This is a genomic window from Stenotrophomonas sp. TWI809, assembly GCF_039673205.1.
Lineage (GTDB): Bacteria > Pseudomonadota > Gammaproteobacteria > Xanthomonadales > Xanthomonadaceae > Stenotrophomonas.
Genome location: NZ_JBDJLE010000014.1, coordinates 56137 through 108940, shown reverse-complemented (window position 1 = coordinate 108940; position 52804 = coordinate 56137). Strand labels below are relative to the sequence as shown.

At 68.1% G+C, this 52804-nt stretch carries 50 protein-coding genes and 1 riboswitch (1 of these 51 cut by a window edge); of the genes, 27 read left to right on the top strand and 23 right to left on the bottom strand.

Annotated elements, in window-relative coordinates; all coding sequences use genetic code 11:
- Positions 1–295 precede the first annotated feature (295 nt).
- The 4 genes from ABE472_RS12245 (at position 296) to ABE472_RS12230 (ending at position 4404) form a co-directional block, all read left to right on the top strand.
- Positions 296–2044: a glutamine--tRNA ligase/YqeY domain fusion protein gene (locus tag ABE472_RS12245; RefSeq protein ID WP_346466289.1), complete on the top strand. Its 1749-nt coding sequence runs from the start codon at positions 296–298 to the stop codon at positions 2042–2044.
- Between the two features lie 202 nt (positions 2045–2246).
- Positions 2247–2807 (top strand): nucleoside deaminase, encoded by a 561-nt coding sequence (locus ABE472_RS12240; protein WP_123728403.1) that lies wholly within the window; start codon positions 2247–2249, stop codon positions 2805–2807.
- A 24-nt stretch (positions 2808–2831) separates the two neighbouring features.
- Positions 2832–3878: a 23S rRNA (cytidine(2498)-2'-O)-methyltransferase RlmM gene (gene rlmM, locus ABE472_RS12235; protein ID WP_313210104.1), complete on the top strand. Its 1047-nt coding sequence runs from the start codon at positions 2832–2834 to the stop codon at positions 3876–3878.
- A 112-nt stretch (positions 3879–3990) separates the two neighbouring features.
- A complete protein-coding gene (locus ABE472_RS12230) occupies positions 3991–4404 on the top strand; it encodes an EF-hand domain-containing protein (RefSeq protein WP_346466288.1) in 414 nt (137 codons plus the stop codon).
- Positions 4405–4413: 9 nt separating this feature from the next.
- Here the strand turns inward: ABE472_RS12230 and ABE472_RS12225 are convergent, their stop codons facing one another.
- Positions 4414–5589: a UbiH/UbiF family hydroxylase gene (locus tag ABE472_RS12225; RefSeq protein WP_313219952.1), complete on the bottom strand. Its 1176-nt coding sequence runs from the start codon at positions 5587–5589 to the stop codon at positions 4414–4416.
- On the bottom strand, positions 5586–6791 hold the full coding sequence (gene ubiH / locus ABE472_RS12220; RefSeq protein WP_346466287.1) for a 2-octaprenyl-6-methoxyphenyl hydroxylase: 1206 nt from the start codon (positions 6789–6791) through the stop codon (positions 5586–5588). Before ubiH ends, ABE472_RS12225 begins: the two co-directional genes overlap by 4 nt.
- Positions 6792–6885: 94 nt before the next feature.
- On the opposite strand from ubiH, the gene ABE472_RS12215 reads away from it, so the two are divergent.
- The 9 genes from ABE472_RS12215 to ABE472_RS12175 all read left to right on the top strand — a co-directional run bounded on the left by ABE472_RS12215 (position 6886) and on the right by ABE472_RS12175 (position 16296).
- A complete protein-coding gene (locus ABE472_RS12215; RefSeq protein ID WP_346466286.1) occupies positions 6886–7470 on the top strand; it encodes a hypothetical protein in 585 nt (194 codons plus the stop codon).
- 18 nt (positions 7471–7488) lie between these two features.
- Positions 7489–8043, top strand: coding sequence for a cob(I)yrinic acid a,c-diamide adenosyltransferase (locus ABE472_RS12210; protein WP_313210114.1), 555 nt, complete (start codon positions 7489–7491; stop codon positions 8041–8043).
- A 35-nt stretch (positions 8044–8078) separates the two neighbouring features.
- Positions 8079–8990, top strand: a complete 912-nt coding sequence (locus ABE472_RS12205) for a histone deacetylase family protein (protein ID WP_313219954.1) — start codon at positions 8079–8081, stop codon at positions 8988–8990.
- Positions 8991–9106: 116 nt separating this feature from the next.
- Positions 9107–11560 carry an LPS-assembly protein LptD gene (lptD, locus tag ABE472_RS12200; RefSeq protein ID WP_346466285.1) on the top strand — a complete coding sequence of 818 codons (2454 nt, stop codon included), beginning with the start codon at positions 9107–9109 and terminating at the stop codon, positions 11558–11560.
- Positions 11557–12903, top strand: a complete 1347-nt coding sequence (locus tag ABE472_RS12195) for a peptidylprolyl isomerase (protein ID WP_313210120.1) — start codon at positions 11557–11559, stop codon at positions 12901–12903. Before lptD ends, ABE472_RS12195 begins: the two co-directional genes overlap by 4 nt.
- Before the next feature lie 3 nt (positions 12904–12906).
- Entirely contained in the window at positions 12907–13887 is a 981-nt protein-coding gene (pdxA, locus tag ABE472_RS12190) for a 4-hydroxythreonine-4-phosphate dehydrogenase PdxA (RefSeq protein WP_346466284.1), read from the top strand.
- The gene (rsmA, locus tag ABE472_RS12185) at positions 13884–14714 is read left to right on the top strand and encodes a 16S rRNA (adenine(1518)-N(6)/adenine(1519)-N(6))-dimethyltransferase RsmA (protein WP_152154483.1); all 831 of its coding nucleotides are present in this window, start codon (positions 13884–13886) and stop codon (positions 14712–14714) included. Before pdxA ends, rsmA begins: the two co-directional genes overlap by 4 nt.
- 123 nt (positions 14715–14837) lie before the next feature.
- Positions 14838–15221: a Co2+/Mg2+ efflux protein ApaG gene (gene apaG / locus ABE472_RS12180; protein ID WP_121042792.1), complete on the top strand. Its 384-nt coding sequence runs from the start codon at positions 14838–14840 to the stop codon at positions 15219–15221.
- Positions 15222–15234: 13 nt separating this feature from the next.
- Complete coding sequence (locus ABE472_RS12175; protein WP_346466283.1) at positions 15235–16296, top strand: symmetrical bis(5'-nucleosyl)-tetraphosphatase; 1062 nt, start codon at positions 15235–15237, stop codon at positions 16294–16296.
- A 43-nt stretch (positions 16297–16339) separates the two neighbouring features.
- On the opposite strand, the gene ABE472_RS12170 is transcribed toward ABE472_RS12175, so the two are convergent.
- The 8 genes from ABE472_RS12170 to ABE472_RS12135 all read right to left on the bottom strand — a co-directional run bounded on the left by ABE472_RS12170 (position 16340) and on the right by ABE472_RS12135 (position 21905).
- Positions 16340–16831 (bottom strand): dihydrofolate reductase, encoded by a 492-nt coding sequence (locus ABE472_RS12170; protein WP_313210132.1) that lies wholly within the window; start codon positions 16829–16831, stop codon positions 16340–16342.
- An 11-nt stretch (positions 16832–16842) separates the two neighbouring features.
- Entirely contained in the window at positions 16843–17637 is a 795-nt protein-coding gene (locus ABE472_RS12165; RefSeq protein ID WP_313219958.1) for a thymidylate synthase, read from the bottom strand.
- The gene (gene lgt / locus ABE472_RS12160; RefSeq protein WP_313210136.1) at positions 17634–18524 is read right to left on the bottom strand and encodes a prolipoprotein diacylglyceryl transferase; all 891 of its coding nucleotides are present in this window, start codon (positions 18522–18524) and stop codon (positions 17634–17636) included. Before lgt ends, ABE472_RS12165 begins: the two co-directional genes overlap by 4 nt.
- An 85-nt stretch (positions 18525–18609) precedes the next feature.
- Entirely contained in the window at positions 18610–19098 is a 489-nt protein-coding gene (locus ABE472_RS12155) for a TPM domain-containing protein (protein ID WP_313210138.1), read from the bottom strand.
- Positions 19098–19979: a TPM domain-containing protein gene (locus tag ABE472_RS12150; protein WP_346466282.1), complete on the bottom strand. Its 882-nt coding sequence runs from the start codon at positions 19977–19979 to the stop codon at positions 19098–19100. Before ABE472_RS12150 ends, ABE472_RS12155 begins: the two co-directional genes overlap by 1 nt.
- A 4-nt stretch (positions 19980–19983) precedes the next feature.
- Positions 19984–20634 carry a LemA family protein gene (locus ABE472_RS12145; protein WP_313210142.1) on the bottom strand — a complete coding sequence of 217 codons (651 nt, stop codon included), beginning with the start codon at positions 20632–20634 and terminating at the stop codon, positions 19984–19986.
- A gap of 86 nt (positions 20635–20720) precedes the next feature.
- Positions 20721–21470, bottom strand: coding sequence for a TerC family protein (locus ABE472_RS12140; protein WP_088433998.1), 750 nt, complete (start codon positions 21468–21470; stop codon positions 20721–20723).
- 54 nt (positions 21471–21524) lie between these two features.
- On the bottom strand, positions 21525–21905 hold the full coding sequence (locus ABE472_RS12135) for a diacylglycerol kinase (RefSeq protein WP_070471748.1): 381 nt from the start codon (positions 21903–21905) through the stop codon (positions 21525–21527).
- A 234-nt stretch (positions 21906–22139) separates the two neighbouring features.
- Between ABE472_RS12135 and ABE472_RS12130 the strand changes: the two genes are divergently transcribed.
- Positions 22140–22847, top strand: coding sequence for an SGNH/GDSL hydrolase family protein (locus ABE472_RS12130; protein ID WP_313210146.1), 708 nt, complete (start codon positions 22140–22142; stop codon positions 22845–22847).
- Between the two features lie 31 nt (positions 22848–22878).
- Here the strand turns inward: ABE472_RS12130 and ABE472_RS12125 are convergent, their stop codons facing one another.
- The 3 genes from ABE472_RS12125 to ABE472_RS12115 form a co-directional block, all read right to left on the bottom strand.
- Positions 22879–24150: a HAMP domain-containing sensor histidine kinase gene (locus tag ABE472_RS12125; RefSeq protein WP_313210148.1), complete on the bottom strand. Its 1272-nt coding sequence runs from the start codon at positions 24148–24150 to the stop codon at positions 22879–22881.
- A gap of 168 nt (positions 24151–24318) precedes the next feature.
- The gene (locus tag ABE472_RS12120) at positions 24319–25032 is read right to left on the bottom strand and encodes a response regulator transcription factor (RefSeq protein ID WP_019182442.1); all 714 of its coding nucleotides are present in this window, start codon (positions 25030–25032) and stop codon (positions 24319–24321) included.
- Positions 25033–25109: 77 nt separating this feature from the next.
- Positions 25110–25760, bottom strand: coding sequence for an arylesterase (locus ABE472_RS12115; RefSeq protein ID WP_346466281.1), 651 nt, complete (start codon positions 25758–25760; stop codon positions 25110–25112).
- 120 nt (positions 25761–25880) lie between these two features.
- Between ABE472_RS12115 and ABE472_RS12110 the strand changes: the two genes are divergently transcribed.
- Both ABE472_RS12110 and ABE472_RS12105 read left to right on the top strand, forming a co-directional pair.
- Positions 25881–26483 carry an ATP-binding cassette domain-containing protein gene (locus tag ABE472_RS12110; protein ID WP_313210153.1) on the top strand — a complete coding sequence of 201 codons (603 nt, stop codon included), beginning with the start codon at positions 25881–25883 and terminating at the stop codon, positions 26481–26483.
- Complete coding sequence (locus ABE472_RS12105) at positions 26480–28966, top strand: FtsX-like permease family protein (RefSeq protein ID WP_346466280.1); 2487 nt, start codon at positions 26480–26482, stop codon at positions 28964–28966. Before ABE472_RS12110 ends, ABE472_RS12105 begins: the two co-directional genes overlap by 4 nt.
- 290 nt (positions 28967–29256) lie before the next feature.
- On the opposite strand, the gene ABE472_RS12100 is transcribed toward ABE472_RS12105, so the two are convergent.
- The 4 genes from ABE472_RS12100 to ABE472_RS12085 all read right to left on the bottom strand — a co-directional run bounded on the left by ABE472_RS12100 (position 29257) and on the right by ABE472_RS12085 (position 32377).
- Positions 29257–30198: a DUF6607 family protein gene (locus ABE472_RS12100; protein ID WP_346466279.1), complete on the bottom strand. Its 942-nt coding sequence runs from the start codon at positions 30196–30198 to the stop codon at positions 29257–29259.
- Entirely contained in the window at positions 30198–30788 is a 591-nt protein-coding gene (locus tag ABE472_RS12095) for a Hemin transport protein (protein ID WP_346466278.1), read from the bottom strand. The genes ABE472_RS12100 and ABE472_RS12095 overlap by 1 nt, the downstream gene beginning before the upstream one ends.
- A 109-nt stretch (positions 30789–30897) precedes the next feature.
- Positions 30898–31095, bottom strand: a complete 198-nt coding sequence (locus ABE472_RS12090; RefSeq protein ID WP_019182448.1) for a hemin uptake protein HemP — start codon at positions 31093–31095, stop codon at positions 30898–30900.
- A 313-nt stretch (positions 31096–31408) separates the two neighbouring features.
- Entirely contained in the window at positions 31409–32377 is a 969-nt protein-coding gene (locus ABE472_RS12085) for an aldo/keto reductase (RefSeq protein ID WP_313219964.1), read from the bottom strand.
- A 252-nt stretch (positions 32378–32629) separates the two neighbouring features.
- Between ABE472_RS12085 and ABE472_RS12080 the strand changes: the two genes are divergently transcribed.
- Together ABE472_RS12080 and ABE472_RS12075 are read left to right on the top strand one after the other, a co-directional pair.
- Entirely contained in the window at positions 32630–33928 is a 1299-nt protein-coding gene (locus tag ABE472_RS12080) for a nucleoside transporter C-terminal domain-containing protein (protein ID WP_121042760.1), read from the top strand.
- Positions 33929–33954: 26 nt separating this feature from the next.
- Entirely contained in the window at positions 33955–34920 is a 966-nt protein-coding gene (locus tag ABE472_RS12075) for a ribokinase (RefSeq protein WP_346466277.1), read from the top strand.
- Between the two features lie 96 nt (positions 34921–35016).
- Here ABE472_RS12075 and ABE472_RS12070 read toward each other — a convergent pair whose 3' ends face one another.
- Complete coding sequence (locus tag ABE472_RS12070; protein ID WP_346466276.1) at positions 35017–35658, bottom strand: hypothetical protein; 642 nt, start codon at positions 35656–35658, stop codon at positions 35017–35019.
- A 19-nt stretch (positions 35659–35677) separates the two neighbouring features.
- On the opposite strand from ABE472_RS12070, the gene ABE472_RS12065 reads away from it, so the two are divergent.
- The 6 genes from ABE472_RS12065 (at position 35678) to ABE472_RS12040 (ending at position 41369) form a co-directional block, all read left to right on the top strand.
- Positions 35678–36592: a hypothetical protein gene (locus tag ABE472_RS12065; RefSeq protein ID WP_346466275.1), complete on the top strand. Its 915-nt coding sequence runs from the start codon at positions 35678–35680 to the stop codon at positions 36590–36592.
- A 51-nt stretch (positions 36593–36643) separates the two neighbouring features.
- Entirely contained in the window at positions 36644–37222 is a 579-nt protein-coding gene (locus ABE472_RS12060) for a hypothetical protein (protein WP_346462836.1), read from the top strand.
- Positions 37219–38553, top strand: a complete 1335-nt coding sequence (locus tag ABE472_RS12055; protein ID WP_346466274.1) for a YcaO-like family protein — start codon at positions 37219–37221, stop codon at positions 38551–38553. Before ABE472_RS12060 ends, ABE472_RS12055 begins: the two co-directional genes overlap by 4 nt.
- Positions 38554–38567: 14 nt before the next feature.
- Complete coding sequence (locus tag ABE472_RS12050; protein ID WP_313210174.1) at positions 38568–39314, top strand: SagB/ThcOx family dehydrogenase; 747 nt, start codon at positions 38568–38570, stop codon at positions 39312–39314.
- A gap of 225 nt (positions 39315–39539) precedes the next feature.
- A complete protein-coding gene (dusB, locus tag ABE472_RS12045; protein ID WP_313210176.1) occupies positions 39540–40532 on the top strand; it encodes a tRNA dihydrouridine synthase DusB in 993 nt (330 codons plus the stop codon).
- A 9-nt stretch (positions 40533–40541) separates the two neighbouring features.
- The gene (locus ABE472_RS12040; protein WP_070471740.1) at positions 40542–41369 is read left to right on the top strand and encodes a methyltransferase domain-containing protein; all 828 of its coding nucleotides are present in this window, start codon (positions 40542–40544) and stop codon (positions 41367–41369) included.
- Between the two features lie 13 nt (positions 41370–41382).
- On the opposite strand, the gene ABE472_RS12035 is transcribed toward ABE472_RS12040, so the two are convergent.
- From ABE472_RS12035 to ABE472_RS12025, 3 genes are read right to left on the bottom strand one after another with little or no spacing between them, the layout of a single operon-like run.
- Complete coding sequence (locus tag ABE472_RS12035; protein WP_313210179.1) at positions 41383–41823, bottom strand: hypothetical protein; 441 nt, start codon at positions 41821–41823, stop codon at positions 41383–41385.
- Complete coding sequence (locus ABE472_RS12030) at positions 41820–42896, bottom strand: metal-dependent hydrolase (protein ID WP_346466273.1); 1077 nt, start codon at positions 42894–42896, stop codon at positions 41820–41822. Before ABE472_RS12030 ends, ABE472_RS12035 begins: the two co-directional genes overlap by 4 nt.
- Positions 42897–42944: 48 nt before the next feature.
- Positions 42945–43787 (bottom strand): UDP-2,3-diacylglucosamine diphosphatase, encoded by an 843-nt coding sequence (locus ABE472_RS12025; RefSeq protein WP_313210183.1) that lies wholly within the window; start codon positions 43785–43787, stop codon positions 42945–42947.
- Positions 43788–44114: 327 nt separating this feature from the next.
- Here ABE472_RS12025 and metK point away from each other — a divergent pair, with 327 nt between their 5' ends.
- Positions 44115–45326: a methionine adenosyltransferase gene (gene metK, locus ABE472_RS12020; protein WP_313210185.1), complete on the top strand. Its 1212-nt coding sequence runs from the start codon at positions 44115–44117 to the stop codon at positions 45324–45326.
- Between the two features lie 213 nt (positions 45327–45539).
- Positions 45540–46058, top strand: coding sequence for an acyl-CoA thioesterase (locus ABE472_RS12015; protein WP_026069660.1), 519 nt, complete (start codon positions 45540–45542; stop codon positions 46056–46058).
- Positions 46059–46169: 111 nt separating this feature from the next.
- On the opposite strand, the gene ppc is transcribed toward ABE472_RS12015, so the two are convergent.
- Positions 46170–48881, bottom strand: a complete 2712-nt coding sequence (gene ppc, locus ABE472_RS12010; protein WP_346466272.1) for a phosphoenolpyruvate carboxylase — start codon at positions 48879–48881, stop codon at positions 46170–46172.
- A gap of 236 nt (positions 48882–49117) precedes the next feature.
- Positions 49118–51652: a prolyl oligopeptidase family serine peptidase gene (locus tag ABE472_RS12005; RefSeq protein ID WP_346466271.1), complete on the bottom strand. Its 2535-nt coding sequence runs from the start codon at positions 51650–51652 to the stop codon at positions 49118–49120.
- Positions 51653–51778: 126 nt separating this feature from the next.
- Positions 51779–51868, top strand: a riboswitch (S-adenosyl-L-homocysteine riboswitch).
- Between the two features lie 35 nt (positions 51869–51903).
- Here ABE472_RS12005 and ahcY point away from each other — a divergent pair.
- Positions 51904–52804, top strand: partial view of an adenosylhomocysteinase gene (ahcY, locus tag ABE472_RS12000; protein ID WP_313210192.1) — the 5' portion only. The gene runs 545 nt beyond the window's last position; 901 of the gene's 1446 nt are visible here — the first part of the coding sequence; it begins with the start codon at positions 51904–51906; its stop codon lies off the right edge, out of view.

The following is a 52804-nucleotide window of genomic DNA, read 5'->3' as shown; positions in this document are numbered from 1 at the left end:
GGGGTCTGGGTGATGGTGAGATGGGGCCCGCGGTTTGCGCAGCAAAACGTGGGGCGACAGCGCGAATGCGGTGGCGCGTCCACGCGTGCCGACCAACGGTCGGCACTACCGAATGCGTCTGGAGGGGAGCCCCCTGAGTCAGGGGGCGGCGCCGAAGGCGCGGGGGTCTGGGTGATGGTGAGAAGGGGCCCGCGGTTTGCGCAGCAAAACGTGGGGCGACAGCGCGAATGCGGTGGCGCGTCCCCCGACAGGCTAAACTGTTGGTCTTTCTGCCTTTTAACTGCGACCGCGCATCATGTCCGAGTCTACCGCCGCCCCCACCGACGCCCTTCCGGAAACCCAGGAAAAACGGGATTTCATCCGTCAGATCGTCCGCGAGGACCTGGCCGCCGGCAAGCATGCCGCGATCAAGACGCGCTTCCCGCCCGAGCCCAACGGCTACCTGCACATCGGCCACGCCAAGTCGATCTGCCTGAACTTCGGCATCGCCGGTGAGTTCAACGGCGTGTGCAACCTGCGCTTCGACGACACCAACCCGGCCAAGGAAGATCCGGAGTACGTGGCCGCGATCCAGGACGATGTGCGCTGGCTGGGCTTTGAGTGGAACGAGCTGCGCCATGCCTCGGATTACTTCGATGCCTATTACCTGGCCGCGCAGAAGCTGATCACCGATGGCAAGGCCTATGTGTGCGACCTGTCGGCCGAGGAAGTGCGCGCCTACCGCGGCACCCTGACCGAGCCGGGCCGCCCGTCGCCGTTCCGCGAGCGCAGCGTCGAAGAAAACCTGGATCTGTTCCGCCGCATGCGCGCGGGCGAGTTCCCGGATGGTGCACGTACCCTGCGCGCCAAGATCGACATGGCCAGCGGCAACATCAACCTGCGCGACCCGGCGCTGTACCGGATCAAGCACGTCGAGCACCAGAACACCGGCACTGCGTGGCCGATCTACCCGATGTACGACTTCGCGCATGCGCTGGGCGATTCCATCGAAGGCATCACCCATTCGCTGTGCACGCTGGAGTTCGAAGACCACCGCCCGCTGTACGACTGGTGCGTGGACAACGTCGATTTCGCCCACCACGATGCGCTGACCCAGCCGCTGGTCGATCGCGGCCTGCCGCGTGAAGCCGCCAAGCCGCGCCAGATCGAATTCTCGCGGTTGAACATCAACTACACGGTGATGAGCAAGCGCAAGCTGATGGCGCTGGTCACCGAGCAGCTGGTGGACGGCTGGGAAGATCCGCGCATGCCGACCCTGCAGGGCCTGCGTCGTCGTGGCTATACCCCGGCCGCGATGCGCCTGTTCGCCGAGCGCGTGGGCATCAGCAAGCAGAACTCGCTGATCGATTTCAGCGTGCTCGAAGGCGCGCTGCGCGAAGACCTCGACAGTGCCGCCGCGCGCCGCATGGCGGTGGTGGATCCGGTCAAGCTGGTGCTGACCAACCTGCCCGACGGTCACGAAGAAACCCTGACTTTCTCCAATCACCCCAAGGACGAGGCGTTCGGGACCCGCGAGGTGCCGTTCGCACGCGAACTGTGGATCGAACGCGAGGACTTCGCCGAAATCCCGCCCAAGGGCTGGAAGCGCCTGGTGCCGGGCGGCGAAGTGCGCCTGCGCGGGGCCGGCATCATCCGCTGCGATGAGGTCATCAAGGACGCCGAGGGCACCATCACCGAGCTGCGTGGCTGGCTGGACCCGGAATCGCGCCCGGGCATGGAAGGCGCCAACCGCAAGGTCAAGGGCACCATCCATTGGGTCAGCGCCGTGCACGCGGTACCGGCCGAGATCCGCCTGTACGACCGCCTGTTCTCGGTGGCCAACCCGGACGATGAGTCCGAGGGCAAGACCTACCGCGATTACCTCAACCCGGACTCGCGCCGCACCGTTACCGGCTATGTCGAACCGGCCGCGGCCACCGCTGCGCCGGAACAGTCGTTCCAGTTCGAGCGGACCGGCTATTTCGTCGCCGATCGCCGCGATCACACCGCAGCCACGCCGGTGTTCAACCGCAGCGTGACCCTGCGCGATACCTGGTCGGCGTAAGCTGGCTGTGGCCGGTGCCGGGCACCGGCCGCCTGATGTCACCTGCGCGACCCTGCCATGGCAGGGCCTGCGCTCCAGCTCCCCTGCGACCGGCGCAGCCCTGCGCCGGCGTGCGCGTGGCCGCGTTCAGCGCGGGCACGGCGTCCCTACGCGCGGCCCGATACACTGCCGCTGCTCCATCTTTGAAGAGGTTCATGTCCCGATGCTGTACGCGCAAGTCCATCTCACCCTGCCCGCCTGGATCCACGACCAGATCGATCTGGGCCGTGTCTATCCCGAGGATGCCGACAAGGTCGCGCTGGCGATCGAACTGTCGCGCCTGAATGTCGAGGCGCAGACCGGTGGCCCCTTCGGCGCCGTGGTGTTTGGGCCGGACCATCGTGTGATCGCCGCCGGCGTGAACCGCGTGGTCCCGCATACGACCTCGCTGGCGCATGCCGAGAACATGGCCTACATGCTGGCCCAGCAGCGCCTGCAGACCCCGCGCCTGAACGATGTGCTGTCGCCGATCACCCTGGCGACCTCCTCCCAGCCGTGCTGCCAGTGCTACGGCGCCACCATCTGGGCCGGTATCGATCGGCTGCTGATCGGTGCCAGCGCACAGGACGTGGAAGAACTCACCCCGTTCGACGAGGGTCCGCTGCCGGCGGACTGGATCGGCGAACTCAACAAACGTGGCATCGAGGTCGTGCGCGACATCGAGCGCGACGCCGCGCGCGCGGTCCTGCGCCAGTACGGAGAGATCAACGGTGCCCATTACTGATATCCGCGCTTCAGGCGCGATGCGATGAGCGGCCTGCTGTGTCTGTGCCGCCAGGGCTTTGAACCGGAACTGGCCGCCGAGCTCTCCGAGCGGGCGGCGTATGCCAACGTGGCCGGCTATGCGCGCACCCAGCGCAATGACGGCTACGTGGTGTTCGTCACCGAGGAGGGCGCGGCGCTGTCCAAGGCCTTGTCCTGGCGTTCGCTGATCTTCGCCCGGCAGAAACTGCAGGTGCTGGCCGAGCTGCCGCAGCTCGATGCCGCCGACCGCATCACCCCGATCATTGCCGCGCTTCAGGGGCAGCAACGCTTCGGCGACATGTGGGTCGAGCATCCGGACTCGGACGAAGGCAAGCCGCTGGCTGGGCTGGCCCGCGCGTTCGGCAACGCACTGCGCCCGGCGCTGCGCAAGGCCGGCCTGCTGACCGACAAGCCGAACACCGGCCTGCCGCGCCTGCACATCGTGTTCGTCGATGGTCGTCATGCGTTTGTGTGCGTGGCCGATACCCGCGACAGCGCGCCGTGGCCGCTGGGCATCCCGCGCCTGAAGCTGCTGCCCGATGCGCCTTCGCGCTCGGCGCTGAAGCTGGATGAAGCCCTGCTCACCCTGATGACGCCGGACGAGCGCGAGCTGCTGGTCAAGCCGGGCATGCGCGCGGCCGATCTGGGCGCTGCACCGGGTGGCTGGACGTGGGTGTTGACCCGCCAGCACGTGAAGGTGATCAGCGTGGACAACGGCCCGTTGCGCGAGCACGTGCTGGAGACCGGCCTGGTGGAGCACCTGCGCGCCGACGGCTTCCACTGGCAGCCGGAGACCCCGCTGGACTGGATGGTCTGCGACATGGTCGAACAGCCGCGCCGCGTGGCCGAGCGCATGGCCACCTGGTTCCGCGAGGGCTGGTGCAAGCATGCGATCTTCAACCTCAAGCTGCCGATGAAAAAGCGCTGGGATGAAACCCGCCTGTGTCTGGAGCTGTTCCAGGAACAGGCCGGCAAACCGCTGCACCTGCGCGCCAAGCAGCTGTATCACGACCGCGAAGAAATCACGGTGCTGGCTTCGCCGCTGCGCTGACCCAGGCGCAGCACCGGTAGCGCCGGGCCATGCCCGGCTGGCCGCGCAACGCGCGACAATGATCGAAGCACGCGCCGGGTACCCGGCGCCCCACGTCATGTACGGAGTTTCCATGCGACGCCGATCCCGCCTCACCCTGCTGCTGTCCCTGGTGTCCCTGGTGTCCCTGCTGCCCACGCTCGCGCTGGCCCAGGTCCACACCCCATCGCCAGCCGTCAGCGAACCGCTGCGCGAGGTGCCGGCCAGCGTGCGCGCGCAGCCGCTCTCGCAGGGTGAGGTGACCCATCAGGTGACGCTGGCCGCACCGGCCGGCGAAGCCGCGGTGACGGTGCGTTCGGTGCAGCCGGTGAGCGTGGTGGGACAGTACCGCATCGCGTTCGCGGCGCTGGATGTCGACGGCGACGGCTTCATCAGCCGCGCCGAGGCGCAGGCCAACCCGACGCTGGCCGATGAATTCAACGCGCTGGACGTGAAGCGGCGCGGCACGCTGGACCGCGCCGATCTGGCCGGCTGGCTGATCGACTGAGCGCGCCGCTCACCCCCCCGCCGCGCGCTTCCAGAACATCGATACCAGCGGCGGCAGCTTGCCGGCGCAGCCCAGCGCGCGACCGCGCGCCAGGGTCAGGTGCATCTCATCATTGGAGAACACCGTGTTGATCGCATCGAAGCTGTACGCAGCGACGGTGTTCTCACTGCGGCGTTCGCGTGCCCAGCGCTGCAGGCGGTGCGGTGACATCCACTCCTGGCGGCGCTGCTGTGCCGCCAGCACCATCGTCCGCAGCGCGGCGACATCGCGCAGGCCGAGATTGACACCCTGCCCGGCCAACGGATGCACCACATGCGCCGCATCACCGAGCGCGAGCACGCGGCCGGCGACGTAGCCGGTCGCCAACTGGCGGCGCAGCGGGAAGGCCGCGCGCTTGGAGGCCAGGGTCATCGCCCCCAGCCGCCCGGCAAAGGCATGGGTGAGCTCACGGCCGAAGGCGGCCTCGTCGAGTGCCAGCACGCGCTCGGCCTCGGCCTCGGGCAGCGTCCACACGATCGAACTGCGCTGCGCGCTGATCGGCAGGACCGCCAGCGGGCCGGTCACCAGGAAGCGCTGCCACGCGGTGGCTTCATTGTTTTTTTCGGTATCCACGTAGGCAACCACGCCACGCTGGCCGTAATCCTGGCGGGTCACCTCCAGCCCGGCCAGACGGCGCAGGGTGGATTCGGCCCCGTCGGCGGCGACCGCGAGCGAGGCGTCGAGCCGACGGCCGTCGTCCAGGCGCAGGCGCACCCCGTTGGCGTCCTGCTCGAGTGCTTCCACCCGCGCCGGGCAGCACAGCTGCACGCCGGCCCCCGGCAGCGCCGCCCACAGGCGGTCCACCAGCAGATCGTTCTCGACGATCCAGCCCAGTTGTTCGCGGCCGAGCGTATCGGCGTCGAAGCGCAGTTCGCCGCCGCCGGCCGCATCCCAGACCCGCATGCGGCGGTAGGCACAGGCACGCGCGGCGGTCACCGCCGGCCACACGCCGAGCGCGGCCAGCAGCTGGGCGTTGTCCGGCGCGAACGCATACACGCGCAGATCCGGTTGCTGCGGTTGCCAGGCGGCGGGCTCGCGGCCTTCCACCAACGTCACCGACAACCCGGCATCGGCCAAGGCCAAGGCACAGGCCGCGCCGACCACACCGCCACCGACCACCACCACGTCCTGCGGACGCCGGCTCACAGGCCCGCTCCGCGGCACAGCGCCGGCACCTGGCCGCGGAAGCCCATCGCGCCACCGACCAGCATCGACTGCATCGGCGTGGCCTGTGCCGCCAGCAACCCGAGCGAACGCAGCGGCCGCATCAGCGGTGCCGGGTTGCTGGTCAGGCGTGCCAGCCCGCCGGAGAAGGCGATGGTCTGCTCGCGGTCTTCCAGACGTCGTGCCACGTGTTCGCGCAGCAGTGCATCGCTGCCGGCATCGTCGGCCTCGGCGACCAGTTCGGCCAGGGTCAGCGCATCGCGCAGGCCCAGGTTGAAGCCCTGTGCGCCCAGCGGATGGATGGTCTGCGCGGCATTGCCAAGCAGGACGGCACGCTCGCCGACCAACGCGCGCGACAGCACCTGGATCAACGGATATGCGCTGCGCGGCCCGCTCTCCAGCAACCGGCCGGCACGCCAGCCGATCGCACCCTGCAGGCGGCTCACCCACGCCGCATCGTCCAGCGCCATCACCGCCTCGGCCTGCTCGCGGGCAACGCCGTGCACCGCACCGAAGTGACGGTCGCCACGCGGCAGCAACGCGGTCGGGCCGCTGTCGGTGAAGCGCTCGTACGCGGTGCCATCCGGCGCACGTGCGGCACGCACCCGCGACACGAACAGGGTCTGTTGGAAATCATGTTCGTCCACGCCGATGCCCAGCGCGTCGCGCACGCCACTGCGGGTCCCGTCTGCCCCGACCACCAGCCTGGCCAGCAGGCAGCGCTCGCCGCGGTCTTCGGCAATGAACACCTGGCGGTAGCCGTCCACCGTGGCGCCCAGGCGCACGAACCGGGCCGGACGATAGCGGGTCAGGTGGGTCAGCGTCTCCAGCCGCGCCTCCAGCGCCTGGCCAAAATCGCGCGCCACGACCACCTGGCCGAACCACGGGCGCTGGTACTGCGCGGCCTCCATCTGCACCCGGCCGAAATCGCCGGCACGGCTGACATGGATACGGGTGATCGCGCCCGGCGCAGCGGCCAGCGTCTGCATCACGCCCAGCGCGGTCAGCGCGTTGACGGTGGCCGCAGCAAAGCTGAGGTTGCGCTGGTCGAAGACCGCCGGCAGCGTGCCCAGCGGCGACGCCTCGACCAGGCCGACATCGCGGCCGGCACGGTCCAGGGCGATGGCCAGGCTGGCACCGACCAGCCCGCCGCCTACGATCACTACATCATGTCGTTCACTCATGCCCGCCATGATAAGGGTTCGTCCGTTCCGGCGGCGTGCGGCGGCCTGCCGCAGCAGGCGCTAGAATGAATGCCTGCCCTCACCCGTCACCGCCATGACCTCCACTGCCCAACCCGCCTTTGTCCTGTCCGTGCTCGTGCTGCTGATGGCGGCGACCCGGGTCAATCATTTCGCGGCGATTCCGGATGCCTCCTGGGCGGTGTTCTTCATCGGCGGCTTCTACCTGCGCCAGTGGACCCGCTGGGCGTTCCCGCTGCTGATGGCGCTGGCGGTAGTGGTCGACTGGATCGTGATCCGCCGCAGCGGCCTGGATTTCTGGCAGCACTACTGCGTCTCGCCGGGCTACTGGATGCTGCTGCCGGCGTACTTCGCGATGTGGGGCGGTGGCATGCTGCTGCGCGGCGGCTATCACGGCGCCCACTGGGCCGCGCTGGGCAAGGGCGCGCTGTTGCTGGTCGCGGCGGTGGCGGTCTGTCATCTGTTCGCCCAGGGCGGCTTCTACTGGACCAGTGACAGCGTGGCCGCCCCCACCCTCGGTGGCTGGGCGAAGAACTACAGCGACTGGTTCCTGCCCTACCTGCGCACCGCCGCGGTCTACGTCGGCCTGGCCGCCGCCCTGCAGCTGGCGACCGAACAGGTTGGCAAGCTGCTGCAGGCGCGCCGCGACGTGCTGCACTGAGCGCGGCCGGGCTCGCCGATGGGTAACCGCCTTTCCCGTATCTATACGCGCACCGGTGACGATGGCAGTACCGGGCTGGGCGATGGCAGCCGCGTGGCCAAGGACGACGCCCGCGTCGCCGCCTACGGCACCGTCGATGAGGCCAACTCGGCGCTCGGGGTGCTGCTCGCGGCACCGCTGCCCGACGACATCCGCGCGCTGCTGACGGTGATCCAGCACCAGCTGTTCGATCTGGGCGGCGAGCTGTGCATCCCCGGCCATGCCGCCATCCACGCCGCCGACATCGAGGCGCTGGAGCTGCAGTTGGACCACTACAACGCCGATCTGCCGGTGTTGAAGGAGTTCATCCTGCCGGCCGGTGGCGAAGCGGCGGCGCGCTGCCATCTGGCCCGCACCATCGTGCGCCGCGCCGAGCGCGAGACGGTCACGCTGGCGCGCCGCGAGACGGTCCGCCCGGAAGCACTGCACTACCTCAACCGCCTGTCGGACCTGCTGTTCGTGCTCGCGCGCGTGCTGGCCCGCGCCGACGGCCACGGCGAGGTGCTCTGGCGCCACGAGCGCCGCCACGCCTGAGCGGCCCTGCCGCCCCACCCGGATATCCTGCCCGCATGCTGGTTTTCACCCACCCCGCCTGTCTGCAACACGATCCCGGCCGCGGCCACCCCGAATGCCCGGCGCGCCTGCAGGGGGTGCTCGATGCGCTCAAGACGGCCTATCCGGACCAGCTGGACTGGCGGGAGGCGCCGCCGGCCAAGCTCGGCGAGCTGGCCCGGGTCCATGACAGCGAACTGATCGACCTGGTCCTCAAGCCGCAGACCGAGCCGCTGCGCCTGATCGACATGGACACCATGACCTCGCCCGGCTCGGCCAGTGCGGCCCTGCATGCGGCCGGTGCCGGCGTGGCGGCGGTCGATGCGGTGATGCTCGGCCAGGACCCGGTCGCGTTCTGCGCGGTGCGCCCGCCGGGCCACCATGCCAGCGCCAACACGGCGATGGGCTTCTGCCTGTTCAACAACATCGCCATCGCCGCGGCCTACGCCCGCGACCGCTATGGACTGGAACGGATCGCCATCGTCGATTTCGACGTGCACCACGGCAACGGCACCCAGGACATCTTCATCGCCGATCCCGGGGTGGCCTACTACAGCACCCACCAGGCCGGTCTGTTCCCCAATTCCGGCCTCCGCCGCGACCGCGGGGCCGGCAATCTGATGAACATCCTTCTGCCCCCGGGCAGTGGCGGCTTCCGCTTCCGCAACACCTGGGCCGACGAAATGCTGCCGGCCATTGATGATTTCCGCCCGCAGCTGCTGCTGATCTCGGCCGGCTTCGATGCGCACATGCGCGACCCGCAGGCCGACCTGATGCTGGAAACGGAGGATTTCGCCTGGATCACCGCCGAGCTGCGCGGGCTCGCCCGCCGCCACGGCGCCGGGCGGATCGTGTCGATGCTCGAGGGCGGATACGACCTGCAGGCCTTGGCCGAGTGCAGCGTGGCCCACGTCGGCCAGCTGCGCTGAACCGCGCGGACCGGGCCTTGGAATGAACCCGGCCCCCTGCGTGGGCGGGACCTTCATTGCCCCTATGCAAGGGATGGGGCAAGCTACGATCCGTTTTCGCCCGAATCCGATACCGCGTGCGCCGAGCCCTCCGCCTGCTGCCCCTCCCCCTCAGTATCGCCATCTGCCTGCCGGCCCTGGCCGACGACAAGCCGGTGAACTGGGGCCTGTGCCCGGTGACCGACGTGCTGCCCGTGTTCGACGATGCGCCCAAGGCTGACAAAGCCGCGGCCGCGACGCGTGACCAGCAGCCGACGGACATCGAAGGCGACCAACTGACCGGTACCTCCGTGGTACCCAACTACCAGGGCAATGTCGCGCTCAAGCGCGGCGACCAGTTCCTGGGCACCGACAACCTGAGCTTCGACACCGAAAGCGGCAACTACATCGCCGAGGGCAACGTCCGCTATCAGGACTCCTCGATCCGGATGAAGGCCAAGCGCGCCGAAGGCAATCAGGAAAGCGACACCCACAAAATCTCCGACATCCAGTACCAACTGGTGTCCCGCCGGGGCAACGGTGGCGCCGAATCGATCGATCTGCAGGGCGCGGTGGGCCAGATGCACCGCTCCACCTACACCACCTGCGATCCCTCGCAGCCGGTGTGGAAGCTCTCGGCACCGCAGATCGAGGTCGATAACGACGCCGGCTTCGGTACCGCGCGCAATGCCGTGCTGCGCATCGGCAAGGTTCCGGTGTTGTGGGCGCCGTACTTCAAGTTCCCGATCGATGACCGCCGCCAGACCGGCCTGCTTTACCCGCAGGTGGGGCTGTCCGGCCGCAACGGCTTCGACTACACCCAGCCGATCTATCTGAACCTGGCGCCGAACTTCGACGACACCCTGATGCCGCGCTACATGAGCAAGCGCGGTTTCATGCTCGACAACGAATTCCGCTATCTCTACGACGGCGGCCGCGGCGAGCTGCTGACCGCCTACCTGCCCAACGACAAGCTGCGCGACAAGGATCGCGGCCGCGTGGAGTTCAGCGGGTACCACAACATCAACGCCAACTGGCAGGCCCGTGCGAGCCTGGCCTGGGTCAGCGACGAGCGCTATCTGGAGGATTTCTCCAACCGGCTGCTCGGCGTGACCACCTCCAACCTGCAGAGCCAGATCGGCATCTACGGCACCGGTGAGAACTGGACCGGCGGCCTGATGGCCGACTATTGGCAGCTCACCGATTACACCCTGACCGAATCGTCCCTGCCGTACGCGCGCCAGCCGCGCCTGTTCGTCAACTGGGACAAGCCGCTGCTGCCGTGGCTGGAAACCGGCGTGTATGCCGAAGCGGTGAACTTCACGCACCTGGACGTGCACGAGAAGTTCGGCGCGGACCAGGAATACGAGCGCACCGGTGTGTCACGCAGCATGGACGGCGGCTCGCGACTGGATGTGAAACCGTATGTCTCGATGCCGTTCAGCGGCGCGGCCTGGTACGTCACCCCGACCCTGGCCTACCGCTACACCGGGTACGATTTGGAACGCGGGTTGGCCGATGACATCCGTCGGCAGAATCTGATCGCCGCCGGCATCGACCCGGCTACCGCGACCCCCGACCAATTGCGCGGCAACACCTCGCCGAGCCGCAGCCTGCCGATCGGCACCATCGACGCGGGCCTGTTCTTCGATCGGGAAACCACCATCGGCGACACGCGCTTCCTGCACACGCTGGAACCGCGCCTGTTCTATCTGCGTACGCCCTACCGCGACCAGAGCGACCTGCCGGTGTTCGATACGCGTGACTTCACCTTCAGCTGGGGCCAGCTGTTCCGCGACTCGCGCTACTCCGGCGCCGATCGCCAGAACGACGCCAACCAGCTGACCATGGCGGTGAGCACCCGCTTCATCGACCAGGACACCGGCAAGGAGCGCTTCTCGGGCAGCATCGGCCAGATCCTGTACTTCGATGATTCCCGGGTCACGCTCAACAGCAGTGAAACGCCGGTCGAGCAGGGCAAGTCGGCCTGGATCGCCGATACGAACTACATGATCAACGACCGCTGGACCTTGGGTGCCACCTATCAGTGGGATCCCAAGTACAAGCGTGAGGATCTGGCCAGCGTACGCGCGCGCTACCTCATGTCCAACGACGGCATCGTCAACCTGACCTACCGCAGCCGCTTGAATCCACAGGCCTCGACCACGGCGACCCGCCGCGACCGGACGCTGCTGGAGCAGGCCGACCTGTCCTTCCTCTACCCGCTCAACGAGCGCTGGAGCCTGGTCGGACGCTATTACTACTCCATCCAGGACCGCGCCCCGCTGGAAATCATCGGTGGCGTGCAGTGGGACAGCTGCTGTCTGGCCGTTCGCGCCATCGCCCGCCGCTACGTGCGCAATCGCGAGGGTGAACTGAACAACTCCTTCCAGATCGAGTTCGTGCTCAAGGGCCTGAGCTCCATCGGCCAGAACACGGACCGCACCTTGCGCCGTGCTATTCTCGGGTACTACCGAGACGACCTCTATCTGGTGCCGCCCAGCAACACCGGTGCAGCCCGCGACGACTACGATCCGAATCAGATCCCATGACCAAGACCCTTCCCGTACTCCTCGCCTCCCTGCTGGCGGTCTCCTCCGCGACGGCCCCGTTGCAGGTGCTGGCCCAGCAGAGTCAGCCGCTGGACCGCATCGCGGCGATCGTCGATGAGGACGTCGTGCTGCAGAGCGAACTGGACCGCGCCGTCCAGAACATCAAGGCCCAGTACGCCGGTCGTGAAAACCAGCTGCCGCCTGATGACGTGCTCAGCCGCCAGGTGCTCGAGCGTCTGGTACTGGTGAAGCTGCAGGTGGCGCGTGCCGAGAGCAGCGGCATCAAGGTCAGCGATCAGGAACTGAACCAGGCCATCAACGCCATCGCCCAGCAGAACGGTTCCACCCTGGATGCCCTGCGCCAGCGTCTGGCCAGCGATGGCCTGGATTTCAACGATTTCCGCAATTCGGTGCGTGACGAGATCACCGTCCAGCGCCTGCGCCAGAGCTTCGCGCAGAGCCGCATCACCGTCAGCGAAGGCGAAGTGGATGGCGCGCTCAAGCAGCAGGCCACCGTGGGCACCCAGTACCACCTGGCCCACATCCTGATCGGCCTGCCGGAAGGCGCCACCGCCGAGCAGATCACCACCGGCCAGAAGAAGGCCGATGGCGTCAAGGCGCTGCTGGACAAGGGCGAGCTCGACTTCAACGCGGCCGCCGTCCGTTATTCGGACAGTCCCAACGCGCTGGAAGGCGGCGACCTGGGCTGGCGTTCGCTGGATGAAATCCCGAATGCCTTCGCGCAGATGATGAAAGAGATGAAGTCCGGCGACGTGGTCGGCCCGCTGCGTGGCCCCAGTGGTTTCCAGCTGCTGAAGCTGGTCGAGGTGCGTGATGCCAGCGCGGCCGCTGACGGCGGTCACACCATCACCGAGTACCACGCCCGTCATATCCTGGTCCGCATCACCGACCAGCAGGACAATGCCGCGGCCAAGGCCAAGATCGACACGCTGCGTGCCCGCATCGCCGGCGGCGCCGAGTTCGATGCAGTGGCCAAGGAATCCTCGGAAGACAACAACAGCAAGGGCCAGGGCGGCGATCTGGGTTGGTTCCCGGCCGATGCCTTCGGCCCGGACTTCGGCAAGCAGGTTGAAGGCATCACCGACGGCGGCGTGAGCCAGCCGTTCCGTACCGATGCCGGCTGGCACATCGTCCAGCGCGTCGCCACGCGCCAGACCGATGCCACCACCGACAACCAGCGCGCCCAGATCCGTGAAACGATCGGCCGCCGCAAGCTGGAGGAAGAGTACAACCGCTTCCTGCAGGAACTGCGTGGCGAAGCCTACGTGGATATGCGCGGTTATGCCCCGGGTGCCGCGGCGACCACGCCGCCGCAGTCCTGATTCATGCTCCCGCAGCTCGCGCTGGTACCGGGCGAGCCGGCGGGGATCGGCCCGGAGCTCTGCCTCCGTCTGGTCCAGCAGCCGCGCACCGATTGCCGGCTGCTGGCCTTCGCCGACCCGGACACGCTGCACGCTGCCGCCGCTGCGCTGTCGCTGCCGCTGCAGCTCCTGCCTGAAGACACCATCGCCCGCCAGCCGGGCGATCTGCCGTTGCGCGTGGTGCCCAATGCGGTGCCCTCCCGTTTCGGCACGCCGGATCCAGCCAACGCCGGGGCGGTGATCGGCGCGCTGCGACAGGCTGGGCAGGCCTGCCTGACCGGTGAACTGGCCGGCGTGGTCACCGGCCCGGTGCACAAGGCGGTCATCAACGATGGCGGCATCGCCTACAGCGGCACGACCGAACTGCTGGCCGACCAGGCCCGCACCCCGGTGGTGATGATGCTCGCCAATGACATTGTCCGGGTCGCCCTGGCCACCACCCACCTGCCCTTGCGCGCCGTGGCCGATGCGATCACCCCTGACGGGCTGGCGCTGACCCTGCAGATCGTCCACGACGCCCTGCAGCGCGATTTCGGCCTGGCCTCGCCGCGCATCGCCGTGCTCGGGCTGAACCCGCACGCTGGCGAAGACGGCCACCTGGGCCGCGAAGAGCTCGACCTGATCATCCCCCTGCTGGAGCGCCTGCGCACCCGGGGCATGGACCTGGTCGGCCCGCTGCCGGCCGACACCGCCTTCCTGCCGGCCAAGCTGGCCGGGTTCGACACGGTGCTGGCGATGTACCACGACCAGGGCCTGCCGGTGCTCAAGTACAGCGGCTTCGAGCAGGCCGTCAACATCACCCTGGGCCTGCCCTACCCGCGCGTCGCGGTCGACCATGGCACCGCCCTGGATCTGGCCGGCCGCGGCGTGGCCGACCCTTCCAGCCTCCTCGCTGCCACCGCGCTGTGTGCCCGGCTGGCGCGCCAACGTACACTGGTGTCATGACTTCTTCGTATTCCTCCTCCGGCGCGCCCGGTTTCTCCGGCCCCGCCAAGAAGCAGCTCGGCCAGCACTTCCTCGCCGACCGCAGCTACATCGACAAGATCGTGCTGGCGGTCAGCCCGAAAGACGGCGACCGCCTGGTCGAGATCGGCCCGGGCCAGGGCGCGATCACCCTGCCGCTGCTGCGCCGCCACCCGAAGCTGACCGTGATCGAGTTCGATCGGGATCTGGTCGGCCCGCTGGCCGCCGCCGCCGAACCGCTGGGCGAGATGACCATCATCCACCGCGACGTGCTGCAGGTGGACTTCACCGAGCTGGCCGCGGGCAGCCCGATCCGCCTGGTCGGCAACCTCCCCTACAACATCTCCTCGCCGATCCTGTTCCATGCGCTGGACCACGCGGCGGTGATCACCGACATGCACTTCATGCTGCAGAAGGAAGTGGTCGACCGCATGGCCGCCGATCCGGGCAGCAAGGTGTATGGCCGGCTGAGCGTGATGCTGCAGGCGTTCTGCAAGGTCACCTCGCTGTTCGTGGTGCCACCGGGTGCGTTCCGTCCGCCGCCGAAGGTCGATTCGGCGGTGGTGCGGCTGGTCCCGCGGGATCCGGCCACGGTCGGCATCCTGGACCGCAAGCGCTTCGCCCACGTGGTCAAGGCCGCCTTCGGGCAGCGTCGCAAGACCCTGCGCAATGCCCTGCAGAACGTGTGCACGCCCGAGCAGTTCGAAGCGGCTGGCGTGCGCAGCGACGCCCGCGCCGAGCAGCTGGACGTGGCGCAGTTCATCGCGCTGGCCAACGTCCCGTACGAGGCTGACGCGCCGCAGGGTTGAGCGCGCCACCTCGTGGCCAGCACCGGCCGCGCGCACGTAGAACCGCCTGACATCCATGACGGGGGCGCTGCCAGCTTGGGCAGCACTCATCTCATCGTGCACAACATTCACTAAACTGCCTGCATGAACGACGCTGCAAACTACGCGATCTCCGTCGAGGTCGCCCCCCGCTTCCTCGATGACCAGTCCACCCCGGAGGACGGCCGCTACGCGTTCGCCTATACGATCCGCATCCTCAACCGGGGCCGCGTCGCGGCACGGCTGGTGGCCCGCCACTGGCGGATCACCGATGCCAATGGCCGCATCGAGCATGTCGACGGCGATGGGGTGATCGGCGAGCAGCCGCGGCTGCGCCCCGGTGAAGACTTCCGTTACACCTCCGGTGTCATGCTGGAGACCGAGCACGGCACGATGCAGGGGCACTACGACATGGTGGCCGATGACGGCACGGAGTTCGCCGCCCCCATCGCGCCGTTCGTCCTGACCGTTCCGCGCACACTGCACTGATGGAGGCGCACGCATGAGTGTCTGGGCCATCGGCGACCTGCAGGGCTGCTACGACGTCACCCAGCGGTTGCTGGAAAAAATCAAGTTCGACCCCGCGGTCGACAAACTGTGGTTCTGCGGCGACCTGGTCAACCGCGGTGGGCAATCGCTGGAAACCCTGCGCCTGGTCCATTCGCTGCGCGAGAGCAGCGTGATCGTGCTGGGCAACCATGACCTGTCCCTGCTTGCCGTCGGTGCCCGCACCGAGGAAGAGCAGCGCAAGGTCAACCCGGACCTGCTGCGGATCGTGCAGGCCGAGGACCGCGACGAACTGCTGGAGTGGCTGCGCCTGCAGAAGCTGGCCCACGTGGACCGTGAGCTGGGCTGGATGATGATCCACGCCGGGCTGGCCCCGAAGTGGACCACCCAGCTGGCCGAGAAACACGCCCGCGAGGTCGAGCAGCAGCTGCACGGCAGCGGCTACCGCAAGCTGTTCCGCAACATGTACGGCGACAAGCCGAGCTGGTCACCCGGCCTGGCCGGCTACGACCGCTCGCGCGCGATCATCAACCTGTTCACGCGCATGCGTTACTGCACGCCGCGGGGCCGGATCGGGATCGAGGACAAGGGCACGCCGGGCACCCAGGAACAGGGGCTGTATCCCTGGTTCGAAGTGCCGGGCCGCGCCGAGCGCGATCTGAAGATCGTCTGCGGGCACTGGTCCGCGCTGGGCCTGACCATCACCCAGGGCGTGCACGCGATCGATACCGGCGCGGTCTGGGGAGGCAAGCTCACCGCACTGCAGTTGGATACCGAAGAACTGCGCGTGGTGCAGGTGCCGGGCCGCGATGTGCCCAAGCCGGTCTCCGCGCCGCGTCCACCGGCACGCCGGCCGGCCGCCGAGGGGGCGCCGCCGAACGGGCGTCCACCGCGTCAGGGTCAGGGTCAGGGTCAGGGTCAGGGTCAGGGGCGCGATCGTGGCCGCGGTGGCCAGGGCCGACAGGGCGGTGGTGCGAAGCCCGCGCAGAACGCCGAGCAGCAGCCGCGGCAACAGCAGCAGCCGCAGAACAACGACATCACCAGCGACGCCGAATGAGCCGCAGGCCGGTCAGTGCGACCGGCCTGCCTGCAGCGCGTGCTCAGGCGCGGCGGTAATCCACGAAATCGAACGCGTACGCGTGCCGCTCGTCGGCCGCGTGGTGTTCGCGCGCCACTTCCACCCACAGCGCCGGATCGACCGGCGGGAAATGGGTATCGGCCGGTACCGTGGTCTGTACCCAGGTCAGGTGCAGATCGGTGGCCTGGGCCATGGCCAGGCGATAGATCTCACCGCCACCGATCACGCACAGTTCTTCCGCGTCGGTGTCCGCTGCGGCCTGCAGCGCCTGCTCGATCGAGGCCACCGCCTGCATGCCGTCGAACGGCACCTGCCCGCTGCGGGTCAGCACCAGGTTCAACCGGCCCGGCAAGGCACGGCCGAGCGACTGCGCGGTCCTGCGCCCCATCAGGATCGGCTTGCCGACGGTCAGCGCCTTGAAGCGCTTGAGATCATCGGGCAGCTTCCACGGCAGGTCGTTGTCACGGCCGATGCCGTGGTCGCGGTCAAGCGCGGCGATCAGCGAGAGCTTCATGCGCGTGCCGCTCACACCGCCACCGGGGCCTTGATCGCCGGATGCGGGTCGTAACCATCGATGCGGATGTCATCGAACTGGAAACCGAACAGATCGGTCACCTCGGGGTTCAACCACAGTGTCGGCAGCGCGCGCGGCTCACGCGCGAGCTGTTGCCGGGCCTGCTCGAAGTGGTTCGAGTACAGGTGCGCATCACCCAGGGTGTGCACGAAATCGCCGACACCCAGCCCCGTTGCCTGCGCCACCATGTGGGTCAGCAGCGCATAGCTGGCGATGTTGAACGGCACGCCGAGGAAGATGTCGCCGCTGCGCTGGTAGAGCTGGCAGCTGAGCTTGCCGTCCACCACGTAGAACTGGAACAGGTTGTGGCACGGCATCAAGGCCATCTGCGACAGCTCGCCCACGTTCCAGGCGCTGACCACCAGCCGCCGCGAATCGGGGTTGCGCTTGATCTCGTCCACCAGCCACTGCATCTGGTCGATCGCGCCGCCATCGGCAGTGGCCCAGCTGCGCCATTGCTTGCCGTAGATCGGGCCGAGGTCGCCGTTGGCATCGGCCCACTCGTCCCAGATCCGCACCTGGTTGTCCTTGAGGTACCCGATGTTGGTATCGCCCTTCAGGAACCACAGCAGCTCGTGGATGATCGAGCGCAGGTGCAGCTTCTTGGTGGTGACCAGCGGGAAGCCGTCATTGAGGTTGAAGCGCATCTGCCAGCCGAACACGCTGCGCGTGCCGGTACCGGTGCGGTCGGATTTCTCCGTGCCGTGCTCCAGCACATGCTCAAGCAGTTCCAGATAGGCCTTCATGCCTTGGCTCCTTGGGCGGCGACCGGCAGCACCGGCTGCAGCACCGGCGCGCGGCGCGACAGCACCAGCAGCACCAGGCCGAACACCACCAGCGGCAAACTCAGCAACTGGCCCCGGGTGAACCAGTCGAAGGCGAGGTAGACGCCGTTGTCGGGCATGCGCACGAACTCGACCGCGAAGCGGAAGATGCCATACATCAGCGCGAACAGGCCGGCGATGACGTAGCGGTGGCGCGGCTTGGCCGACACGGCCCACAGCACCACGAACATCACCAGGCCTTCCAGCAGCGCTTCATACAGCTGCGAGGGATGGCGAGCGTACGGGTTGAGCGCGCCGGTGGCGAACTCGGCCTTCAGCGTGGCCAGATCCAGCGCGTTCAACGGTGCCGGCAGGCCGCTCGGGAACACGACGCCCCAGCTGCCATCGGTGTACTTGCCCCACAGCTCGGCGCCGATGAAGTTGCCGATGCGGCCGAAGCCCAGGCCCAACGGGACCAGCGGTGCCATGAAATCGATCGTGTCGAACAGGTGCAGGCGATGCTTGCGCGACCACCACCACGCGGCGAACAGCACGCCGAGCAGGCCACCGTGGAAGCTCATGCCGCCGTCCCACACCTTGAACAGCAGCAGCGGGTTGTGCAGGAATTCGGAGGTGGCGTAGAACAGCATGTAGCCCACGCGGCCACCGACGACCACGCCGAGCATCGCGTAGAACAGCAGGTCGGAGAAGCCGTTGGCATCGACCCCGGGCAGGCGCCCGGCCGCGATCCGCTTGCGCCCCAGCCACCAGGCCGCAGTGAAGCCGAGCAGGTACATGATGCCGTACCAATGCACCTTGATCGGCCCGAGCGAGATGGCGATGGGGTCGATGTCGTGGAAATAGATCATGAAGGGCGCCTTGCAGGGATGCCGATATTCTAGCGCCGCCCGGGAGCGGCCTCGCGGCGGCCCCCGACCGCGCGATTGCCGGGCTTCAGCCCAGGATCTGCGGCGTGTCCGGCAGGCCGTCATCCTGTGACCCCGGAACGGGCGGATAGTGCCCGGCCAGCAGGTCCGAAACCTCTTCGATCGCCAGCAGCACGGCCTCCTGCAGCGCACCCTCGCGCAGCCGCTGCTGCATGTGCGCGCAGATGGCCAGCCACTGCGCCTCACCGATCCGGCCGCGCAGGCCGCGATCGGCGACCAGCTCGATCGCATGGTCGGCCAGCAGCAGGTAGATCAGCACGCCATTGTTGTGTTCGGTATCCCAGGTGCGCAGCTGGGCGAAGGCCTGCCCGGCGCGTTGCTGTGCGGTGATGCCCTGCCACAACGCGGCCAGCGGCAGATCCGCTTCCACCGCGAACATGACCTGGCCACCGTGGCGGCGCTCGCCGGCGGTGATCGCCTCGGTGATCGCCTGCAGCTGTGCGGGTGGGAAGGCGCGCCGCACCGACGGGGAGAACACATGCCGGAGCCAGCGCATCACCAGCCTCCCGAGGCGCCACCGCCTCCCGAACGTCCACCCCCGCCGCCCCAGCCGCCTCCACCGCCACCGAACCCGCCACCGCCCCAGCCACCCCCACCCCAGCCGCCACTGCGCGCGAACACGCCGCCGCGGCCGGCCGACGTCAGGCCGACCAGCAGGCCCACCACGGCGGCGGCGCCACTGGCGACCACCAGCGAGGTGAACAGGAACGCCGCCACCCCGGCCCCGGCACCGCTCGCCAGCGCGCGCAGCGGTCGCGGCAGCCAGCCCAGGATGCCGCGCAGGAACAGACCGGCAAACAGGCCGATGCCCAGCGCCATCGTCCAGTTACCACCCGCCGGGGTGTCCTGGGCGCGATGCGTGCTGACCGGGGCGGGCAGTTCCTCGCCGTCGATCAGCTTGACCAGCGCGGCGCTGGCGTCGGTGAGGCCACCGGCGTAGTCGTTGCTGCGGAACCGCGGGGCCAGGTACTCCTGGATCACCCGGTTGGCGATCGCATCCGGGATCGCGCCTTCCAGGCCGTAGCCCGGCTCGATGCGGACCCGGCGATCGTCCTTGGCCACCACCAGCAGCACGCCGTCATCCACGCCCTTGCGGCCGATGGACCACTGCTCGAACACCCGCTGGGTGTACTGCTCGATGGTTTCCGGCGCGGTGGTCGGCACCATCAGGATCTGCAGCTGGCTGCCCTTGCGCTGCTGCAACGCCAACGCCTGCGCTTGCAGGGCCTGGATCTGCGCTGCGTCCAATGTGCCGGTGGTGTCCACCACCGGCGAGGACATCGGCGGGATGGCCGCCTGGGTCTGCGCCCAGGCCGGCAGCGCCAGCGCCAGCGCCAGGCAGAGCAGCAGCAGGCAACGCAGCAGGCGCGTGGTCACGGGCTCAGTTCGCCGGCTGTGGCTGCTGCTGCGGGGCGGGCGGTTGCGGCGCGGGCGCCGGGGCCGGTTGCTGCGAACCGAACTTGACCGCCGGCGGCTGCGAGATCTGCGCCTCGTTCTCCACCGTGAAGTTCGGCTTGGTCGCATAGCCGAACAGCTTGGCGGTGATCACCTGCGGGAACTGGCGGATGTAGGTGTTGTAGTCCTGCACCATCTGGATATAGCGGCCGCGCGCCACGGTGATGCGGTTCTCGGTGCCTTCCAGCTGTGCCTGCAGATCGCGGAAGCCCTGGTCGGACTTCAGGTTCGGGTAGTTCTCGGTGACCACCAGCAGGCGTGACAGCGCACCGCTCAGTTCGCCCTGGGCCTGCTGGAACTGCTTCAGGGAGTCAGCGTCGTCGGCATTGACGTTGACCTGCCCCACGCGCGCACGGGCGTTGGTGACATCGGTCAGCACCTGGCGTTCCTGGTTGGCATAGCCTTCCACGGTCTGCACCAGGTTGGGGATCAGATCGGCGCGGCGCTTGTACTGGTTGAGCACCTCGGCCCAACCGGCCTTGACCTGCTCATCCTTCTGCTGGATGGCGTTGTAGCCACAGCCGGACAACAGGGAGGCCAGCACGGCCAGGCACAACAAACGGGAGAACGATCGCATGGCCGGCTCCGGATCTCGATGAACGGGATCCGGAGCATGCCACGTCTTGGGTAAAGCGGATGTGGGTACCGACCAACGGTCGGTATTTACCAGTTGCCGGCACCCGGCACGTTGTGTGCCACGGCGCGACGGCGCATCAGCAGGTTCAGCCATTCCACCAGCACCGAGAAGCCCATCGCGGCGTAGATGTAGGGCTTGGGCACGTGCACGCTCAGGCCATCCAGGATGAGCACCACGCCGATCAGCAGGATGAAGGCCAGGGCCAGCATCTTCACGGTCGGGTTGGCATCGATGAAGCGGCCCAGCGGGTTGGCGGCCAGCAGCATCACGGCGACCGACAGCAGGATCGCGGCGACCATCACCGGGATGTGGTCGGCGATGCCCACGGCGGTGATCACCGAGTCCAGCGAGAACACGATGTCGATCACGGCGATCTGCGCGATCACCATGCCGAACACGGCCGAGGCCTTGGTGGTGGTCGGGTCTTCGTCTTCGCCGCCGGTGATCAGCTCGCGGATCTCCATGGTGCCCTTGATGATCAGGAACAGGCCACCGAGGATCAGCACCAGGTCGCGGATGGAGATGCCCATGCCGGCGATGGTGAACAGGTTGGCTTCCATGTGGGCCAGATAGGCCAGCGAGACCAGCAGCAGGATGCGGGTGATGCAGGCCACCGCGATGCCGAGCTTGCGCGCGAACGGACGGCGCGCCTCGGGCAGCTTGCTCACTGCGATCGAGATGAAGACCAGGTTGTCGATGCCCAGCACGATTTCCAGCGCGCTCAGCGTAAACAGGGTCAACCAGACATTGGGGTCGGACAACAACTCAAGGAACATGGACTTCCATCCTTACAGGGGGGATGACGCGCGTAACGCGTCAGAGGTGTTACGTCAGAGGATCTGCGGCAGCAGGATCAGGACCCAGCACACCAGTACGTTCATCATCAGCACGAAGACCGCGGCCGAGCCCATGTCCTTGGCACGTCCGGCGAGCTCGTGGAACTCCGCGCCGTAGCGTTCGATCACCGCCTCGATCGCCGAGTTGGCCAGTTCCATGGCCAGCACCAGCAGCACCGAGCCGATCATCAGCGCACGCTCCACCGGGGTCTGGCCGAGCCAGAGCGCCAACGGGGCGAGCACGATCAGCAGGTAGACCTCCAGCCGGAACGAGGACTCGTGCAGCCAGGCCGCACGCAGCCCCTGCCAGGACCAGACCGCGGCCTTGAAGATGCGCTTGGGGCCGCGCGGCAGGTGGCCGATTTCATCCGCCATGGGCAGGTGCCCCGGTCGGCAACGCAGGCCGGAACGGCAGGAACAGCACACGGCAGACAGTCATGGGCATCGCTGAATGGGGCAGGCAATCCCTCATTTTGCCATAAGCCGGCCAAGCCATTGTCGAAGGCGGCCAACGCCCGTCCGTGGTAAAGCGCGGCGTGGCGGCAGCTTTTATGATGGACGCCTGCCCGTCCGGGCACCCGAGCGGGTGCCCCACCCCAGGAGTTGCCCATGCTGCATCGCCGTGCCCGCCCCCTTCTGCTCGCCCTTGCCCTGGGCGCCGCCCTGCCCGCGTTGGCCCGTACCCCGGCCCCCGCTGCGCCGCAGGTGCCCACCCAGGTCTCCAACGTGGCCTGGGCCGGCGACATGGCGCAGTTCGCGGCCCAGGACGCGACCAACCCGCCCCCGCGCGGGGGCATCGAGTTCATCGGCAGCTCCTCGATCCGCATGTGGGAGAGCCTGGCCACCGATTTTCCGGGCCAGCCGGTGTTCAACCGTGGCTTCGGCGGCTCGGAAGTGCGTGACAGCACCTGGTACGCCGACCGCATCGTGATCCCGTATGCGCCGTGCAAGGTGTTCTTCTATGCCGGCGACAACGACCTCAACAGCGGCCGCAGCCCGGCCCAGGTCCGCGACGACGTGGTGGCCTTCGTCAAGCGCGTGCACCGCGACCTGCCCAAGACCACGGTGGAAATCATCTCGATCAAGCCCAGCCCCTCGCGCGCGAACCTGCTGCCCGCGGTGGTGGAAGCCAACGGCTTGATCCAGACGGCGCTGGCCTCGCTGCCCAACACCGGCTACACCGATGTCTACACGCCGATGCTCGGTGCCGACGGCCAGCCGCGCGCCGCGCTGTTCCGCGAGGACATGCTGCACATGACGCCGGACGGCTATGCGATCTGGCGCAAGGCGCTGGCGCCCAAGGTGCAGTGCCACTGAGCCACGCGGGGAGGCGCAGCACCTCCCCGACTCAGCGGTAGTGGATCGTGGCCTGGGTACCCTGCCCGGGCTCGCTGGTCAGGGCGATCTTCCAGCCGAAGCGGTCGCACAGCCGGCGCACGATCGACAGCCCCAGCCCGGTGCCCTGTGGACGGCTGGGCTCGGCACGATAGAACGGCTCGAACGCACGCCCGAGTGCTTCGGCGGACATGCCGATGCCGGTATCGCGCACGACCACGCGATCGTCTTCGACATCGACGTCGATCCGGCCTTCGTCGGTATAGCTGCAGGCATTGCGCAGCAGGTTGCTGACCACCACCTGCAGCACCCGCGGCGGCGCGTGCAGCATCACCGGGCCATGGCTGTGCAGGTGGATCTCCACGGGCCGCCCGGCAATCAGCTCGCGGGCGTTGTCGACCTCGTAGCGGACGATCTCGTTGACGTCGAACAGCTCGACCTGCGGCTCGACATCGGCCTCGCGGGCGAGGATCAGGAAGGCATCGATCACCGCTTCCATGTCACGCCCGGCGCGCTGGATGCGCTGCAGGCCGCGGCGCAGGCGCGGGGTCATGTCCTGGTCGCCCAGCGCCATGTCGCTGGCCACCCGGATCACGGTCAGCGGGGTGCGCAGCTCATGGCTGGCATCGCGGGTGAAGTTGCGCTCGCGCGCGACGTGCGCGGTGACCTTGGTGGCCAGCGAGTGCAGGGCCGCGGCCAGCTGGCGGGTCTCGCCCTGCATGTCGGCCGGCAGCTTGGCCGGGGCCAGATCGGCCGCTTCCGGATGCCCGGGGTCCCATCGCGAGACGCGCCGGGCCAGCCAGTTCACCGGGGATACCAGGCGTTTGGAGGCGCGATAGGTGATCCACGAGGCGCCGTAGACGGCCAGCAGGGTCAGCAGCACCGGCACGACGCCGAACCAGAACGCCAGCATCTCCGCGCGCGAACGCAGGAACACCAGATACAGGCGGCCTTCCGGACGCGCATCGACCAGCACCAGCTGGTCGTCGTCCTTGAGCTCATGGAAGCCGGGGGTGAGCGTGCGCAGGTTGGCCGGCAGGCTCAGCGGCGACTGCCCGGTCTCGAGCAGGTAACCGCGGATGTTCTGGGTATTGGGCGGCGGCTGCACCGGCGAGGCCTCGTGCAGTTGCCAGTAGTAGCCGGCCTCTTCCTGCAGCGCGCTGCTGACCAGGCTGTGCTTGATCACCAACGACACCAGCCAGGCACCCAGCAGGATGCCCAGGCTGGCGAGCACGGCTTGGAGGATGAAGACGATGCGGATCTTGCGCGGCAGACCGTGCGGCATTACGGGGTCCAGGGCGGTTCGCGGCGATTATAGGAAAGCTTGCCGTGAGTCCATCGTGCAAACCATGACAACGGCCCGGCAGATGCCGGGCCGTCATGCTCCAGAGGGTACCGGAGGATCGGATCGCTCATGCCGCCCGCAGGCGGCCGAGCGGCGATCGACCGCCCATCAGCTCATCGGCTGGGCGATATCGGCAATACGGTAGCCGGCGCTCTGCACGGTGTGCAGCAGCGGGCGGTCGAACGGCTTGTCGATGATCTTGCGCAGGTTGTACAGATGGCTGCGCAGGGTGTCCGAGTCGGGCAGACCATTGCCCCAGATCTCGCGTTCGATTTCCTGGCGGGTCACCACACGCGGCGATTCGCGCATGAGGATCGTCAGCAGGCGCAGGCCGATCGGCGAGAGCTGCAGTTCGGTGCCGGCACGCGTCGCGCGCATACTGACCGGATCGAGCACGAGGTCGGCGACCTTGAGCACTTCCGAGCCGACCTGGCGACGCTCGCGACGGATCAGCGCGCGCAGACGGGCTTCCAGTTCCTGGATCGCGAACGGCTTGGTCAGGTAGTCATCGGCGCCGAACCCCAGGCCGGTGAGCTTGTCGTCCAGCGTGTCGCGCGCGGTCAGCATCAGCACCGGCGTGGACTTGCGCGCGTCGTTGCGCAGGCGGCGACAGACTTCGATGCCGTCCAGACGCGGCAGCATCAGGTCCAGCACGACCACGTCGTAGCTGTTCTCGGCCGCCAGACGATAACCGTCCAGCCCATCCTGGGCGTAGTCGACTTCGAAGCCGCGCCCTTCCAGGTACTCGCCGATCATCTCGGAAATATTACGGTTGTCTTCGACCACCAGCACCAGGCCGGAGGTCTCCTTTGTCTGACGCATGGGATTCCCTCTTTCTTCAGCTTTGTGAAACATGCCGCATCGCCAGTGGACGCGGTGTGAAGTTCCTCACACACCGATCAAAGCAGGGGTTTGAGCAGCGGCCAGACGTTGTCCAGCACCTGCGGCTGCGCAGCTGCGGTGGGGTGCAGCCCGTCGGCCTGCATCAGGTTCGGCTTCAAGGCCACCCCTTCGAGCAGGAACGGCAGCAGCGGCACGTCGTACTGCTTGGCCAGCGCCGCGTAGGTCTGGCGCAGGCGCTGGCGGTAGGCTGGGCCGTAGTTGGGCGGCACATCGATACCCAGCAGCAGCACCTTGGCGCCCGCCTTCTGGCTGGCCACGATCATCTTTTCCAGGTTGCCCTGCAGTTGCGCCGGGGTCAGTCCGCGCAGCGCATCGTTGCCGCCCAGTTCGATCACCACCACGGACGGCCGATGCTTCTCCAGCAGCCCTGGCAGGCGGGTCAGCGCGCCGGCGGTCGTCTCGCCGCTGATGCTGGCGTTGATGATCGCCGGCGGCGCCTTGATCTGTTGTTTGACCCGCTGCTGAAGCAGGTTTACCCAGCCCGACGCGGCCGGGATATTGTGGGCGGCACTGAGGCTGTCGCCGACCACCAGCACCGCCGCACGGGTGTCCGGAGCTTTGGCACAGGCCAGCATCGGCATCAGCAGCAACCCTGCCAGCAGCCAGCCCATCGTGGCCACGCGGCCCATTCCACTTGCTTGGTTCATTGGAGAATCCTCATCGACAGCCTGTCCCCCCGCAGCGCGCCCGTCGCCATCGCCGCCCACAACGTGGGCAAGTCCGCACGTGGCCCGGAGGGTGAAGTCCACATACTGGACAACATTGACATGACCGTCCATGAAGGCGAGAGCGTGGCGATCGTCGGCGCTTCAGGTTCGGGCAAGACCACCCTGCTCGGCCTGCTCGCCGGCCTGGACCTGCCCAGCCACGGCACCATCGCGCTGGCCGGCGCCGCGCTCAACACGCTCGATGAGGAAGCCCGCGCGCAGCTGCGCGCACGCGAGGTCGGCTTCGTGTTCCAGAGCTTCCACCTGCTGCCGGCACTGACCGCCGAAGAGAACATCGCGCTGCCGCTGGAACTGGCCGGCCGCGAAGATCCCGCGCGGGTGCGCGAGGTCTTGGAACAGGTCGGACTGGGCCATCGTGCGCGTCATTACCCACGCCAGCTTTCCGGAGGCGAGCAGCAGCGCGTGGCACTGGCGCGTGCGTTCGTGGCGCGGCCGCGCATCCTGTTCGCCGATGAGCCGACCGGCAGCCTGGACCAGGCCACCGGGCAGCAGATCAGCGACCTGCTGTTCGCGCTCAACGCCACCAGCGATACCACCCTGGTGCTGGTCACTCACGACCTGCGCCTGGCCCAGCGCTGCGAGCGCATCTACCAACTCGACGGTGGACGCCTGGCCGACACCGTTGCCGGCGCGGGCGCATGAACGTCGTGCGCCACGCGGCGCGCGCGCTGCGCCGCGAGTTCCTGGCCGGCGATCTGCTGACCGTGTTCGCCGCACTGGTGTTGGGCGTGGCGGTGATGACCGCCGTCGGCACCCTGGTCAACCGGGTGACGCTGGCGCTGACCGGCAGCGCGGCGGAGATGCTGGGCGGTGATCTGGGCCTGAGCGGCCGTGAGGACATCCCCCAGAGCTTCGCCGATGCTGCGCGCGAGCGCGGCCTGGCCAACACGCGCATGGTCAGCTTCCCCAGCGTGCTGTTCCATGGCGATGACAGCCAGATGGCCAACATCAAGGCGGTCGCCGATGGCTATCCGCTGCGTGGCGAACTGCAGGTCAGCCGCGCCCTGCATGACAGCGCCAGCGAAACCGCAGGAACACCGCCACCAGGCGAAGCGTATGCCGACCCACGCCTGATGCAGGCGCTTGGCCTTCAAGTAGGCGATGCATTGGAGTTCGGCGCAGGCACATTGACCGTGACGCGCGTGCTGCAGGCCGAGCCGGACACCTCCGGTGAGCTGATGCAGCTGTCGCCGCCGCTGCTGGTCAATCGCGTCGACGTCGACCGCGCCGGACTGCTGGGACCCGGCAGCCGCGCCTCATACCGGATGATGTTCGCCGGTGAGCCGGCGCAGATCGCCGCCTTCCGCGAGTGGCTCACGCCGCAGGCCAAGGGCTATCGCATCGTGGGCATCGACGATACCCAGCGCGGCGTGCGCGGCGCGTTCGATCTGGCCGGGCGTTTCCTCTCGCTGGCCGCGTTGCTGGCGGTGCTGCTGGCCGGTGTCGCCACCGCGCTGGCCGCCAACCGCTTCGCGCTGCGACGCATCGATCAGGTCGCGATCCTGCGCTGCCTGGGCGCGCGCCAGCGCGACATCCTCACTGCGATGGCACTGCAACTGGTGATGCTGGCGGTGCCGGCCTGTCTGGTCGGCATCGGGCTGGGCATGGCCGCGCAGGCCGGGCTGGTGCAGGCGCTGGGGGGATTGATTCCGAACCGCCTGCCGCTGCCGCAGGCAACACCCGCATTGAGTGGGGCCGGTATCGGCCTTGTGCTGCTGCTCGGCTTTGGCCTGCCGCCGCTGCTGCGCCTGCGCAGCGTGCCACCGATGCGGGTGCTCAACCGCAGCTTCGCGGCCTTGCCGCCAAGTTCGATGCTGGTCTATGCCGCTGCGCTGGCGGCGACCGTCGCGCTGACCATGCAGGCCACCGGCGATGTAAAGCTGGCCGCGTGGGTGCTGGGTGGGCTGGCGGCATTGGCGGCACTGGCCGGTGCGCTTGGCGCGCTGCTGCTGACGATGCTGCGCGGCCTGCAGCCGCGGCTGCGCGGGCGCTGGAAGCTGGGCCTGGCCTCGTTGACGCGCCGGCGCGGGCTGGCGGTGATGCAGCTGGTCGGCCTGTCGCTGTCGCTGTGTGCGCTGTTGCTGCTGTCGGTGATCGGCCCCGGGCTGTTGGCGCAGTGGCGCGATCGCCTGCCGAGCGACACACCAAACTACTTCCTGATGAACATCCAGCCCGAGCAGCGCGATGCGGTGCTGGCCACGCTGGGTGGGCTGGGGGTGGCATCGCCGGGCATCGAGCCGTTCAGCACCGGCCGCCTGCTGGCGGTCAACGATCGGCCGCCGCAGCGTCAGGCGCGCGAGGACAACAGCAACGAGGACGACGACGCCAATCGGCCGGTCAATTTCTCGTGGCGGCATGATTTCCCGCCGGCCAATACGCTGCTCAGCGGCACGTTCTGGAAGGCGGACAGCACGGCGGCCGAAGCCTCGATCGAGCAGGGCTGGGCCGAGCGCTACGGGATGCAACTCGGTGACACCGTGACGCTGCAGATGGGCGAGCAGGAGCGCCGTTTTACGATCACCAGCATCCGCAAGGCGGACTGGGATTCGTTCCGGGTCAACTTCTTCCTGCTGCTCAATGAGGGTGCGGTCGCCGATGCGCCGTACAACCTGATCACCGCGTTCCATCTGCCGCGCGCGCAGGCGCCGGCGCTGGCCGGGTTGACGCGGGAGTATCCGAACATCTCGTTGTTGGATATCGACGGCATCCTGGAGCGGGTGCGCGAAGTGGTGGATCGGGTGAGCCAGGCGGTGCAGCTGGTGATGGGCTTCAGTCTGCTGGCGGGGCTGCTGGTGTTGCTGGCGGCGTTGCAGGCGACGGCCGGTGAGCGACGCTATGACAGTGCGGTGCTGCGTACGCTGGGGGCGACGCGCCGTCAGCTGCGCGGTACGGTGCTGGTGGAGTTCGGGGCGCTGGGCGTGTTGTCGGCGTTGCTGGCGGTGGGTGCGGCGGCGCTGTTGGGTACGGTGGTGGCGCGGCAGGTATTCGAGTTGACGTTGAGTCCGCCGTGGGGGCCGTTGTTGGTGGGCGGTGCGCTGGGTGTGCTGTTGAGCATGCTGGCCGGTTGGTGGGGCACGCGGCGGATTCTGCATACGCCACCGGCGTTGGCGCTTCGGGAGGCGTGAGTTTGGGGCGCCGTTGCACTGAAAGCAAAAGCGACGGCGTCTTGGTGTTCATGGCCTGAAGGCTGGCGGGCAGCCCTGCCCAGGACGCGCCGTAAACCCGTCCCTGGGGGCTCGTGGGCGCCATCCTTGGCGCCCTGACGGTCCTGGGCAGGGCTACCCGCCATCCTTCTCGAGGGATGGCCTTGGGCGGATGGGAGAGCAGCGCATCTGCAGTTGGCACTACCGTCGATGAGGCAATGTGCTGCTTCGACGTTCGGCGATGGACGCGAGCGCCGCCGGTTGCGGCTGTATCAGCGCGCGCTTTCTGGCGGTGCTTTTTCCACCCACTGCTGGAAGACGGCATCGATCTCGGTGTCCGCCACGGTCTTGCCGTCCTGGATGTCCTGGGCCTGGGTGAACAGCGGGATGATCATGGCCATGCCGTCGGGTTTGGTTTTCAGGTGCACGCCCGGTGCGTTGCCGAGGAAGCTGTTCCAACGCTGGCGCACCTTCGCCCAGTAACCCGCGGTGGCGGTCCAGTAGGCGTAGGCGGGGGTGAAGTCCACCTCGGTGGTCTTGTTGTAATCGTTGAAGCCGAACTCACGTGCAATCGGTGTCTGCGTTCCGTCGGCGCGCCGCTGGATCTTGGTGTTGAACTGCTCGTGGGTCCACCCGTTGGGCGTGCGCGTGTGCCGGTTGATCACGGCCAGGGCGTTGTAGTCGCTGCGGCGGGTGTATTCGCGGCGCGGCAGGGGGCGCCAGCTGAGGTCGCTGGTCCACGCGGCGATACCGTTGTCGTAGCGCCAGGCGCCGGTGCCGCAGTAGCGCGGTGCGTCGCTGACTTCGTAGACGCATTGGGTCCAGGCACCGGTGGTGAGCGCCGTGGGAATGGGGCGCACCTGCCAGGTCTGGTCGGCAGTGAACTCGAACCGGGTCGGTGCCTGGTAGACCCAGTCCTGGCGCCAGTGCTTGGTGACGTGGCCGCTCTTCGGTTCGACCAGCAGGTGCTGCAGCACCACCCGCGTTGGGGTGTCTTCGACCACGATCACCACTTCGTTGCCGCCGGTGCGCACGGCCGGCGCGCGTTCGTAGCCGGGTTGGAGCAGCACGGTTTCGTCGAAGGCGAAGTCGACGATGTATTCGCCCTGCATGGCCAGGATGCTGGCGCGGTCGCGTGCGGGGTCGGGCGGTGTGGCATGCGCGCTGGCGGTGAGCGCGAGCAGCAGCCCTGCCAGGGCGAGCGCGGGCGTCATTACAGCTGGATCACCGGCATGCCGCCGGCCGCCCATGGTCCGCTGCGGCGGGCCGCGCTGGCGCAGCAGCCGTCGTCGACCCAGAGCTCGCCTTCGGCGCCTTCCACGGTACCGATCCGGCGCGCGGTGCTGGCGCCCAGCGCGGACAAGGAGGCCAGGCTGGCGGCGAGTTCGCGGCCTTCGCCGACCTGCAGGCGCAGCGCGCACATGCGCCACGCGTCGTTGCCCAGGCGCACGGCGAGGCGTCGCCACAGGCGCTCGGCGACACCGGCGTCGTTGACCGGTTCGGGCCGTGCGGGAAACGCGGACACGAGGCTATCCCACGCGAGGAAATCGCTGTCGGGCAGCAGATACAGGCGCCAGCAGCAGCGGCCGCGGGCGTCGACGAAGCACAGGCTTTCGCGGATGCCTTCGCTGTCCATGCCCTGGCAGGCATGCGCGGAGACCGCGTGTTTCCAGCCACCGAGTTCACTGCTGTCCGGGCGGTACAGGCACAGCACGGTACCCAGCGAGGCCAGTTGCGCGGCCGATGGCAGGCCAGCGATGGGATGGCGGCCCGGTGGGCGGCCGACGGAAAGGGCACGGCTCATGGCGGTCTACCTGCAATCGACGGTTGCGAGGGGAGACCCTCGACCCACGCCGTGGACCGGAGTCGACGGCGGAGTGTCGAGGGGGAGAGAGCTGGGGGAGGAACGGCCGTTACTTGGTCAGGATCAGCTTGTCGTTGCTGGTATGACGCAGGCGATAGAAACGATCGCCGTGCTGGATCAGGATTTCGCGGCGCCCCTTGAGCAGGGCTTCGCTGTCGATCACTTCTTCCGGCGGGACCACCCGGACCGGACGGTCGCGGAGGGTCAGCGTTTCGGGGCGCAGCAGTACAGCAGCTTGAGTGTTCATCGTCTGGACTCGTTGCGAGGGGCGAGTCAAATGATAATGATTCTCAGTTGACAATCAACAACCATTCTCACTTTGATAGATGGCATTAATGATCGACTACCAAAATTCGATAGCCTTTATCAATCGCCAACTGTGCGTGGTCGCCCGTCGGGTGAACTGCAGAGCCGGCCAGCGGCCGGCACTACCCTGGAGGGACGGCGCCTGTTGCAGACGCCCTGCTCCGTTCTGCGTAGCGACCCCGCTTCTGTCTGCCGCCGCCGCAGCAGCGGTAGTGCCGGCCGCTGGCCGGCTCTCCGGATCCCGACAGACGCAATCAGGCAAAGACCGCTTCCACCTGCTGCCAGATTCCTTCATCGAGCTGCTCGAACAGCGCCAGGGCGCCCAGGTTCTCTTCCAGCTGGCTGACCCGGCTGGCGCCGAGGATCACGCTGGAAACATTCGGATTGCGCAGGCACCAGGCGATCGCCAGCTGCGCCGGCGAGACGCCCAGCTGCGCGGCCAGTGCGGTGTAGCGCCGCACCCGCTCCATGCGGTCGCTGCCATCGTCGAGCACCTGCGCCTTCAGCCAGCCCAGCTGTTCCTGGCCCAGCCGCGACTGCGGGTCCACGCCGGCGTTGTACTTGCCGGTCAGCAGGCCCGAGGCCAGCGGCGACCAGATGGTGGTGCCCAGGCCAGCCTCGGCATACAGCGGCGCGTATTCGCGCTCCACCCGCTCGCGGTGCAGCAGGTTGTACTGCGGCTGTTCCATCGAGGGCGCATGCAGGTTGCGCGCGCGGGCGATGTCCACCGCCTCCTGGATCTGCGCGGCCGACCATTCCGACGTGCCCCAGTACAGCACCTTGCCCTGGCGGATCAGGGTATCCATGGCCTGCACGGTCTCGGCGATCGGGGTATCCGGATCCGGGCGATGGCAATAGTAAAGGTCCAGGTACTCCACCCGCAGGCGCTTGAGCGCGGCGTGGCAGGCGTCGGTGACATGCTTTCGCGACAGCCCGTGCTGGGTCGGGCGCGGGTCGTCGACGGCGCCGAAAAACACCTTGCTGGAGACGCAGAAGCCATCGCGCGGCAGGCGCAGGTCGGCGATCACATCGCCCATCACCTGCTCGGCGCGGCCGCGGGCATAGCCTTCGGCGTTGTCGAAGAAATTGACCCCGGCATCCCAGGCGGTGGCGATCAGCTTGCGGGCCTCATCGCGGCCGATCTGGTCGCCGAAGGTCACCCAGGCCCCGAAGGACAGGGCCGAGAGCTTCAGGCCGGTGGAGCCAAGACGGCGATAGAGCATGTGGTTCTCCTGCTGCGGGCCCGCGACCGGGCCGGATCGATGCCGGTAAGTGTAGAGCGGGGCGGCGCAGTTCCGCGCGCCTTGCCGCGGCGGCGGTCTCACGCCCCGTGACACGCCGCACGGAAACCGGGCCATGCCTTGCCGATACAGGCCCGATCACGACCGATCGGCTCGCGGACGCTGCTTTTCCTTGCCCCGCCCCTGCCGCTGCTCTAGGCTTCCCGTTTTTCGCGGCGCCCCAAGGGAAGTCTCATGGTCGAAGGTTTGGGCAGGATTGGCTTCGGCCTGTTCGGGTTGGCAGTGCTGATCGGCATTGCCTGGTTGTTCTCGAACAACAAGCGGGCTGTCGACTGGCGCCTGGTCGTCACCGGTATCGCACTGCAGATCGCCTTCGCGGCGGTGGTGCTGCTGGTCCCGGGTGGCCGTGATGTCTTCGACGCGCTGGGCAAGGGCTTCGTCAAGATCCTGGAGTTCGTCAACGCCGGCTCGGGCTTCATCTTCGGCAGCCTGATGGACACCAGCCAGTTCGGTTTCATCTTCGCCTTCCAGGTGCTGCCGACCATCATCTTCTTCTCGGCGCTGATGGGGGTCATGTACCACCTCAACGTGATGCAGATGATCGTGCGCGGCATGGCCTGGGCGATCACCAAGATCATGCGTGTGTCCGGTGCGGAAACCACCAGCGTCTGCGCCAGCGTGTTCATCGGCCAGACCGAAGCGCCGCTGACGGTACGCCCGTACATCGCCAAGATGACCCAGTCCGAGCTGATCACCATGATGATCGGCGGCATGGCGCACATTGCCGGCGGCGTGCTGGCCGCGTATGTGGGCATGCTCGGTGCCGGCGATCCGGTCGAACAGGCCTTCTACGCCAAGCATCTGCTGGCCGCGAGCATCATGGCGGCCCCGGCGACCCTGGTGGTGGCCAAGCTGCTGGTGCCCGAGACCGGTACCCCGCTGACCCGCGGCACGGTCAAGATGGAAGTGGAGAAGACCTCCAGCAACATCATCGACGCGGCTGCCGCCGGCGCCGGCGACGGCCTCAAGCTGGCGCTGAACATCGGTGCGATGCTGCTGGCCTTCATCGCCCTGATCGCCCTGATCAACGCGCCCCTGACCTGGCTGGGTGACATCACCGGCCTGGCCGCGCTCATCGGCCGCCCGACCGACCTGTCCACGCTGTTCGGCTTCCTGCTTGCCCCGATCGCCTGGGTGATCGGCACCCCGTGGGCCGATGCCACCACGGTGGGCTCGCTGATCGGCCAGAAGGTGGTGATCAACGAGTTCGTGGCGTATTCGGAGCTGGCCAAGATCATCCGAGGCGAGGTGCCGGGCACGGTGCTGTCGGCCGAGGGTCGCCTGGTCGCCACCTACGCGCTGTGCGGTTTTGCCAACTTCAGCTCCATCGCGATCCAGATCGGTGGTATTGGTGGGCTGGCGCCAGAGCGTCGCCACGATCTGGCCAAGTTCGGCCTGCGTGCCGTGCTCGGCGGTACCATTGCCACCTTCATGACGGCGACCATCGCCGGCGTGCTGACGCATTTCAGCTGATATCCGTTCCCTGAGAAACAGTCTTTATGAGTAGCAGTGTCGTCGTAATCGGTTCCTTCAATGTGGATCATGTCTGGCGTTGTGAGTCGCTCCCGGCCCCGGGTGCGACCATCGCCGGCCGCTACAGCACCGGTCCCGGCGGCAAGGGCTTCAACCAGGCCGTGGCCGCCCGCCGTGCCGGCGCGCCGACCACGTTCCTGTGCGCGCTGGGCGATGACGCCGGCGGTGCGATGGCGCGCGGCCTGGCCGAGCAGGATGGCTTTGCGCTGACCGCCGAAGCCAGCAGCGAGCCGACCGGCACCGGCGGTATCTATGTCGACAGCCGGGGCCGCAACACCATCGTGATCGGCCCGGGGGCCAACGCCGCGCTGAGCCTGGACTTCGTCGAACAGCAGCGCGCGCTGCTGGCCGGTGCCAAGGTGGTGCTGGCGCAGCTGGAATCGCCGGTGGAAACCATCGAGGCCACCCTGGCGATCGCGCGTGAAGCCGGTGCCACCACCGTGCTCAACGTGGCGCCTGCCGATGCACCCTCCAGCATCGGCCTGCTCAAGCTGGCCGATGTGCTGACCCCGAACGAGACCGAGTTCGCTGCCCTGCTCGGCCGTCATGTCGGCGAGCGCGTGGATGCCAACGACGTCGCCGCGCTGGATGGCGTCAGCCTGCATGCGCTGTGCCGCAAGCTGGTCGGCAACGGCACCGTGGTGGTGACGTTGGGTTCGGTCGGTGTATTCGTGTCGCACGCCGAAGAAAACCTGCGTGGCGACACGCAGCCGTACTACCGCGTGGGCGCCGAGCAGGTGCAGGTGCTGGACACCACCGGTGCAGGCGATGCGTTCAACGGCGCCCTGGTCGCCTCGATCGCGCAGGACCCGGAGGCGGCGTTTGCCCGCCACGTGCGTTTCGCCAATCAGTTCGCCGGTCGTTCGACCGAGAAGGAAGGCGCCGCCGCGGCGATGCCGCACTTCACCCCGGCCGACGCCGAAAACAAGTAAGCGTCACCAGTGTGGATACCAAGAGGCCAGCGTTCGCGCTGGCCTTTTTTTTTGGAAGCGGCAGTCCCCACCGTTGGGGGGTACGATGCGCCAGGCCTACCGCAAGCGTCGGGGCCGCGTGATCCACAGCGCCAGCGCGCCCACCAGGAGTCCGGCAAGCACGTCCAGCAGATCGTGCTGCCAGGTGGTGAGCGTCGAGAGCAGGATCAGCCCACAGCCGCCGTGCCACAGCCAGCGCAGTGCCGTCGCATCGGCCTGCAGCCACTGCCGCCATGCCTGCCAGACCACCACCAATACCGCGGCGTGCAGCGACGGCGCCATGTTGAACGGCGCCTCGAACGCGCGCAGCTGTGCGAACAACAGCCCGCTCACCCCATCCGGCTGGGGCAAAACACGCACGTTGCCGGTCGGCCAGCACACGAAGGCGAGCATGCAGGCGGCCTGCACCAGCGCGATGGCCAGCGCATGGCGGCGCAGGGCCGATCGGGTCGGGCAGAGGAAGAACGTCAGCGGGTACAGCAGGTTCAGCGCCAGATACGGCCAGATCGTCCACGGCCAGAACGGAATCGCCTCGTCCCAGCGACCGTGCAGGCTATAGGTCTGGGCTTGGCTGGCGGCCCAGTGGTTGGTCCAGCTGTAGCCGTGGATGAACATCGCGCCGAGCAGCAGCATCCACAGCATCGCCTCGCGCCAGGGCGGCTGGAGGACGGACGCGGTGGCAACAGGCGGCGTGGGCACGCGCGCACCCTAGCAGAACGTGGCCCGCCTGTTTGCCGCTATCCTTGCGTTTTCGCGGATACACGGACTGTACGCAGTGGCAGCAGCAGGCAGTCAGGAACACGCAGGCCCGCACGCGGGGGAACCGCGCTGGACGCGCAATCCGGCCTGGGCGCTGTTTTCGCAGACCCATGCGCAGCGCCCGCTGCTGCTGGTGTCCGGTGGCGCCGACGAACTGTATGTCGTCGATGAGGCCGACACCCCGACGGTCATCGAACGGATCCTCGGCCACTGGGAAAACGACACCCTGGCGATCCTGCAGGACGATGCCGAGTGCGGCCCGGCGGCCCGCCAGTTGATACGTCTCGGTGTGCTGGTGCCGCGGCGCGCCGCGCGCAGAGTGAAGCGCTACGCAATCGACTGGCTCGGCGAACCGCTGCCCGGGTTGGCCGACGCCTTCGACCGGCATGCCAGCGCGGATCTGCAGCGCGTCGATGCCATCGCGGATGCCGACCTCCTCGTGCTGGTCCGGCACGGGCGGGGCTGGGAACAGGCCTTGGCCCGCTACCGCACACAGATGCCGGTACAACCGCATCTGCTGCTCGACCTCAGCTATCACCACACGCTCGCGCTGGGCCCCTATGTAGTGCCCGGCCAGAGCGCCTGCGTGTATTGCCTGGGCAACCGGGTGCTGCGCCGCTGGGGCGAAGCACCCGTGCCGGCAATGCCGGCGGTCGCAGCGCAACCGGCCCGGATCGCGGCGCTGGTCGCCCCCTTGCTGGATCAGCCGCCGCTGTTGCTGGGCTATCTCGAACGCAGCGTCTGGCTCGACCTGCAGCGCCTGCACGGCGAACGCGACCGGGTGCTGCGGCTGCCGTGGTGCCCCGCCTGCCAGGGTGGCGAAGCCTCACTGCCACCACCGCTGTCCTTGCCTTGGGACACCGGGCGCCCGTGATAATGTGCGCCACGCGCCGGGCGTTTCCGCCCCGGTCAATGGAGTGACCTCATGTATCGCCTGCCGACCCAGTTCGATGCCAGTGCCTCACGCCAGGACCTTGCCGCGGCAGGCGGCGGCTCGACGTCGACCACCTGCAGTTCCTGCATCGTCACCCTGCTCGGCACCTCGGTGCTGTCGGCGGTGGTGCTTGGCAAGCTGGACCCCGTAACGACTGCGGCCGTCAGCAGCGACGCACACGCCACGGTCGCCAGCGTCGACACCGGTACGGACCTCCCACCCCAGCCACCTGCGTTGCCGCAGACACCGATCAGCGCTGCGACGCCGGACCGTCCGGACACCCCCGTCGCTGTCGTGCCGGTGGCCGGATTGAGCCGCACCAGTCGGGTGTTGCTCGGGCTGTTCGCCTTGCCGCTGGCCGCGATCGGCGGTGGCATTTTCATGAGCACCGCCAACCCGATATTCGGGCTGTTCGTCGCCGTGGGGCTGTATCTGGGCATCTATGCCCTCGTCTACGAACGCGCGGGGCGTTCGCTCGGGCGCGGCATCGGTATCGCCATCGGGCTGCTGCTGGGCCTGTTCGCCGTCGGCGCGCTCGAGATGATGCTCTGGCTGAGCGTGTTGAAATGAGCCGCGCCGCCGTGCAGGCGGCGCTGGAAACGCCCACGCTGTCGTCGCACCTGCTGCATGGCGCGGCGCGTCCGCGCTGCGGTCTGGTGCGCCCGGCACAGCCGATCGAGGCCAACCCCTGCGATGCCACCGGGCCCTTGTTCGAGGGACGGCGCGTACACAATGCCGCCACCCCGGCCGATCCGGCCAATCCCTGGCAGGGCGTCTCTGGCGCGGTCGCGCTGGAGGCCGATGCGGCCGCCGATGGCGCGGTTGCCGAAGCCCTGGAGCGACTGGCGGCGGCGCAGGCGGGCCTGGAGGTGCGTCGCCGCGATGCGCTGACGCCCGCACAACGCCTGGACGAATCGGCCTTCGCGCTGTTCTCGGCCCGACAACGCGCAACGCCGGGTTTTCCATGGCCGATGCCCGAACGCGACGACGATCTGTTCGCCGCGGTGCATGCACTGGATGACAACCGGGTGGCCTGGGTGCCGCAGGAACTGGTCGGACTGGGGCCGCGCAGCGGCCAGGCGCGATTGCCGTCGACGTCCAGTGGCCTGGCGGCCTGGCGGGATGACCGCGATGGGGCCTGGCTGGCGCTGCTGCGCGCGGCCCAGGAGCTGCTGGAGCGCGATGCGCTGGCGGTGACCTGGCTCAATGGCGTGGCCGGCCGGCGGATCGCCCTGCCGACCCAATGGCAGGCATTCGCGGACGCGCGCGGGGGCGAACTGCAGGCCTTCGACCTGACCCAGCACTGGAACCCGCACCCGGTGATCGCGGTCGCCGGCGGCATTCCGTTCGAAGGCCGCCCCCGCTACGTCCTCGGCATCGCCTGCCGCGCCGATCCGGGCGAGGCGCTGCACAAGGCGCTGCTGGAATGGCAGCAGGCGCTGACCTTCGCCGCGCATCTGTGTGGCCGCGAAAACGCGCGGCTTCCGCGTGAACCGGCCGCGCTGCGCAGCTTCGACGAACATGCCGCGTTCTATACCCTGCGCCCGGCCCTGTGGCCGCAGCTGCCGCTGCTGCGGGCGGCGGAGGACAGCACCTTGACGCTGCCCCCGCCGGGCGCCGCGGTCCTCCCCGCCGCGCCGCGCGCGATTGCCGAGCTGGACATGCTGCGGCGTCGGCTCGGCCGTGCCGGCATCGCGCTGTACTACCGCGAGTTGACCACCACCGATGTGGCCGCGGCCGGCCTGCGGGTGATGCGCGTGCTGTCGCCGCAGCTCAGTGGCCTGCATGCCGACGAGCGTGCACCGTTCCTTGGTGGCCGCTGCCAGGATGTGGCGTGGCGGTATCCCGGCGTGCCGCACAGCGGCGCGTTTCCCAATTCCTTCCCGCATCCATTGGGCTGATGCACGAGGACCGCATGCCGTCACCGCCCTCCCCCTGGCACGATGCCCCGCTGTTCCATCTGTTCTGGCACAACGGCGAGCTCAATCCCGCGCGCGCCGGGGTGATGCGCACGCGTATCGCCGAAGATGCCGCACGCCCCGGGTCGCCACCCCGCCCGGTGCATGCGGCCGCCGGCATCGCCCTGCCGGACCCGGTACAGCCGGGTGACGCCCTGGCGCAGCGCCACAGTGGCCGCCGCTTCGGTAACGCACGCTGGGGCACGCAGGAACTGGGGCGCGTGCTGGCCCCGCTGCGGGCCCGGCCCGGCGACAGTGACACGCGGCGCCTGCCGTCCGGCGGTGCCAAATACCCGATCCAGGCGTATGCCGCGCTGTACGGCACCGATGACGCGATCGCCGCAGAGCCGGGCATCCATTGGTACGACCCGATCGGGCATGCACTGGTGCCGGTGGGGCCCTGCCCGGCATGGCCGGCGCTGTCCAGGCTGCTCGGCGTGGATTGGCCGGAGCGGCCCGCCGCCGTGCTGTTCCTGATCGCCGAACCGGCCGGCACGCTGGCCAAGTACGGCGAGCGTGGTGGCCGCTTCGTATTGATCGAGGCCGGGGTCTGGCTGGGCGCACTGGGGGAGCAAGTGGCGGCGATGAACGCCGCCGGCTGCGCGATCGGCGCGTTCGAGGACGCCGCCGTGCTGGCCCTGCTCGGGCTCGACCCGCAGCGGCATCTGGCGGTGCTGGCCTATGCGTGTGGTCCGGCGCCCTGAGCGCAACCGTTGGTCGGCACCTATTCGCGCGTAACCGGTAACCGGTAACCGGTAACCGGTAACCGGTAACCGGTAACCGGCCAGCATCAGCCGCCACTGGGGGCGGCGGAAGCAATCGTCAAGCATATGCTCATGACCGGAGCGCATCAGGCCCTTCCGGATCGGCCTGAACAGGTACCGGTCCCTGCGTGGTTGCCGGCCAGCGGCCGGCACTACAATGCGCACATGCAGATTGGCCCCTACAACATCCAGCCCAACGTGGTGCTGGCGCCGATGGCCGGTGTCACCGACAAGCCCTTCCGCCTGCTGTGCAAACAGCTGGGTGCGGGCTTGGCTGCCTCGGAGATGACCATCTCCGATCCGCGCTTCTGGAACACCCGCAAATCGCTCCACCGCATGGACCATGCCGGCGAGCCGGACCCGATCAGCGTGCAGATCGCCGGGACCGAGCCGCAGCAGCTGGCCGAGGCGGCGCGCTACAACGTGGACCACGGTGCGCAGATCATCGACATCAACATGGGCTGCCCGGCCAAGAAGGTGTGCAACGCCTGGGCCGGTTCGGCGCTGATGCGCGATGAGGATCTGGTCGCGCGCATCCTGACCGCAGTGGTCAACGCGGTGGACGTGCCGGTCACCCTGAAAATCCGCACCGGCTGGGATTGCGACCATCGCAATGGCCCGCTGATCGCGCGCATCGCCGAAGACAGCGGCATCGCCGCGCTGGCCGTGCACGGGCGTACCCGCGACCAGCACTACACCGGCACCGCCGAGTACGAGACCATCGCCGCGATCAAGGCCGCGCTGCGCATTCCGGTGATCGCCAACGGCGACATCGATTCACCGCAGAAGGCCGCGCAGGTGCTCAAGCAGACCGGCGTGGACGCGGTGATGATCGGTCGCGCCGCCCAGGGCCGCCCGTGGATCTTCCGCGAGGTGGCGCATTACCTGGCCACCGGCGCGCTGCTGGCGCCGCCGTCGGTCGCCGAGGTACGCGACCTGCTGCTGGGCCACCTTCATGCGCTGCATGATTTCTATGGCGAGCAGCAGGGCGTGCGCATCGCGCGCAAGCACCTGGGCTGGTACGCCAAGGACCGGCCGGAAAACGCCGCCTTCCGTGCGGTGGTCAACCGCGCCGAGGATGCGGCCAGCCAGGTCGCCCTGACCACCGAATATTTCGACGCCCTCGCCGCCGGCGAGTCGTTGTCGTCCGCTGCCTGAGCCTTCGCCATGACCCCGCCCATCACTGCACCGACCTATCTCCACGGCTTCTCCGATACCGAGCAGCACCGCCTGGTCACCCAGTCGCGCCTGTTCGAATCGAGCATCTTCAGCGGCATCGATTACGGCGGCGCCACGCGCCTGCTGGAAGTCGGCAGCGGCGTCGGGGCACAGACGGACATCCTGCTGCGGCGGTTCCCGGAACTGCATGTCACCGGCGTGGACCTGAGCGAGGCGCAGCTGGCCACCGCCGCCACCAACCTGGCCAAGACGCCGTGGTGCCGCGAGCGCTACACGCTGCTGCAGGCCGATGCCGGCAACCTGCCGTTCGGCGCGCGTGAGTTCGATTCGGCCTTCCTGTGCTGGGTGCTGGAGCATGTGCCGTCACCGGCGCGGGTGCTCAACGAGGTGCGCCGTGTGCTGGTGCCGGGTTCGCCGGTGTATGTCACCGAAGTGATGAACGCCTCGTTCCTGCTCGATCCGTACTCGCCGCATATCTGGCGCTACTGGATGGCCTTCAACGATTTCCAGTACGACCATGGGGGCGATCCCTTCGTCGGTGCCAAGCTCGGCAACCTGCTGCTGGCCGGTGGCTTCCGCGATGTGCACACCGAGATCAAGACCATCCACCTGGACAACCGCGAACCGGCCCGTCGCAAGACCATGATCGCGTTCTGGGAGCAGCTGCTGTTGTCGGCCGCCGATCCGCTGCTGGAGGCCGGGCTGGTCGACCAGGAAACGGTGGATGGCATGCGCCGCGAGTTCAGCCTGGTCCAGAACGACCCCAACGCGGTGTTCTTCTTCTCCTTCGTGCAGGCCCGCGCGACCGTGTACTGACCGCGTCGCGGACCTACCGCGTCGCCCAGGCGATCACGGTCACCACGACCGCGGCGGCCAGCAGCAACCAGATGCCCAGTCCGCCCCGGTCCCCCGGGGCCACCGTGCTGCCACCGGCGGTGTTGCGGGCCCCTTCGCGCGGGCGTGCGGTGGGCGTGCTGCCCACTTCCAGGGTACCGGTGGCCGGCCGCTGGCTGCGCTCGGTGAGCTTGTTCTGCATGCGTCGCGCGCGCTCGGGATCGACCTTGCGCAGCTCGTCCAGCAGCACCTGCTGCTGGCGCGCGCGGTCCGGCTGCGCCTTGGCCTTGTGCAGGATCTCGCGCAACGGCACCGCCGGCTGCTCGGCCGAACGGCCCGGGGTCACATCCAGCAACAGCGCGCGGTATTCCGGCGGCACATCGGCCAGCCGCGTGTAGCGCGTGCCATTGATCTCCATTTCAAACCGTTCGGTCACGGTGCCTCCGTCCAACCTGCCTTCGGTGCGATCACGTCGGTGCTCGGCGGCGCATGCCAGATGCGCTGCCACAGGGCCGCGAACCGGCGCTTCAGCATCGTCCTGCCCTGCTCCCCTTCATACGCCGGGCGCAGCTGTCGCGGTGTGATCCCGGCCCAGCCATCGCCTTCCGTCCGCGCAACCGCGAAGGTGAAGGTGTAGTCCGGCTCCAGGCCCATGCGCAGATCGCTGAGCCGCAGTTCGCCATCGACCACCTGGGCACGCATGAAGCCGCGGTTGAACCAGTTCAGCCGCTGCACGGCCGGCAGCTCGGCTGCCTGGCGCAGGGCCTGCACGTTGGAGGGATGGCCCTCGAAGGTCATCGGGCCGCGGTCGGCGATCAGCGAGCGTTCGCCGATCACGTAGCCGTTGGGCGTCATCGCCACCACCTGCCAGAGCAGCGTGTTGAACGGCATCGCCACCGAGAAGCGCGGCGCATCGCCCAGCCCCATCGCCGCCAGCGCGCGATCGGCGTCGCGATCGACGGTGTGCTTGGCCAGCAACGACCAGCCCAGGTAACCACTGCTTAGCACCAGCCCGGCCACCAGCGCTTTCTGCGCCAGCGGACGCGCCCGCGCGAACCATGCCACTGCGCAGGCGAGCAGCAGCCACACGGTATACAGCGGGTCGATGATGAAGACGCTGGCCCACATCGTCGGGTGCGGGGTGAACGGCCACCACAGCTGGGTACCGTAGACGGTGAAGGCATCCAGCAGCGGATGGGTGATCAGCGCCAGCAGGATCGCCCAGAACCAGCGCCCCGGCGCCTGCGCCACGCGGCCGTGACCGAACCGTTTGAACAGCCACCAGATCAGCGCAGCCACCCACGGCAGCACCAGCAGCGAGTGACTGTAGCTGCGGTGCTCGACCATCAGCGCCACGGGATCGGCAGCAGTGAAGGCCAGTACCAGCGCATCCAGGTCCGGCAGGGTGCCGAGTGCGGCACCGGCCAACAGGGCCGCGCGGCGATGGCCGGCCGGGGCGATGGCGGCGGCGACCGCGCCGCCGAGAACGATCTGGGTAAAGGAGTCCATCGGCCGATGCTAGCAGCCGGGACTGGCCATGCGCCTCTGCCGTTCTGCTCAGGCCGCTCTGGCCAATTCCGCGCTGCCGGGCAGCGCCACCAGGGTCTGCCCGGTGTGATCCAGCAGCCGCAGGCTCCCATCCGGGTCTTCGGCCAGCACGGTCAGGCTTTCCACCCAGTCACCGTCGTTGGCATAGATCAGCCCGTCGCGCTCGACCAGCGCGGCACGGTGGATATGCCCGCAGACGATGCCATCCAGACCGCGCCGCCGCACATCCTCAAGCCCGGCCTGGACGAAGCGCTCGATGTAGCGCTCGGCCGCGCCGCTGCGCTTCTTGAGGAATTCGGAGAGCGACCAGTAGCGCTGGCCGAGCCGTCGTCGCGCGGCATTGAGCAGGTGGTTGCCGGTGAGGATGCGGTAGTACAGCCAGTCCCCGAACTGTTCCTGCAGGCCGCCGAAGTGGGTGACACCGTCGTAGTCATCGCCGTGCACGACCAGCAGCCGGCGCCCGTCCGCGGTCACATGGATTGCCCGGCGCCGCACCTGCATGGCCGGCAGCATCAGCCCGCAGACCTTGCGCAGCGAGGCATCGTGGTTGCCCGGGATGTAGATGATCTCGGTGCCGGTGCGCTGCAGCGCGTGCAGCGCCTGGATCACCTCGCTGTGGGCCGGCCGCCAGGCGGCCCGGCGGTGCGCCATCCACCACAGGTCGATGATGTCGCCCACCAGATACAGCCGTTCGCAGCGCAGCTCGGCCAGGAACCGGGCCAGTTCGGCGGCATGGCAGTGGCGTGAGCCCAGGTGCACGTCAGACAGGAAGACGGCCCGCCGATGGGGCGCCAGGGTCGTCACGGGCCGTGGGGCGGCCTCCCGCGCGTCGCGCTGCTCGAATGCGTGCATGGCGTGCTCCTCAGGTCCGGCGGCCGGATGCGCCGAAGCCTGCACGGCCCCGGCGACAGCCCGATGGCGGTTTGACGACGGGCGGGTGACACGCCCCGGCCTCGGGAGCATCCGGGCGCCCGCCCATCGGCACGGGCGGCAGGCCATTTGTCACGCTCGTGGAACACTGGGCGCCGACGCTGGGCCCCAATCCCGTCACACCGGGCCCTGCGACGGGCACGCGGGCTTAACCACGGGCAACCCGTGCTGACGCACAATGCAAGTGCGCGACTTGCCGTGTATCATTCGCGGCCATCTTTCCATCCGAATCAAAGGATATTACGCCTGATGTCCAGCTACCTGTTCACCTCCGAATCGGTCTCCGAAGGCCATCCGGACAAGATTGCCGACCAGATCTCCGATGCGGTGCTGGACGCGATCCTGACCCAGGACAAGCGTGCGCGCGTGGCCTGCGAAACCATGGTCAAGACTGGCGTGGCCATCGTCGCCGGTGAAATCACCACCAGCGCCTGGATCGACCTGGAAGCCTTGACCCGCAAGGTGATCCTGGACATCGGCTACGACAGCTCCGACGTCGGCTTCGACGGGGCGACCTGCGGCGTGCTGAACCTGATCGGCAAGCAGTCGCCGCACATCGCCCAGGGCGTGGACCGCAAGAAGCCCGAAGAAATGGGCGCTGGCGACCAGGGCCTGATGTTCGGCTATGCCACCAACGAGACCGACAGCTACATGCCGGCCGCGATCCACCTGTCGCACCGCCTGGTCGAGCAGCAGGCCAAGATCCGCAAGAAGAAGAATTCGCCGCTGTCCTGGCTGCGCCCGGATGCCAAGAGCCAGGTCACCCTGCGCTATGAAAACGGTGCCGTCTCGGCGATCGACGCGGTGGTGCTGTCGACCCAGCACGCCCCGGGCGTGAAGCAGAAGGACCTCATCGAGGCCGTCCGCGAAGAGATCATCAAGCCGGTGCTGCCGGCCAAGTGGCTGCACAAGGGCACCAAGTTCCACATCAACCCGACCGGCAAGTTCGAGATCGGCGGCCCGGTGGGCGACTGCGGCCTGACCGGCCGCAAGATCATCGTCGACACCTACGGCGGCTGGGCCCGTCACGGGGGTGGTGCGTTCTCGGGCAAGGATCCGTCCAAGGTCGACCGTTCGGCGGCTTACGCGGCCCGTTACGTCGCCAAGAACGTCGTGGCCGCCGGCCTGGCCGACCGTTGCGAAGTGCAGGTCTCCTACGCCATCGGCGTGGCCGAGCCGACCTCGATCTCGGTCACCACCTTCGGCACCGGCAAGATCAGCGATGACAAGATCGAAAAGCTGATCCGCAAGCATTTCGACCTGCGCCCGTACGGCATCATCCAGATGCTGGACCTGATCCACCCGATGTACCAGCAGACCGCGGCCTACGGTCACTTCGGCCGCAAGCCGAAGGACTTCAGCTACCTCAACGCTGCTGGCGAAACCGTCAACGCGACCGCCTTCTCCTGGGAGAAGACCGATCGCGCCGCCGCCCTGCGCGCGGATGCGAAGTTGAAGTAAGAAATGGGCCGCGAAAGCGGCCCTTTTCTTACGGGTAGAGCCGACCGTTGGTCGGCTGGCCGCGCGCAGCGCGGCAATGATCGACGAAACAAACGGCGGGCCGCGAAAGCGGCCCGTCGTCGTTTGGGCGCCTTGACCCATCGTCGCGCCGCGCGCGACCAGCCGACCAACGGTCGGCTCTACCAATGGGTCAAGCGGCGCTACACTCCAGCCATGCCCGAATTCAAATCCAACCAGCTCTCCATGACGGTGCTGATGTCGCCGGACATGGCCAACTTCTCCGGCAAGGTGCACGGCGGTGCGGTGCTGCGCCTGCTCGACCAGGTCGCCTACGCCTGCGCCAGCCGCTATGCCGGCAGCTACGTGGTCACCCTGTCGGTGGACCAGGTGATGTTCCGCCAGCCGATCGCAGTCGGCGAGCTGGTCACCTTCCTGGCCTCGGTGAACTACACCGGCACCTCCTCGATGGAGATCGGGGTCAAGGTGGTGGCCGAGGACATCCTCAAGCGCAGCGTGCGCCACGCCAACAGCTGCTTCTTCACCATGGTCGCGGTGGATGACGAGGGCAAGCCGACCCCGGTGCCGCCGTTGGTGCTGGAAACTGCCGACGAACGCCGCCGGCATGCCGCCGCGTTGATCCGCCGCCAGCTGCGCGAGGAGATGGAGCAGCGCCACCTGGAGCTGCTGGCATCCAATCCGCCTGCACCAGGTGATCTGGTCGAGCGGGTCTGAGCCCTGGGCCATGACCAACGGTCATGGCCTACCGGCCAGGTATCGACCGTTGGTCGATACCTGCCATATGGCGCGCGCTGCCGGCCAGCGGCCGGCACTACCCGGCATGGCCTATCCGGTGTTCTGTACGCCCTGCGAAACACCGTTGACGCACGCCACCAGCGCGCGCAGCACATCGTCGTCTTCGCCCCCGCTCTCCCGCCAGCGGCGCAGCAGGTCCCCCTGCAGCACGCTGATCGGATCGATGTAGGGATTGCGCAGGCGGATCGACAGCGCCAAGCGCTGATCGTGCTGCAGCAGCGTGTCCTGCCCGGTCAGTGCCAGGATCCACTGTGAGGTGAGGTCGAGCTCCCCCTGGATCTGCGGGAAGAAGCGCCCATGCAATGCACCGGACAGCTGCGAGAACTGCTCGGCGATGGTCAGGTCGCCCTTGGACATCACCATCGCGATGTCGTCCAGGAAGGTGCTGAAGAACGGCCAGTCGCGCGCCATTTCTTTCAGGATGTCCTCGTGGCCGGCATCGATCGCCGCCTGCAGGCCGCTACCCACGCCATACCAGCCCGGAATCACGGCACGCGCCTGGCTCCAGGCGAACACCCACGGAATCGCGCGCAGGTTGCTCAACGCGGCATCCTCACCCAGTCGGCGCGAGGGGCGTGAGCCCAAGGTCATCCGCTCGATCACGTCGATCGGCGTGGCCAGGCGGAAGTACTGCATGAAATCTTTCTGGCCGACGAAAGCGCGGTAGGCATCCGCACTCTTCTGTGCGATCAGGTCCATCACCGGGCGCCACTGTTCCTCGCGCGGTTCCGCTTCGCGCGGGCGCAGGCTGGAGCGCAGCACCGCACCGGTGGACTGCTCCAGCGAACGCAGCGCCAGCGCGCGGATGCCGTACTTGCGATGGATCACTTCTCCCTGCTCGGTCACGCGCAGGCGGCCATCGATGCTGCCACGCGGCGAGGCATCCACGGCGTGCGTGGTCTTGCCGCCCCCGCGGCTGATCGAACCGCCGCGGCCGTGGAAGAAAGTCAGGCGGATGTCGTTCTCGGCAGCGACCTCCAACAGTTCCACCTGAGCGCGCTGAAGGCCCCAGCGCGACGCCGCGATGCCCCCATCCTTGCCGCTGTCCGAGTAGCCGAGCATCACCATCTGCACATCGCCGCGCGAGGCCAGGTGCGTGCGGTAGACCGGATCGGCCAGCAGATCGCGCAGCGTGTCAGTACCGCGCTTGAGATCGTCCACGGTTTCAAACAGCGGCGCGATGTCGAGCGGCACCGCGCCGGCGTCATCCACCAGGCCGCCACGACGTGCCAAGGCGAGCACGGCGAGGACATCGCTGCGGTCATGCGCCATCGAGATGATGTAACTGCCCAGCGCATCGGCACCGTGCCGCCGGCGTGCATCGGCCAGCGCCGCGAACACCGCGTCCAGGCGCTCACCGCCTTCTTCGTTGCTCACCGGCAGCGCCTGCTCGCCACTGGCGAACGGGGCCAGCCGTGCCGCGCGGGTGACCGCATCGGCGGCGTCCCAGGCCTCCTGCCCATCCAGCACGCTGGCCAGCGCGCGACCATGCACGCTCGATTCCTGACGCACGTCCAGGCGCGCCAGATGGAAGCCGAAGGTGCGCACCCGCCACAGCAGGCGACGCACCGCGAAGCCGCCGGCATGGTCGCCCTTGTTCTCGTGCAGGCTGCGCAGGATCAGCTCGATGTCGTCGGTCAGTTCCTGCGGCGACGCGTAGGCGCCTTCCGCATCGTCCATCGTCGCCTGTACCCGCGCGCGCATGCGGTCGTTGAGCAGACGGTACGGCATGTCGGCATGACGCGGGCGCGAGGTGACCTTGGGCAGCAACGCCTTGTAATGGTCCACGCGGGCCTGCAGTTCATCACTGACCGCCACGCGCTCGGTGGACTGGCTGAGCAGGCTGGCCAGCTGCAGCAGGTCTTTCTGGTAGCGGCCGAGTACGGCCTGGCGTTGCGCATCCAGGGTGTTGCGGATGGTGCCGGCGTCCACGTTCGGATTGCCATCCATGTCGCCGCCCACCCACGTGCCGAAGCGCAGCAGGCGCGGCAGCGGCAGTTCCTGGCCATAGGTATCCAGCAGTGCCTGCTGCAGCGATTCGTACAGCACCGGAATCACCCGGTACAGCACCTGCACGAGATAGAAGCCGACATGCTCGCGCTCGTCTTCCACGGTCGGGCGCACGGGCGAGGAATCGGTGGTCTGCCACGAGGCGGTCAGCGCCATGCGGAAACGCGCGGCGTCAGCGGCCGCTTCTCCCGGGGTGCGCTGGCCGTCGAGGTTGTCGACCAGGCTGGCCACCATCAACTGCTCTTTCTCCAGCAGCGCGCGGCGGACCGCCTCGGTCGGGTGCGCGGTGAACACCGGCTCGATGTCGATGCGCGGCAGCCACTCGGCCAGTTCGTCCAGGGTGACGCCCTGTGCCTTGAGGTTGACCAGTGCGTCCTGCAGGCCATCGGGCTGCGGCGTGGCGGTACCGGCGCGCTGGTAGTCGCGGCGGCGGCGGATGCGGTGCACCCGCTCGGCGATGTTCACCACCTGGAAATAGGTACTGAACGCACGCACCATCGCTTCGGCGCGCGCCGGCGGCAGGCCGGTCAGCGCATCGTTGAGATCGGACAGGGGGGCGTCGCTTTCGCGGCGGGCGATGGCGCGCGTACGCACCTGTTCCACATCTTCGAAGAACTGCGTGGAGACCTGCTCGGCGAGCAGGTCGCCGACCAGTGCGCCGAGTCGGCGTACATCGTCACGCAGGGGAATATCGGGAGTGGCAAAAACGATGCTGCTACGGTACTCGTTCATCTGCGACGCACTGGCCTCGGGAACGGAATCCGCTCAAGCCTAACCCACAATCGCGTCGTTGCTGCGTCGCGCAAATAGTTACATCTGGTAGTGCCGGCCGCTGGCCGGCTCCATGCGTATCGGACAGGTGCCAGTGCATCGCCGGTCGCGTGCATTCCGAGGAGCCGGCCAGCGGCCGGCACTACCGGTCACCTTCATCGCTAGGTACCGGCCAGCGGCCGGTACCTGCCAGTGTTTCAGCGCTTCTTCTTCACCGGCTTCCCCTCGCCCACGGTCTGCTCCAGCCAGCGCTCGCTTTCGGCCAGCATGGTCATGATCGATTCGCGCGCGCGGTAGGCATGCGATTCGTTGGGCAGCATCACCAGCCGCGAGGTACCGCCCAGCCCCTTCACCGCGGCGAACATGCGCTCGCTCTGGATCGGGAACGTGCCGGAGTTGTTGTCGTCCACGCCGTGGATGAAGAGGATCGGGTCCTTGATCTTGTCGGCGTAGTTGAACGGCGACATCTTCTGGTAGACGTCCTGCGCCTGCCAGTAGTTGCGCTCTTCGGCCTGGAAGCCGAACGGGGTCAGCGTGCGGTTGTAGGCGCCGCTGCGCGCGATGCCGGCCTTGAACAGGCGGGTATGCGCGAGCAGGTTGGCGGTCATGAACGCACCGTAGGAGTGGCCACCGATCGCGATGTGCTCGCGGTCGGTCACGCCACGCCGCACCACTTCATTCACGGCCGCCTCGGCATTGGCGATCAGCTGCGGCAGGTAGGTGTCGTTCGGCTCCTTGTCGCCCTCACCGATGATCGGCATCGAGGGGCTGACCAGCACCGCGTAGCCCTTGGCCAGGAACGCCTGCGGGCCCCAGTAGCTGATCGCGTTGAAGCGGTACGGGGAATCGGTGACCTGGCTGGCGGCCTCGGCCGTCTTGAACTCGCCCGGATAGGCCCACATCAGCAGCGGCAACGGACCGTCCTTCTTCGCGTTGTAGCCCGGCGGCAGCATCAGCGTGGCGGTCAGGTCGACGCCATCGTTGCGCTTGTAGCGGATCTGCTCCTTGCTCACCCCACGCAGCTGCGGCAGCGGGTGCTGGAAGTGGGTCAACGCCTTCGGTGCGGCGGTGGCGTCGGCCAGCGACTGCACGTAGAAGTTGGCCGGCTCGTCGGGCGATTCACGGGTCAGCAGCAGCGAGGTGCCTTCCTGGTCAAGCAGCGCCACCGGCGCGGCGTAGGACGGCGCCTGCGAGTGGAACAGGCGGGTGGTCTGCTTGCTGTCCAGATCAAGGCGATCCACGAACGGACGGTCGCCTTCCGGCGAGGCGCCCAGCCCGTACAGGAAGATGCTGCGGCCATCGGCGCTGACCTGCAGGCGCGAGCGACCGTTGACGTCGCGCACCAGGCCCGGGCGGCCCGGGTCGTTGTAGCGGTCCTGGGAGGAACGCGCCGACAGCAGTTCCGCCGCCTTCTCCGGCTGGTCCGGCGCGATCCGCCACTGCTTGACCTCGCGGTTCTTCCACCACGATTCGTTGAGCAGCGCCAGATCGCCACGGCCCCACTGGATACCCGCATAACGGCTGCCCAGCTGCGCCAGCGTCACCGGCGGCTTGTCGAAGGGGGCGGCCTGCATCAGCACCGCATCGCGCACCTTGGCCTCGCGGTTCGGGTCGCCGCCGTCCTGCGCTTCGGCCCAGACCAGGGTCGCCGGTGCATCGGCGCGCCAGTCGATCCGGCGCACGCCGGTGGCCACCGCATCGTTGCCGGTCGGCAGGCCTTCCTTCAACGGCAGGTCGGCGACGGTGTGTTCGAGCTTGCCGTCCACGGCGGACAGCACTTCGATGCGACGCGCGAACGCGCTGGCCGGCACCAGATAGGAATACGGACGCACCACCCGCTCGCTCAGCAGGTAACGGCCATCCGGGGAGAGGGTGACATCCCAGTACACCCCACCGGTGGACAGCGGCGTGGTCACGCCGTTGAGCGCGACCTTGGCCGGCTGCGCGCTGGCGTAGTAGTCGAAGAGGCGGGCATCGGCCTCGTTCTTGAGCATGTCCTGGTAGGTACGGATCGTGCGCACACCGGCGTCGGCCTCGGTCTGCTGGATCGCCGGGCCGGTCGGGATGCCGCCGGTGGCCGGTGCCGCACCCTGGCCCTTGAGCTGCTGCATCACCAGCAGGCCGCGGCTGTCGGGCTGCCAGCTGTAGCCATCGCCCATCACCGTGTTCAGATCACCGACCAGGCGGCGCGCCGAACCGGCCTCGACATCGACGATCCACAGTTCATTGGTGCGGGTGGCCGCGTGCACCTGGTTGAAGGCGATGTACTTCTGGTCCGGCGACCAGGCAAAGGTGGCGATCGACAACGGCTGCGGCAACCCGCTGATCTGGCGCTCCTTGCCATCGGCGACGCTCATCAGCCACAGCTTGTCGGCGAAGCTGAAGCGGCTGGCCGAATGCGTGGCCGGGTTGATGCGCAGGCCGGCCAGCTTCAGTTCGGGCTGGGCCACGTCGTTGATCGACGGCAGCGGCGGTGTCTGCAGCAGCGCGGCCAGGTCACGGCGCGGGGACAGGCTCAGGGTCGGGGCACGCGGCGCATCGACCACGGCCTGCAGGGCCGGCGACGGTAGCTCGTAGCCGCCCTGATCGCCCTTGGCGGCGGCTGCGGTCGGCGCAGTGGTCTTCGCGGCCGGGGCGGCGGCCAGCGCCAACGGCGGCACCGCCAGCAGGGCCAGTCCGAGGATCAAGGTATGGCGCCACTGTGGAGCGCGTCGACCGGGGGTGCGTGTCATGGTGTGTGCCTGTGCTGATACGAACCCCCGACCTTAACAGCCGCGCGCCGATCGCCCCCCTGCCGATGGTTGGGGGCAGGGACCGATTCATGCCAATGCAACCGGCCGCGATATAATGGGTGACCCTCCACCGAGGGGCGCTGCGACCGTTCCGGACCTTCTCCGGGGGCGGCCAGGCTCGGTGGCCAGGATTGGTTCCAACGGCGCCCGGCGAACACGAGTATCGACTCGTCATTACACCGGAGCTTTGAATGAACGCTGTTGCCAAGACCTTCTCCACCGAAGGCGATTACAAGATTGCCGATATCTCCCTGGCCGATTGGGGCCGCAAGGAGCTGGACATCGCCGAGCATGAAATGCCGGGCCTGATGTCGATCCGTCGCAAGCACGCCGCCACCCTGCCGCTGAAGGGCGTGCGCGTGACCGGCTCGCTGCACATGACCATCCAGACCGCGGTGCTGATCGAGACCCTGAAGGACATCGGCGCGGACGTGCGCTGGGCCTCGTGCAACATCTTCTCGACCCAGGACCACGCGGCGGCGGCGATTGCCAAGTCGGGCACCCCGGTGTTCGCCTGGAAGGGCGAGTCGCTGGAGGAATACTGGGACTGCACCCTGGACGCACTGACCTTCACCCTGCCCGACGGCACCCTGACCGGCCCGGAGCTGGTGGTGGACGATGGCGGTGACGTGACCCTGCTGATCCACAAGGGCTATGAGCTCGAAAACGGCAGCGACTGGGTCAACGAGAAGGCCGCCTCGCACGAAGAGCAGGTCATCAAGAACCTGCTCAAGCGCGTCGCCAAGGAGCGCCCGGGTTACTGGGCCCGCGTGGTCAAGGACTGGAAGGGTGTCTCCGAAGAGACCACCACCGGCGTGCACCGCCTGTACCAGCTGGCCCAGGCCGGCACGCTGCTGATCCCGGCGATCAACGTCAACGACTCGGTCACCAAGAGCAAGTTCGACAACCTCTACGGCTGCCGCGAGTCGCTGGCCGATGGCCTCAAGCGCGCGATGGACGTGATGCTGGCCGGCAAGGTTGCCGTGGTCTGCGGCTACGGTGACGTGGGCAAGGGCTGCGCCGCGTCGCTGCGTGCCTACGGCGCGCGCGTCGTGGTCACCGAGATCGATCCGATCTGCGCCCTGCAGGCGG

Bases quoted from the DNA above. Each gene is read 5' to 3' on its own strand.
- ABE472_RS12050 (WP_313210174.1), top strand. From the start codon at position 38,568: ATGCCGTCACCGCCCTCCCCCTGGCACGATGCCCCGCTGTTCCATCTG.
- ABE472_RS12085 (WP_313219964.1), bottom strand. From the start codon at position 32,377: ATGCTCTATCGCCGTCTTGGCTCCACCGGCCTGAAGCTCTCGGCCCTG.
- ABE472_RS12170 (WP_313210132.1), bottom strand. From the start codon at position 16,831: ATGAAGCTCTCGCTGATCGCCGCGCTTGACCGCGACCACGGCATCGGC.
- ABE472_RS12135 (WP_070471748.1), bottom strand. From the start codon at position 21,905: ATGGCGGATGAAATCGGCCACCTGCCGCGCGGCCCCAAGCGCATCTTC.
- ppc (WP_346466272.1), bottom strand. From the start codon at position 48,881: ATGAACGAGTACCGTAGCAGCATCGTTTTTGCCACTCCCGATATTCCC.
- ABE472_RS12110 (WP_313210153.1), top strand. From the start codon at position 25,881: ATGACCGTCCATGAAGGCGAGAGCGTGGCGATCGTCGGCGCTTCAGGT.
- rsmA (WP_152154483.1), top strand. From the start codon at position 13,884: ATGACTTCTTCGTATTCCTCCTCCGGCGCGCCCGGTTTCTCCGGCCCC.
- apaG (WP_121042792.1), top strand. From the start codon at position 14,838: ATGAACGACGCTGCAAACTACGCGATCTCCGTCGAGGTCGCCCCCCGC.
- ABE472_RS12090 (WP_019182448.1), bottom strand. From the start codon at position 31,095: ATGAACACTCAAGCTGCTGTACTGCTGCGCCCCGAAACGCTGACCCTC.
- ABE472_RS12175 (WP_346466283.1), top strand. From the start codon at position 15,235: ATGAGTGTCTGGGCCATCGGCGACCTGCAGGGCTGCTACGACGTCACC.
- ABE472_RS12240 (WP_123728403.1), top strand. From the start codon at position 2,247: ATGCTGTACGCGCAAGTCCATCTCACCCTGCCCGCCTGGATCCACGAC.
- ABE472_RS12130 (WP_313210146.1), top strand. From the start codon at position 22,140: ATGCTGCATCGCCGTGCCCGCCCCCTTCTGCTCGCCCTTGCCCTGGGC.
- rlmM (WP_313210104.1), top strand. From the start codon at position 2,832: ATGAGCGGCCTGCTGTGTCTGTGCCGCCAGGGCTTTGAACCGGAACTG.
- ABE472_RS12105 (WP_346466280.1), top strand. From the start codon at position 26,480: ATGAACGTCGTGCGCCACGCGGCGCGCGCGCTGCGCCGCGAGTTCCTG.
- ABE472_RS12125 (WP_313210148.1), bottom strand. From the start codon at position 24,150: ATGCCGCACGGTCTGCCGCGCAAGATCCGCATCGTCTTCATCCTCCAA.
- dusB (WP_313210176.1), top strand. From the start codon at position 39,540: ATGCAGATTGGCCCCTACAACATCCAGCCCAACGTGGTGCTGGCGCCG.
- ABE472_RS12205 (WP_313219954.1), top strand. From the start codon at position 8,079: ATGCTGGTTTTCACCCACCCCGCCTGTCTGCAACACGATCCCGGCCGC.
- metK (WP_313210185.1), top strand. From the start codon at position 44,115: ATGTCCAGCTACCTGTTCACCTCCGAATCGGTCTCCGAAGGCCATCCG.
- ABE472_RS12230 (WP_346466288.1), top strand. From the start codon at position 3,991: ATGCGACGCCGATCCCGCCTCACCCTGCTGCTGTCCCTGGTGTCCCTG.
- ABE472_RS12100 (WP_346466279.1), bottom strand. From the start codon at position 30,198: ATGACGCCCGCGCTCGCCCTGGCAGGGCTGCTGCTCGCGCTCACCGCC.
- ABE472_RS12120 (WP_019182442.1), bottom strand. From the start codon at position 25,032: ATGCGTCAGACAAAGGAGACCTCCGGCCTGGTGCTGGTGGTCGAAGAC.
- ABE472_RS12005 (WP_346466271.1), bottom strand. From the start codon at position 51,652: ATGACACGCACCCCCGGTCGACGCGCTCCACAGTGGCGCCATACCTTG.
- ABE472_RS12215 (WP_346466286.1), top strand. From the start codon at position 6,886: ATGACCTCCACTGCCCAACCCGCCTTTGTCCTGTCCGTGCTCGTGCTG.
- ABE472_RS12115 (WP_346466281.1), bottom strand. From the start codon at position 25,760: ATGAACCAAGCAAGTGGAATGGGCCGCGTGGCCACGATGGGCTGGCTG.
- ABE472_RS12030 (WP_346466273.1), bottom strand. From the start codon at position 42,896: ATGGACTCCTTTACCCAGATCGTTCTCGGCGGCGCGGTCGCCGCCGCC.
- lgt (WP_313210136.1), bottom strand. From the start codon at position 18,524: ATGATCTATTTCCACGACATCGACCCCATCGCCATCTCGCTCGGGCCG.
- ABE472_RS12140 (WP_088433998.1), bottom strand. From the start codon at position 21,470: ATGTTCCTTGAGTTGTTGTCCGACCCCAATGTCTGGTTGACCCTGTTT.
- ubiH (WP_346466287.1), bottom strand. From the start codon at position 6,791: ATGAGTGAACGACATGATGTAGTGATCGTAGGCGGCGGGCTGGTCGGT.
- ABE472_RS12025 (WP_313210183.1), bottom strand. From the start codon at position 43,787: ATGCACGCATTCGAGCAGCGCGACGCGCGGGAGGCCGCCCCACGGCCC.
- ABE472_RS12145 (WP_313210142.1), bottom strand. From the start codon at position 20,634: ATGCGATCGTTCTCCCGTTTGTTGTGCCTGGCCGTGCTGGCCTCCCTG.
- ABE472_RS12195 (WP_313210120.1), top strand. From the start codon at position 11,557: ATGACCAAGACCCTTCCCGTACTCCTCGCCTCCCTGCTGGCGGTCTCC.
- ABE472_RS12015 (WP_026069660.1), top strand. From the start codon at position 45,540: ATGCCCGAATTCAAATCCAACCAGCTCTCCATGACGGTGCTGATGTCG.
- ABE472_RS12055 (WP_346466274.1), top strand. From the start codon at position 37,219: ATGAGCCGCGCCGCCGTGCAGGCGGCGCTGGAAACGCCCACGCTGTCG.
- ABE472_RS12080 (WP_121042760.1), top strand. From the start codon at position 32,630: ATGGTCGAAGGTTTGGGCAGGATTGGCTTCGGCCTGTTCGGGTTGGCA.
- ABE472_RS12245 (WP_346466289.1), top strand. From the start codon at position 296: ATGTCCGAGTCTACCGCCGCCCCCACCGACGCCCTTCCGGAAACCCAG.
- ABE472_RS12210 (WP_313210114.1), top strand. From the start codon at position 7,489: ATGGGTAACCGCCTTTCCCGTATCTATACGCGCACCGGTGACGATGGC.
- pdxA (WP_346466284.1), top strand. From the start codon at position 12,907: ATGCTCCCGCAGCTCGCGCTGGTACCGGGCGAGCCGGCGGGGATCGGC.
- ABE472_RS12155 (WP_313210138.1), bottom strand. From the start codon at position 19,098: ATGCGCTGGCTCCGGCATGTGTTCTCCCCGTCGGTGCGGCGCGCCTTC.
- ABE472_RS12095 (WP_346466278.1), bottom strand. From the start codon at position 30,788: ATGAGCCGTGCCCTTTCCGTCGGCCGCCCACCGGGCCGCCATCCCATC.
- ABE472_RS12165 (WP_313219958.1), bottom strand. From the start codon at position 17,637: ATGAAGGCCTATCTGGAACTGCTTGAGCATGTGCTGGAGCACGGCACG.
- ABE472_RS12060 (WP_346462836.1), top strand. From the start codon at position 36,644: ATGTATCGCCTGCCGACCCAGTTCGATGCCAGTGCCTCACGCCAGGAC.
- ABE472_RS12040 (WP_070471740.1), top strand. From the start codon at position 40,542: ATGACCCCGCCCATCACTGCACCGACCTATCTCCACGGCTTCTCCGAT.
- ABE472_RS12075 (WP_346466277.1), top strand. From the start codon at position 33,955: ATGAGTAGCAGTGTCGTCGTAATCGGTTCCTTCAATGTGGATCATGTC.